Source organism: Epilithonimonas sp., from assembly GCF_056329745.1.
Genome location: NZ_JBWEYV010000001.1, coordinates 57,672 through 115,342 on the forward strand (window position 1 = coordinate 57,672; position 57,671 = coordinate 115,342).

Genomic DNA, 57,671 nt, shown 5'->3' on the forward strand with positions numbered 1-57,671 from the left:
AGTTGGCGAAAACGAAGAACAGAATGGAACAATTTCTGTAAGAAGAAGGGGCGAAGGCGATCTTGGCGCAATGCCAATAGATGATTTTGTTGCTTACTTTAAAAAAGCAGCCGACACCGGATTTGAATTTGGAGAATAGCATTTAGTTTTTTGCTAATAACATTTAGCCAAATTATGAATTCAATTAAATGCAATTAGGCGAATAGCCAATAGCAATAAGCAAAAATTAACTTTAAAATTTAATACAATAGCACAGAAATTTAACAACAGAGGAAGAGGCCCAATGCGCCGACCTGTTCAGGAAGATCTACATCAGATAAACGAAAAAATCCGCGCCAAGGAAGTACGCCTCGTTGGTGAAAACGTAGAGCCCGGCGTTTATCCATTATCAAAAGCTCTGGAAATTGCCCGCGATCAAGAATTGGATCTTGTGGTAATCTCTGACAAAGCGGAGCCTTATATTTCCCGTATCTTGGATTATAAAAAATTCTTGTACGAGCAGAAAAAGAAACAAAAAGAACTGAAGGCTAAACAAGTAAAAGTGGTTGTGAAGGAGATCCGTTTTGGACCTCAAACAGATGAGCACGATTATGATTTCAAAAAGAAGCATGCCGAGAAATTCTTGGAAGAAGGTTCTAAACTGAAGACTTATGTTTTCTTTAAAGGCCGTTCTATCATCTTCAAAGATCAGGGAGAAATCCTTCTATTGAAATTGGCTCAGGACTTGGAGCATGTTGGAAAAGTTGACCAACTTCCTAAGCTTGAAGGAAAGAGAATGATTATGATGATGAGCCCGAAAAAGCCCGCTAAGTAATCTATTGAACAACATCAGTATAAATAAAAGAGAGATCTCAAATGTTTGAGATCTCTCTTTTATTTACTCGGTTTGCTGAAAATTGAAACTTAAATCACCACCATTGTAGTTGAGTGAAACATTGGTTGGGAAGATCTGGTCACTAGTACCAAGCCATCGGTACTCCCAAAATTTGATATTACCCGCTGTAACAGGATATACTATATCGGAATTATCCGGTTTGCTCCTCTTATACCAATCGTTTGAATTCATGCTGATAACATACTTTTTGTCCTTTTCTAATATAAGTCCGGTTATTGGTTTGGTAATTACTGTATTGGCTGCAGAAACATTCACTACTTCTGATTTTAGCACAGTCTTTTTATTATAATCCCAAAATGTAACTTTTAGGTTGGCATTAACGTCGGGCAGTTGTAATACAATAGAGTTAATTTTCCCGTTAACTGTAGGAGAAAACACCAGACCGAATTCATAATTACCTGCATTAATAAAATTACTAGTTGTTGTAAATCCTGCATTGGTATGATAGAGCGACAATGGATTTTCTTCCGGATAAACAACAGGTTCGGTATTGTCATCATCTTTGCGACATTGTAATGTGATAGCAGCAATTGCTACTAATGATAAAATAAGATTTTTCATAAGTTTGATTTTTAAAGTTTGTCAAAAATCCAAATTTTTACCTATTGAATGACGATTAATAGACCAACGACCGAAATAATAGACCATCGACTGATAAAGTATCTAAGTGCATTACTATTTAATTTTCATAATCCCGATATTTTTAGTAATTTTGCAAACTATTATTCTGTAGAATAGTGCTGCAGGATATTTGAAATAAGAATATTGATAACAAACCATAAAACGCAGAACAATGCCAAAATTAAAAACGAAATCAGGTGCTAAAAAGCGTTTTGCTCTTACCGGAACAGGAAAGATCAAAAGAAAAAATGCTTTCAAAAGCCACATCTTGACAAAGAAAGAAACTAAGCAAAAGAGAAATCTTACGCAAACTTCTTATGTTGCAGAAGTGGACAAGAAAAGTGTTCTACGTCAATTAGCAATTAAGTAGTTTTTATAAATCCTTTTCGGTTTATAAGAATTAAACAATTCACAATTTTAACCCTGAGTTGGTGCTCCAAAGAATGCTGAAACATAGCATCGCACAATTCAAAAAAACAATTTAAATTATGCCAAGATCAGTAAACGCTGTAGCGTCTAGAGCGCGCAGAAAAAAAGTACTTAAGCAAGCTAAAGGTTTTTTCGGTAGAAGAAAAAATGTTTGGACTGTAGCTAAAAACGCGGTAGAAAAAGCAATGCAATATGCTTACCGTGGTAGAAAAGAGAAAAAGAGAAACTTCAGAAGCCTTTGGGTAACACGTATCAACGCTGGTGCCAGAGAACATGGAATGTCTTACTCTCAGTTTATGGGAGCTCTTAAGAAAAACAACATCGAGCTGAACAGAAAAGTTCTTGCAGACCTTGCAATGAACCATCCAGAAGCTTTCAAAGCTGTTGTAGATCAAGTAAAATAATTACAAATCTTTGTTATCAATATAAAATCCTGAGAATTTTTCTCAGGATTTTTTTTGTCGTAAACAAAAAAGACTGCCCAATAGGACAGCCTTTCATTAGTCTGTGTTAAAACAGATTATTTAGAACGATTCACCACTCTTCCATTAATAGGTTGTACTGGTCTGTTGTTACTTTTTGGTAAGTGTTTAGCCACATCTTCTATCTCACCTTCTGTCATTGTGATTGGATTTTTGAAAACAATCCAAGTTACCTGATCAGAACAAGGTGGCGTGGTTAAAGATCCTTCGTAAGTGTAATACGCTTTGTTAGCAGGATACATTTTTTCTGGGTCAAAAGCGATATCAGTGTCTTCTTTAGCATTTTTAGCTAATGATTTGAAAACTTTCAATTTCTCAAAATAAGAGTTTTCTTCACCTTCTTTCACCATTACACCCACTACGATAATTTTACCGGCAGCAGATTTGTGTACAAAGTGAAGTTCCAATGGATATCTTACACCATCAATGGTATGCTCTGATTCCTCGTGCGCATGGAACTGAATAAGCGTATATTTTGTACCTTCAAACTCCATATAACTACCTTCTTTGAAATCGAATTGCAAAGAGTGTCCATTATCAACAATATCTTTTACATCCCCTAAACTATAATTAAATTTAAGAGCAGGAAGTTTGCCATTAAGCTTTACTTTTGTGTTAACAATATTGATTGGAGATTGGCTTTTGCTTTGCCCACATTTTTCTGCACCTTGGATATAACCCCATTTTTCGGGAGCCGTGTCACCGGTATAACCCCAATCTGAATGTTGAGCTGATGTAAGACCTGCAGATAAAACGCCTAATCCTAAAATAAATTTTTTCATGATACTTTGATTTATATTTTTATTAATTAAATGATACTTGATATTGTGCCAACACAGCACCTTTAGTTGTAAGTTTGTTACCCTCCATGTTAAAAACAGGACGGTTTTGATAGGAAACGGTTAATTTGGAAGTATGACCCGCCAACAACCAGTTAACACCCATATCCCAGAAGTTCATAGCCTTGTTAAGACGATCATAGTCTGAGTGCTGAAGGGCGATGTAAGGCATTAGGGTTGTATTGCCAATCAAGTTATCCCTGAATTTATAACCCCCTTGAAAATAAAGTGTAGTACCTGTTCCGTACATTGGAAACGCAACACCTGCACCGTTCAGAATATCGGGATTATTACTTCCATTTGCAGGGTTCATAATACCGGCATCTCTGTAATAATTTTTACCATAGTCAAAATGTGTCCAGTTACCATACAAGCTTAATGCTTGGCCATTGCCACCAATTGGCGCGTCGTAAAAGACATCTGCTGCAATATGGAACATATTGCTCAACTCCACCTCTTTAGCTGTGTTAAGTCTTGCCATGGCATCTTTTTGATAGATAAGACCCGCTCCAATGTTGAAAACTGATTTTTTACCCAAATAGGTTCCTGTAAGATATGGATTTTGGTTAGACTCCTGATCTTTAAACTGATATTGGAAATATCCGTTATACTGCATTTTTGGAGGCAATGCAGAAAAATTAGCCGTTTCTGTGATGGTTGGGTTATATCCAGCCATTTTTTTGATAGACATAGGTTGAGCCATCGCAATCCTATAGTCTAATTTCCCCAACTTACCTTTGGCAAACACTGACAGTTTACGCAGAAACTGGTCGGTTACATCATTAGTAGCCTGCTGATAGATAGGAGCGTCTATACCAAGCTGAGATCCTACTGACGGCGATGCAAAACGTGAAAGTCCACTCCAACCAGATAATCCCATACCCATAGAAAGTTTGGTTTTATCTATGGCATACTCTCCGTAGGCATCATGCACGAAAAAGCCTTGCTTTCTGTCGGAGATGTTATTATAATTATTAAGGCCTATTTGTGTAAAAGCAAAAACACGGTCTGTCAGCTGCCCAAATACTTGGATGGATGTTCTACGGATGCCTATATCGGTACCGCTGTTTTTTTCGGTACCATCAATTGTTGTACCCGGATTATAATCTGCAGAGCGTATCCACGCCTGGGTAAGAAATGTGAATTTAACATAATTACTTCCATCCTCGTTCAAAGGTAATTTTCTGTCTTTAAAAAAATTGGAAGATTGCGCATGAGCCTGCTGAGTCAACAGCATAGCACCACAAACTGAAAGAACAGTTGTAAACTTTCTCATTGTTTTTTATTTATATAATTGAATAATAATGACGCGATCTTTTACAGAATAGAATATAATTCTGCAAAATTGGTCACAAAAAAGATTTTGAATAAGAAAAAAATCAGGCTATAAAATCATATTGCCAATCACAAAAAAGATCGTAAAGATGAACTTTTTCTGGCAATAGGTTTATGAAAGCACGATCAAATATCGGCGTAGGGGAAAAATCAATTGATTTTACCAGTTTCTGCGACATTTCAAAAAAAACAGGCAAAATGTCATCCTCAATACTTGATTCCTCTGCCAGAATAATCTGTGATACCATGGCATTTGAAGGAAGAGAAAGTGTATGGTCATTTCGGCTTCCATCTGTTATCTCGATATCCGAATCTACAATAGTGTTATTGTAATTGAAAAAATTAGAAGTGTAAAAGGAGGCAACCATTATCAATAGAAAAGACAACAGAAACAATTCTGTTTTTCTAAAAGATAATCTGTTTATAGCGCCCATTACTAATGCTTTATTTGAGGTTGCAAAGATACGGCGAGCAATAAAAAATACCTAAAAATAACGATTTTAAATTTTAATAATGAGAGCCCACTTTATTGATAAAACAAATGAAATATCGATGTTGGAGTGTGGTGCTATCAAGAATTATGATTATACAATCTCAGAACTCAGGCCTCTGTCCAGCAGAGCTTGATTCATGGGTTTGAGTTTTTCCAATGATCCTGACTTAACGGTGCATTTGCCTTTATAATGGACAAGAATGGTACATTGCTCCGCCTGTTCAAGCGTATGTTCACAAATCTCTATAAGACATTTTATCACAAAATCAAATGTATTGACCTCATCATTGTGAAGAACTAATTTATACAATTCATCCTCTTGTTCAAGTACCAGCACATCCTCCTCATACTGTCTTTTGGGCTGGTCGTAAGATTGGCTGTTAAAAATTTTCATTATTACAAATATTAACCCTCCGTGATCTCATCTGTAAGATCATCAGATATTGGTTTTTTATAAATCAACTCTACCAATTCCACTCCTTTGTTTTGCATCTTAAGAATCTTAAAATGATAGAATCCGAAATCAAACTCCTGGTTTTCTTCAGGAATATCCTGTAACTCATTCAATATAAAACCGGCAAGTGTATTATATTCTCCTTCTTCAGATTCAGGGATATTCTTGGGAAGACATTCGTTAATCTCCTCCAGTGGCTGCGTCGCCTGTACCCAGAAGGTATTGTCACCTACCTTATCTACAATCTTATCCTCTTCATCTTCCTCATCCTGAATCTCACCTACCAATTCTTCCAAAATATCCTCCAGCGTAATAATACCTTCAGTACCACCAAATTCGTCTATTACAATGGCCATATGTTGCTTCTTGAGCTGGAAAGATTTTAAAAGATCTGATATTTTTTTGCTACCAACCACAAAAAAAGCATCCCGCATCAAACCACGAAGATCATCTAGGCTAAGCTCTCCTTTGCGTTTGATATATTCCCTTATGATTTCCTTGGTATAAAAAATACCAATAACGTTATCGATAGACCCTTCATAGACAGGAATTCTAGAATATCCACTATCCATTATCTGTGCGATAATCTCTTCAATACTATCTTCTATATCTATACTAGATATATTTTGACGAGGAATCATAATCTGCTTGGCATTGTGATCTGTAAAATCAAATGCATTTTTGATGATCTCATAGTTTTCCTCTTCAATCTCACCACTGTCTGCAGATTGCTTCACCAATAGCTGCAATTCTTCGGTAGAATGTATGTCCTGATCTGTCGCCGGATTAATCTTAATCACTCTCAAAAAACCGCTGGAAAGAGAATTCATCAACCAAATAAAAGGCTGAAAAACTTTATAAAATAAATGCAGAGGATAAGCAATAAAAAGTGTTGTGGGTTCGGATTTCCTAATCGCTATAGATTTTGGAACCAGCTCACCAAATACAATATGCATGGTGGTTATCAGCATAAAACTACAAACCACGGATATGGTGGTAACAGTTGACGCTGCCAACTCGATATCTAAGGAATGAAAAAGCCCTTCTATCAAATGGTGCAGAGCGCTCTCGCCCACCCAACCAAGTGCCAAAGATGCCAATGTAATTCCCAACTGGGTTGCAGACAGGTAAGCATCAAGGTTTTTAATAATATTCTCGGCCTGTTTGGCCATTGTATTACCCTCAGCAGCTTTTAGCTGAATTTGGGAGTAACGTACTTTAACAATTGAAAATTCGGCGGCTACAAAAAAGCCATTCAGAAGAACTAGAAATAATGCAATAAGAAGTTTGACTAAACTATCGGGGTCCATTTAATATTGTTATACAATGTTTTGCAAAGATATATAAATTTTTTCACATCAATTATTAACAATATTTAACTGATATGTAGTAACTTGAATGTAGCCAAAATAATAAAAAGCACTGGAAAATACTCCAATGCTTTTTATAACTAACTACTAACTTTAACTTATAGGGTATCTTAACTGTTCTTAAGAGCTTCTGCTCCGGAAACAATTTCAAGAATTTCGTTGGTAATGGCGGCCTGTCTTGCTTTGTTGTAAAAGATGACAAGATCATTTTTAAGCGCCTGTGCATTATCTGTGGCTTTGTGCATAGCTGTCATTCTGGCACCATGCTCAGAAGCTACAGAATCCAAAATTGCTTTAAACACCTGCGTTTTGATCGATTTTGGAATCAATGCATCCAAAATCTCCTGTCTGCCTGGCTCAAAAATATAATCAACATTAATTTCTGTTGTTTTCTCCGGAACAGCTATTGGCAAAACCTGTTCGGTTACAACTTCCTGCGTTGCTGCATTGATAAATTTATTGTAAATCACAAAAACTTTATCAAACTTCCCTGCTTTGAAATCGGACATCACACGATCTGTAACATTTGCAACATGATCAAACGATAAGTTATCAAACAAAGCACTTTGGTTATCATAAAGAGAACGACCTCTTCTCACCGCATCAAAAGCTTTTTTACCAATAGTCAACACTTCTGCTGCCACATGATCAAAAGTTGAAAGCTGATGATTAAGCTCTTTGATAACAGAAGAGTTGAAAGCCCCTGCCAAACCTCTGTTGGAAGATACTGTGATAAACAAAACTCTCTTTACCTCCCGCTCGGCAGCATAGGGAGAGACATTATCTGAATCCGAAGCCGCATTCACATTTTCTATGATCTCCTGCAGTTTTTCGGAATAAGGTCTCAGCATTACGATTGCATCCTGTGCTTTTTTCAGTTTCGCTGCGGAAACCATTTTCATAGCACTTGTGATCTGCATCGTAGATGATATCGATGAAATCCTGCCTCGTATTTCTTTTAAGTTTGCCATATGATATTTAGTTGTTGGTTGTCGGTTGTTGGTTGTTAGTTTTAGAACATTCTGTCAACTATCAACCAATAACCATCAACTAATTTTTAATTATATTTAGAAGTAAGATCTGTTGCTACTTGTTTTAGCACGCCTGTAATCTCACCATCAATTTTGCCAGCTTTAAGAGCTGCCATCACCTCAGGATGTTTGTTTCTAAGGTATTCTACATATTCCACTTGGAATTCTTTTACTTTTCTAATTGGCACATTCTTCAACAGGTTTTCTGTACCTGCATAGATCATTGCCACCTGATTTTCTACAGGAAGCGGAGAGTTAACAGGTTGCTTAAGAAGTTCCACATTTCTCTCCCCTTTTGAGATGACCGCCAAAGTAGCAGCATCTAGGTCAGAACCGAACTTAGCAAAAGCTTCCAATTCTTTATATTGTGCCTGATCCAGTTTCAAAGTACCGGATACTTTTTTCATAGATTTGATCTGGGCATTACCACCAACTCTAGATACAGAGATCCCTACGTTGATCGCCGGACGAACCCCTGAGTTGAACAAGTCCGTTTCTAGGAAGATCTGACCATCTGTAATAGAAATTACGTTGGTCGGGATATAGGCTGATACGTCACCTGCCTGCGTTTCGATAATTGGAAGTGCTGTTAAAGATCCACCACCTTTTACAATTGGTTTGATAGACTCTGGCAAATCATTCATTTGCGCAGCAATGGTATCGTCAGCAATTACTTTTGCTGCTCTTTCCAACAATCTGGAGTGAAGGTAGAACACGTCACCAGGATAAGCCTCACGGCCCGGTGGTCTTCTAAGAAGAAGTGAAAGCTCACGGTAAGCCACAGCCTGCTTGGATAAATCATCATAAACGATTAACGCTGCACGACCACTATCACGGAAAAACTCCCCAATAGATGCACCAGCCATTGCAGAATAAACCTGCATAGGAACTGGATCCGAAGCGTTAGCTGCTACAACCACGGTGTAAGCTAGAGCCCCTTTATCTTCAAGCGTTTTAACAATCTGAGCAACAGTTGAAGCCTTTTGTCCAATGGCTACATATATACAATATACAGGGTTACCTGCATCATAAAATTCTTTTTGATTAATAATGGTATCAATGGCAACAGTTGTTTTACCAGTCTGTCTGTCTCCAATAATCAACTCTCTTTGTCCTCTTCCTACAGGGATCATCGAGTCAATCGCAACAATACCAGTCTGCAAAGGCTCGTTTACAGGTTGTCTAAAGATAACACCTGGAGCTTTTCTCTCCAATGGCATCTCATAAAGATCTCCTCCGATAGGCCCTTTCCCGTCGATTGGGTTACCCAAAGTATCTACTACTCTACCAAGCATCCCTTCCCCCACTTTGATAGAAGAAATCCGCTGTGTTCTTTTAACAGTGTCACCTTCTTTTACCAATTTGGATTCACCAAGAAGTGCCACCCCTACGTTGTCTTCTTCTAGGTTAAGTACAATTCCTTCTATCCCGGCTTCGAATCTTACCAATTCGCCGTATTCTACATTTTCTAAACCGTAAACACGGGCAATACCATCTCCAATTGTAAGAACAGTCCCAACCTCTTCTACGTTGGATTGTGTATCAAAATTTGCTAATTGCTGCTTCAGTATCGCTGATACTTCTGCCGGATTTATTTCTGCCATTATATGGTTCTTTTATTCTTAGTTAAGTTGAAATTCTTTTTTGATATTATTCAGTTTGGTTTTAACCGAAGCGTCTATCTGCTGATCGCCTACTCTTAGGATATATCCACCTAGGATCTCTGGTTTTACAACCGTTTTGAGATCATAATTGGCAACATTGACCATTTTGGAATCCGCAATAATCTGACGAACGGTATCCTGAGACAACGCCGTAGCGGTTACCAACGAAATGCGCTGTGTACCTCTGATATCTTCTACCTTATTGATAAACTCTTGAGCAATATTACTAAGCTGAGCCTCTCTGCCGTGTCTTATCACAAGTCTAATAATATTTTGCGATACCGGAGAAAAATTTTTAAAGATCTCCAAGGCAATAGCATCTTTTTTGCGGGCATCTATGAAAGGCGTATGCAGAAACTGGTTCAGGTCTTTGGACTCAGACACGATCTTTACGATGTCTTTCATCTCCCCGAATACAGTCTCTGTATTACCAGATTCCTGCGTAAAATCCAATAAACCCTGTGCGTATCTTTTAGCTACTTTAGATGTTAACATCCTGATTAGTTAAGGTTTGATTTGTTTAAAATATTTTCTACCAAAGCATTCTGAGCACCATCGTTGTTCAGTTTTTCTTTCAGGATACTTTCTGCAATGCTTACAGAAAGCGAACCGATTTGATTCTTGATATCTGCCATAGCAGCATTCTTTTCTGTTTGGATAGACTGTCTTGCCGCAGCAATCATTTTCTCTCCCTCAACTTTAGCACTATCTTTAGCTTCGTTAACGATTTTATCCTTCATCTCACGGGCTTCCTTCAGGATGCCATCTCTTTCTGCTCTAGCTTCACGAAGAATCCTTTCGTTATCTTCTTTTAGCTGTGCCATTTCCAGTTTAGCCAGTTTAGCCTGGTTCAACGCATCAATGATGGTGACTTCTCTCTGGTTAACCGCTTTAAGAATTGGTTTCCATGCAAAAGCTTTAAGAAGAACTACCAGCAGGATAAATACGACTGCAGTCCAGAAAATATTACCAATAGAAGGCGTTAATAAATCCATTATATGATATTAGTATTAAAATGTTATTGTTATAATCATAATTAAAAGTATTCTGCAAACCAACCGTTTACAGAATACTTTAAAAATCTCTTATCCGTTTCCTAGTAATGCTACTACGATACCGAAAAGACCAGCACCCTCGATAAGAGCGGCTGCGATAATCATTGCAGTTTGGATTTTTCCAGATTGTTCTGGTTGTCTTGCAATACCATCCATTGCAGAACCACCAATTTTTCCGATTCCTAATCCAACTCCTAGAACTGCTAAACCAGCTCCGATTGCTGCGATACTACCTGTCATAACTATATAATTTAAAAATGTTATTTTTATATTTAACTATTAATGATCGTGTGCGGTTTCTACTGCCGATCCTATAAACAATGCCGTTAACATGGTGAAGATATAAGCCTGCAATGCTGCTACCAAAACCTCCAGAACGTAGATGAACAAAGATAATCCCAATGATACCGGCGTAATAGCGTAAGTACCCATGATAAAGATCAATGAAATCAAACTCATGATGATAATGTGACCTGCCGTCATGTTGGCAAACAAACGGATCATCAATGCAAACGGCTTGGTGATAATTCCCAAAAGCTCTACAGGAACCAAAATAATATACACCAACACTTTACCAGCGAATGGCATATTTTTCCCCAACGGGTCAAACATGTGCATCCAATAAGTCTTCTTACCGCTGAAGTTAACAATCAGCAATGTGAAAACAGACAATACCAATGTGAACGCGATATTCCCCGTTGTATTGGCAGAACCTGGTAAAAGTCCCAAAATGTTAAGTATCCAAATAAACAAAAACAAAGTCACCAAATAAGGCACATATCTCTGATATTTTACAGATCCGATATTTTGCAAAGCAATCTCATCACGCACAAACACAATGATTGGCTCCATAAATTTGGCAATACCAGAAGGTACATTCGATTTCTTATAAGATGCCGCTGTCGCAAAACCAATAATTAACAAGATTACAGCCGCCAAAATCATCTGCGCCACCACTTTGGTAATAGACAGGTCAATTGGCATTTTGTTGGTTGCGTGGCCGTCATGCTCCGTAATGTCGCCAGCCGCATTGGTCTCATAAATCTTGTTATGGAATACTTTATAATATTTACCATCAACCGCTGCTACTTCGTCTTCGTTATGACCAAACTTTGCAGAGCTGAATACTTTAAGACCGTTATCAATTAGAATAATTGGCAGCGAAAAGCCCACAGATTCGTGACCTTCTCCCCACAAATGCCATGAGTGAGAATCCTGAACGTGATGCATGATAAAAGGAACAGGATTATACTTCTCTTCTTTCTCCTTCAATTCTTTACCTAAAGATTGCGCAAATACTTGCCCAAAGAGGAAAACGGTAAGGACAATGTACAGTTTTTTAAGACTCATAAGCCAAATAATTCTCAATTTTTTGCAAAAGTATAAAATTAATTCCAATCGTCCAGCATAACCCGGGATTAAATACATGATATTAATCTTGTTTTTTTATCAGTCTTATAACGAGCAACATATCAGCCAGCATATAGATCCAATACAATACAAAATAAACCACAATATGTGCAGAAAAATCCGTCCTGAAGCGGTAAAACAGATAGCCTATCGCAAAAAATTTGAAGACAATCAAACCTAAATAAACAAAGCCAAGACCGCTGTACCTAGTGAAGCCATAAAACCCCAAAATGATCAGCAAACCTATCAGGTTAATAGCAAACAAACCACCATGAAGCGTTGGATTGATACACCAGTTATTCCCAAAAAAATTAACAAATAGCCCTACAACAAGACCAATCAGTAAAAAAATAAGAAGGGAAGTGAGCGCCGTTTTTAATCGATTCATAAGAATGCAAAAGTAAAAAAATTAATGAGAGCCGACGCATCTAAAAAAATCCGGTCTAAGTAACGTTTTTAATCTTAAAGAAAATCATGTAAATAATATGTCGCAAATTCAATTTAAACTTTAAAACAAACTTGTTCCTGCATAATAGTGAGAAAAATCATGCCCTATCAACATGATGCCTATAATCCATTATAGCTGGGATGCATCCAATACAAAAAACTGCCTATTTGTTACATTTCTATCAAAAAAATTTCCCAGTCTGTAAAATAATATAAATTTGCAGAATTGTTTTTCAACATCGCATAATTATGTCGCAAGATAGCAGCGGTCATATAGACCTCAAAAAATTATCATGGATAGGTGTTTTGGTTTCTTTGGGAATTGTTTTCGGAGATATCGGAACCTCGCCACTTTATGTAATGAAAGCCATTATCAATGCCGGGAAGGCAGGTGGCGTCATTTCAGAAGAATATATAGAAGGTGCCCTCTCCTGCATTATATGGACGCTGACGCTGCAAACCACCGTTAAATACGTTATCATTGCGCTAAGGGCAGATAACAAAGGCGAAGGCGGAATCCTGTCTTTATATTCACTGGTGAAGCGCTTTAAGAAAAAATGGCTCTACCTGGTTGCCATCATTGGAGCTGCTGCACTGGTAGCCGACAGTATTATTACACCATCACTGACTGTGATGTCTGCTATAGAAGGTCTGGAACTTGTTACCCATAAGCCTCCTGTTGTGCCAATTACACTTACCATCCTTGTGGTGATTTTTGTCGTGCAGCAATTTGGTACCAGTTTTATTGGGAAATTTTTTGGTCCCGTTATGGTGCTTTGGTTTTTGGTTTTAGGCGGATTTGGTTTGGTTCATCTGGTTGAACAGCCAGCTGTTTTAAAAGCCTTTAACCCGATGTACGCCATCAAGCTGATTTACAATTCGCCGAGTGCCATTATCATTTTGGGAGCCGTTTTCCTATGTACCACAGGTGCCGAAGCTCTCTATTCTGACCTTGGGCACTGCGGCATCAAGAATATCAGGCTAAGTTGGGTGTTTGTAAAAGCAATGCTTATTCTCAATTACCTAGGACAAGGCGCATGGCTGTTGAGCAACTACCATGAAGTTTTTCGAGGGAAGAACCCATTCTTTGGCATCATGCCAGAATGGTTCATTATCCCGGGAGTTATACTGGCCACTGCCGCAGCTATTATTGCGAGCCAGGCCGTTATCACTGGCGCATTCACGATGTTTTCGGAAGCCATGTCGCTCAACTTTTGGCCTAACCAAGAGATCGAATACCCATCGGGGATCAAAGGGCAGATGTATATCCCAAAAATCAACTGGGGAATCCTCATGCTTTGCTTTATCGTTGTCATGTACTTCCGCGAATCAGGACGTATGGAAGCCGCTTATGGGCTATCTATTACCGTCACGATGCTGATGACCACAGTGTTGCTGGTATTTTGGTTTTTCAAAACAAGAACCAACAAAATTTGGATTGGCCTGTTTGCTCTTGTTTATCTTATTATAGAAGGAGGATTTTTTAGTGCCAACATCATTAAGTTTTTTGATGGCGGATGGATCTCCGTGCTTCTCGCTGGTTTTATTGGTGTTTGTATGTACGCCTGGTATAACGGGCGGATTATCAAAACCACTTTTATCAAGTTTGTCAAACTCCAAACCTATGTATCTACCATCAAGGATATGAAACTGGACGAGACCATCCCCAAATATGCCACCAACCTGGCATTCTTTAGCCGCGCCAAACGCGATGACGAGGTAGAGTCCAAGATTATCTACTCCATCATCAGGGCACAACCGAAAAGGGCCGATCATTATTTTATACTGAACATCGTTAATCAGGAAGACCCATACAGTTTCCGCTATCATATCGAGGAAGTATTGCCTGGAACGATTTACAAGATTAATTTCCTGCTGGGGTTCAAAAGGGATCGCCGCATCAACGATTATTTCCAACAAATCCTGAATGATATGATGGAAGACGGCACCATCCCTTCTCGCAGTTCGCACCCATCGCTGCGCGCGCATAATATACCGCCAGACCTGAAATTTGTGATTATCGATAATGTTTATATCAACGATATTCTACTAACGATCAGAGACAAAATTATCCTGAACATCTACAACTTTGTCAAAAAGCTGGGCAGCAATGATTTTACCGCCTATGGTGTTGAAAGCCACAACGTTGTGGTAGAATCTGCACCATTACTGGATCAAAAAATCAAAATCGAAAAAATACAGAAAGTGGAAAACCACCATTCTGACTAATCCAAAAAAATCGCTATTTTTGTACAATGGATACGAAACAAAAAGAGCTAAACATTACAACTATAAAAGATGTCCTAAGACAATACCTTCAGGATAAAGGCTTCCGCAACACGCCGGAACGCTATACCATCCTAGAGGAGATCTACAATATGGAGCATCACTTTAACGTGGATGATCTTTATCTGCTGATGATGCAGAAAAAATACCATGTCAGCAAGGCAACCATTTACAATACGATCGAGATTTTTTTGGATGCCGGACTTATCAGGAAACACCAGTTTGGCGAGAAAACGCTTAGCACCTCCTCTTATGAGAAATCCTACTTTGACAAGCAACACGACCACCTTGTTGTTTACAAAGCTGGATCTGATAAAGAAATTGAAGAAATCATCGAGTTCTGTGATCCCAGGATTCAGGGTATCAAGGATTCTATAGAGGAAGCATTTGGTGTCACTATCGATACACATTCGCTTTATTTCTACGGACACAAGAAGTCTGACCATTAATGAAGAAATCCCTTTTCGCTGTTTTTCTGCTACTGGCATTTGCCAAGCTACTTTCTCAAGTTGCACCGGCTCCGGCTTCGGGTGTGACTAAAGACCCTTTTTTTTCTAATGCATCTGCTAAAAAAGATCCTACCAAGAAGGTCAAACATATTCATTCCGACAAAGCAGGCGTTAGTCCTGATAAATATGAAGGCAATATGGTTTTCTCCGGAAATGTTCAGTTTGAACATCAGGGATCTGTACTCACTGCTGATGAAGTGGTTTTTTATCAGAAAGACAACTTCCTGAAGGCCATCGGCAATGTAGTGCTTACCACATCGGACGGCAGTAAAATCACTGCTGAAGAGATGGAATACGATGGCAATACGCAACGTGGTATCGCCCGCAAAAATGTTGTGCTGACAGACCCTAAGCAAACCATCAAAACAGAAACACTCTATTACGACAAAATCCCCAACACGGCCTATTTTAACACCGGAGGTACCATCTATACCAATGACGGTGCGGTGATGTATACCAAGGCTGCCACTTACTATCTTAATACCAAGCTGATTGATTTTGTTGGCCGTTCTAATATCGAGACTGACAAATACACCATTGTTAGCGATAATATCAAACAAAATCAGAATACCGGCGTATCAGATTTCTTTGGCCCTACAACTATCAGAAGTAAAGAAAACCCAAGAAACTATGTGTATACGGAGCTGGGCAGCTACAACTCCAAAACCAGCGAATCTTTCCTTAACAAAAACTCCAGAATTTACTACAACGACAAAATCCTGAGTGGCGATAAGCTCTACTACAACCGCAACACGGGATTTGGCAAGGGCAATGGCCATGTGAGGCTGGATGACCCGAAGGAAAACCGCTATATTATTGGTGGATATGGCGAGATCTACGAGAAAAGGGACTCTGCCATGGTTACAGACAAACCTTATGCGGTGAAGATTCTCAGCAAAGACTCGGTTTATATTGCCGCAGACCGCTTCCTAAGTTTTCAGAAACCCGATAGCGCCAATGTGCAAAAGAAAAAAAGCTTCCTAAGGGCATACAGAAAAGTAAGAATCTTCAAAACAAATATGCAGGCACGTGCCGACTCGCTAAGCTACAACGAGACCGATGGCGAGATGCACCTGATGCGAAAACCGATCCTGTGGATGGGCACCAAGCAGGTAACCGGTGATGAGATACGCGTCTACAGCAACCCGGAAAAGCAGGTGGCTGATTCTGTCCGTGTGTTGGGAAATGCCTTTGCCATCAACAAAGTAGATTCGCTAAATACAAAAGATGAGTTCCACCAGATCAAAAGTAAAAATATGGTGGTTTACCTGAAAGATGACAACGCCATAGATATGGCCAAGGCAATTGGCAATGCCCAGGCGATCACATACGCCGATGACGAAAACCAAAAAACCCATGAGATTACGCGGATTGGCGTGGCTCTGTCCACCTGTGGTGAGATTGTAGCCGAGTTTGTGGATAAAAAATTAGAGAATGTTTCCTGTAACATCGGTGCCAACCAAGACATTTACCCGATGAGCAAGATCTCGCGCGAGCAACGTTTTTTCAAGGATTTTAACTGGAATACCAAAGACAGACCTCGGAAGTGGGAAGACATCTTCTTGGACAGCCCGGACTATCCCGAAACCCAATATAAGTCTGACAACTCCCTGTTTGACCATGCCGAAAGCGAACGAAAAAAACAGGAAGAGAAAAACAAGCCTAAAACACCCACAAGAGTTAAGAAATAAGTTTTTGGCTCAACCTCGGGAGATTTTGCGTAATGGAATGAATTTTTGATTCAGAGTATTTAAAGAAGTGAAAAAAGCAATTTTTTTGTTTACTTGGCTGCTCTTAAAAATCAGGATATCTACGATTTTTTAGAGTATATCTAGCATTTATACTTTGATGAGGAATTCAGCGAAAAAATTGCTACTTAGTCAAATTTAATTTGCTCAAAGAAAAGGTCTTAAATTCTAAGAATAAATAAGATGTGAGTTTATAAAAAAACATCCTCTAATATAGAGGATGTTTGTAGACCCACAGGGATTTTAACCTACTAATTCATAAAACATCTTTAAGTATTTAATTTAAACGTTTTCAATTGTTTATGAATATATAATTTTTAATGATATTTAATAAAACTACTTGTATATCATTAAAAATGGCTGTAAATTTGGCTGTAATATTTTTTGAGATGATTAATATAAAGAGAAAAATAAATGTTGTTTTAGAAAAAAGAAAAAAAGACGGCATTATTGTTAATGATAATGTTCCAATTTTTTTCCGTGTAACATATAATTCGAACAGAATCAATTTGTTTACAGGATTTCGGATTGATAGAAATAATTGGAATGAAGACTTATCACAGGTAAAAAAAGGTTTATCCAATCTAAATGGCGAATCTTCAGAAGATATCAATACAAAACTCCGAAATCTGGAAAGCGATTTGCAATCATTCTTTATCAAATGTCAAGTAGAAGATAGAATTCCAGCTGTTGAAGAGTTAAAAATTAATTTCGGATTGATTAAAAATAAAGGCAATATAAAAGAGAAAAAAATATCTGAAATAATTGAAGATAAGGAAAATAATGCAGGAACATTTTTCGATACGTTTGATAAGTTCACTGATTTTTCTGGAAAAGTAAATAATTGGACTATTGACACTTATAAAAAATTTGAAGCACTAAAAAATCATTTGATTGCATTCAACCCAAATCTGACCTTTGATAATCTCAATTCCGAAGGTCTTCCCAAACTACTATCCTACTTTTCGAATACATTAAAGTTAAACAATGTCACAACAAAAAAATATTTGAAAAATCTAAAATGGTTTTTGAGATTCGCAGTGAAAAATAATTATTGTGATAATCAATATTTTCAACAGTTTGCGCCAAAAATAAAAACCGCAGACAAAGTTGTGGTTTTCTTGTCTGAAGATGAAATTCTTAAAATTAAAAATTTAGAAATTTCTCAAACTAAAAAATATCTCGAAAGAGTACGTGATGTTCTTCTCTTTACGTGTTTCACAGGATTAAGATATTCTGATGTTCAAAAACTAAAAAAGACAGACATCAAAAATGATAAACTTTATATTGTTACAAAGAAAACGTCTGATTCCATTACAATTGAGTTAAATGATGTATCCAAAGAAATATTAGAAAAATATTCAGAAAACGAAACAGAAATGGCGTTGCCTGTAATTTCAAATCAAAAAATCAATGAATATTTAAAAGAATTGGGACGTTTAGCTGAAATAGATGAACCGATAAATCACACTTATTTTATCGGAAATAGTAGAAAAGATGACACTAAACCGAAATGTGAATATTTTTCTTCGCACATTGGTAGACGAACATTTATTTGCCTCTGTATTTCAAGAGGAATTCCAATTCACGTGGTTATGAAATGGACTGGGCATTCCGATTATCAATCGTTGAAACCTTATATTGACGTGGTCGATTCTACAAGAGAAGTTCAAATGCAAAAACTTAATATTATATGAAAATTTCCGAACACCTCGATATTACATTAAAATTAGAAAAATCATTAAACAGTTTAGGAAAAGATAATTTATCAAAAAAATTAGTAGATGATTTATTTGATTATTCAAAATCATTAAATGAACTCGAATACAGTGAATTATATGAACATAAGAGACCTGCATTAATTTACAAAGAATACAAAAATGCTTTACTTAGAGTGAAATTTCATATTCAAAGTAAACGGAGCGCTTTAGAGTTTAATGAAATCAGTGCTTTAATAAAAAATGAATCGACCGCAGAAAGAATAGAATATGATATTCATTACAAAAAACTACGTGAAATTAGTTTGGAAGTAAGGGTTTCAAATTCTAAATTAGAGAGTTCCGGTTACAAATATGATAATGACTCAATTGAAATTAAGCAATTAAATGATGAATACGAAATAGTTAAGAAAAAATACAAAAATGAACAAAGCATTAGTTCCTCTTTGTATGAAAAATGGGAACGTAAAAAACGTGATTTATTTTATCTTTTGAAAATCAATCCTATGCAAATCATTAGTCAAATTGATGAGATTGAGAGCCAACTTTTAATACTTAATAATATTCAAAAATATTCCGAAAAATTATTGAAAGAAGAAAGATTGGTTTATTTTATTTATAAAATTTTTGTCGAATTAAAATTAGTCAAACATATTGGCTATGTTGATTTTTCCAACCAATTTTTAGGAAATGAAATAATGACTTTGGAAAAAGAGCAAAAAAAAGACAGAAATATCGCTTATGCAATTAATTGCATTGCAAATGAATTTGTTATACCCGAAATAGCAACGAAATGGAAAAAAGATATGGCAAATTATTTCGAGTTGAAAGATTTTGAAAAGAAAATTAATCCGTCCAAAGAGAATAAGAATGAAACAGACAAAGAAATTGATAACATTATTTTAGTTTCTAAATAAACTCTTTTAGTCTCATAAAATTGATTGAAATCAATAAATAATTCCAAAAACCACAATTTGATATTCATAGAATTTCACAGAATTCCAAAATAGTAAGAAATAATTCAACACATTGAAAATCAGCACAAATAATTGTGCTGATTTTTTATTTTGAATTTTTCTGAATTTTAAAAACTACCAATATTTGCATCATAAAAGTTTAAACAATGGATACACAAAATTTATTATCAAAGCCAATTTGGCAAATGACAGGCGAAGAATTTTTAGCCCTTACAAAAACAGGAAGCGAAGAAAAATCAGAAAAAGTTCAGTCAGAAGCAACAGTGAAAACAAATCCAAAACTGGTGTATGGAATTCGTGGAATTGCAAATCTTTTTGATTGTTCAATTGCAACTGCAAATCGAATTAAGAAAAGTGGTGTGATTGATGGTGCAATTTTTCAGAGAAATAGAACAATTGTAGTGAATGCGGACGAAGCTCTCAAATTATTTAATGATAGTGAGAAAAAATAAAATCCAACTTTTCACTTTGAGTTTCACTAAAATAAGTTTCATCCAAAATCTGAATAAATATAAAAAAAAATTCAGGTAATTATATCTAAGCTAAGTGGGAAAAATCCATAAACTCTATCAAACCGATTCAGGTTCAGTTACGGTATTTGATAAAGTCACCAACTATTTGAACCAAAAATATCAAGTTCGTTACAATGAAATTGCTTTGGAATTTGAAATACGAACCGAAAACGAAGATTGGGAAGAACTCAATATCAATTCATTGTTTATTGAGCTGATTCAATCAGGTATTAGTATTACTTTGAACAAGTTGGAAATTTTACTGAAAAGTCATTTGATTGGTAAATACAATCCTATTTACAATTACTTTGAAAATTTACCAAAATGGAACTGCGAAAATCATATTCAAAAATTAGCAAATTACATAACCACGACTGACAATCAATCGTTTCAAAAACATTTTGAAAAATGGTTGACAAGAGCTGTTTTGTGTTCACTTAAGAAAGGTTACATCAACAAACAATGCTTCGTTTTATTCAATACCAAGCAAAATAGTGGGAAAAGCAGCTTTTTGAGATTCCTGATTCCTAATCAACTAGAAAAATATTACACCGAAGATATAGGAATTGATAAGGACGGATTGATTTCGCTTTGTAAGTCTATGATAATTAATATTGATGAGCTTTCGGTGATGTCTAAAATTGATGTCAATACACTGAAATCTTTCATTTCAAAAAATACCATTAATGCCCGATTACCTTACGACAGAAAATCTTCATTAATGCACAGAACCGCATCGTTTTGTGGCTCCACCAACCGCTCAGATTTCTTGACAGATGAAACAGGAAGTGTCCGTTGGCAAATTTTTGAAGTTTTGGAAATCGATTTCAATTATTCTAAGGAAATCAACATTAATCAAGTTTGGGCTCAGGCTTATTTCAATGCTTTTGAAAGAAAAAACTACAATCCCGAACTTACTGCCGAAGATATTCAGGAAAATGAAAAACGTAATGAAAAATACAAGCAAGTCAGTTTAGAGCAGGAAATTATTCTCACCCATTTTGAAAAATCGGAAAACAAAATTGATTTTTTGACCGCCACAGATATTATGCTTTCAATGAACAATGCTTTGGGAGTTCGGTTAAACATTATAAAAATCGGAAAAGCATTAACGACTTTGAATTACGAACGCATTAAACATTCCAAAAGACAAGTCTATGGTTATTTGATAAAGCGAAAAATAGAAGAATCAAAAAACGACAATTAACAATCAACTTACCTAAGTTACCACCTTACCTGAATTAAAAAAAACAACTATCAATAAAGGTTTTTCAATGAGTTAATGTTAAAATTAGTACTTACCTAGATTACCAATTTATATACAAGGAAAGGTAGATAGGTAGAAAAAGGTAATGGCTAAAAATTAACCGAAAACAGTTCAAATAAAGACTTTGGTAGAAAGGTAAGGAGATTTTAAAAACATTTACAAAACTTAAAAAAAATGAACTGCAAACAATTAAATAGCATATCGTTGGAAGAAGTCCTCCTTTCTCTCGGACACCTTCCCACGAAACAAAATGAAAAAGAAGCTTGGTATCTCAATCCCTTTGCCAGCGAATCCCAAGCCTCTTTTAAATTGGATAAAAGACTCAACGCCTGGTATCTTCATTCAGAAGGGATCGGCGGGAACAATACCGACTTTATGAAGAAATATCTGAACGCTTCAGTAAGCGAAGTTTTGGTTTGGGCAGAAGATCAGAGTTTTTCTTCTTTTCAACAGCAAAACATCTCAGATCGGAAAGTAGAAAATCTTCCTAAAAGTTATGAGATCATCGAAATTAAAAACGTTCAGCATCCTGCACTTTTAGAATATTTGAATCACAGAAAAGTAGAAAGCCAAATTGATTTTTTAGATGAAATTCATTATCGAATAAATGACAAAAATTATTTCGGAATTGGATTTAAAAACGATTCCGGTGGTTACGAAATTCGCAATAAATATTCAAAAATCTGCTTAGGCAAAAAAGATATATCTACGGTAAAAAACAGCTCAAATTCAATTCGGGTTTTCGAGGGTTTTTTCGATTTTCTATCCTTTAAGAATATAGAGAATTTTTTAGAAAAAGAGCCTTCGGATTATCTGATTTTGAATTCAGTATCGATGATTTCCAATATTAAAACTACACTTGATAATTACGAAAACATCGAGCTTTATTTTGACAATGACGAAGCTGGAAACAGAGCGGTTGAAATGATTAAAAACGAAAATGAAATAGCAGAAGATTGTCGGATTTTGTATTCTAATTTCAAAGACTTGAATGATTGGTTGATCCACAAAAATCCATCAAATGAACAACAAGTTAGGTACAGGAGAAGGTGAGTAAAATAAGCATAGGTAAAATACGGTGGGTAGTTAGTGCAAAAAGTACCCAAAGTTTACAATAAGCGTTTCCGCTGATTGCAAAATTGGGATTTTTGATTTCTTCCTATCGTCAGAAATGTTTTTAAACACACTCAAAACAATACAATGGAAAAAGACTTTTTACAAGAATTTATAAACCAAGCCACAAAAGAAAACGAAGCCAAAATTGCTCAGGAAAAGAGAAAAAAACATTTCCAAGAATTGGGCAGAAAAGGTGGTTTGAAGACCAAAGAAAATAAAAAACTGGATAAAGTTATTTCGATACGAATGACCAATTCCGAATATGAAACCCTGATTCAAAAACAAGAAAAATATCCGTTAAAATTATCAACCTATATCCGAAATATTTTGTTGGAAAAAGAACTCAAGATTAATGAATTTCAAACCGATGAAGTCTTACTTCAATATGGAAATCACTTCAAAAAAATAACGAATCTTTTGCGAAATCGGGAATGGAATGTTTTTGAAAATAAGAAAGAAATTTTAATGAAAATCGAAAATCTAATCGGATTGATTCATCAATATTTATATTCAAAAACTCAGAAAAATGAATAATTCTGCAGCCACAAGAACCATTACAAAAATAGCTTTGGAATACAATGGAAATGACAAAGGAACAGCCGAATGATTTCGTCAAATTGTCTTTTAAGTTCAAATCCGGAAGGTCAGTATTTAGAAATGAAAACTGTAGCCGACCGAAATCCCAAAGTGAAGAAATGGGCATTGACAGGTTATATTTCTCAACCAGACGAAATTGGCAGAAAATTGAAGGATGAAGAATTTTTAGAAATCGCCACCAAAGCTTTAGAAAAAATCGGGGTGACAGAAAACAACCAATTTCGATTGGATATCCACAACAGTACGAAGCAAAAGCATATTCATTTTATCGTGAACAGGATTGATGTTTCGGGGAAATGTACCGTGAGATCACACGATATAGGAAGAAGATTCGGAGAAGCCGTTCGAGAAGTTTGTATAGAAAAAGGATTGTTGACTGATGTGGAAATAGGAATTCAGAAAAAAGCTGAGATGCTGAAAAGCCTAACAGAAACTTTAAAGACCACCGATAATTTTGATGAACTGATTTTAGAAATGAATAGAAAAGGTTTTGAAATTCAATTGTCTTCAAATGTAAAAGACGGGATTTCGGGAATGCGGATTGTGATGGAAAAAGACAAAAATCATCAAACAGAAAGAGTTTATAAAGCGGGTTACAAATTGTCTGAAATTTCAAATCAATTGAAAATCTCTGAAATAAAATCTTTGTTTGAAGTGAAAAAAGCGGTTAGGGATGCACAAAAACACACTGTCAACTTAGAGGGGTTTCGGAAAAATATTCGAGAAAAAGGATTTTCTGTAAAGATCCAATATAACGGAGAATTTAAAGCCAATCAAAAAAAAGAAATTCAAGATTTATGGATAAACCAAGTTGATAATAATCAACAGAAAAACGGATTCTTTTTCCGAAAAAAGATTAGTAAAAAACAAAAGTAAGCAAAATGGCGAAAATGGTTATTATACAGAGGTTTATAAAACAGCAGTACAAAGTTGGAAGTCGGTGTACGATAGGTTTTGGGCTTAAAAAGACAAGGTTAGGTTACTAAATCATTACCAGTTCAGCTTGGTAATGATTGTGATAAATGGCTATAATTCAATCTTTTGCATTCTTTTTCATAGTTCCTTGTAGCTCATTGATAGTTAATTTTAAACATTAAACAATTGAGTTATGGAGACAGTGAAAAGATCCACCTTCAAGTTATTGCTTTACCTGAAGAAAAATGAACCAAAAAAGAAAGGTAACGTACCAGTTATGGGACGGATTACCATCGACGGAACGCCTAAAACATTTGGAACCAAACTAGAAATTGATCCCAATATCGCCATTTTAAATCGTCTATTAGTTTCATTTGTTTATATTTTATATTATTGAGCAAAAGTACAACAAGCAAGTTACTTTTTGTAACTTTGTATCAAAAAGTAATAGTAACATTTGAGTAACTAGCTAACTTATTATGGAAACACCAATAGAACCAATAAAAGAATGTAGCCATACCATATTGGCAATTCACGATGTAATGGATTTACTTAATGGAAAGTGGAAAGTGTCTATTATCGCATGCCTTTGTTACGAAAAAATGCGTTATTCTGAATTGTTAAGAGAGGTAAAAGGAATTTCGGGTAGAATGTTAAGTAGAGATCTGAAGGAACTAGAAATGAATCAACTGATTACAAGAACGGTACTAAATACTCAACCTGTAACCATAGAATATGAAATAACTGAATATGGATCAACACTTAAAAAATTAACAACTACTATTGCTGAATGGGGTATAATTCATAGAAATAGAATAATAGGTAATAGGTAATAAATTAGGTGATTACCGTTAACATTACTGCGTAATGCCATTGGTAGTACAATTAAACATATCAGAGACAAGGAAAATGTTTAGGTAGTATAATTTAGTTCATTCGAAAGTATTTCAAGCTACTCTGTAATTTATATCTTCAGCTATAAAATTGTAATACTAATACGAATTGTTGTCATCACTAAATGTTGGCCTATTTTAATTATTGGTCGTGATTTTTGTTTTGTGCTTTCCTCCCCATTGAGCCAAAGCCGTAATAATATCTTTCAACGATTGACTGTAATCAGTAGGAAGATATTCTACTATTACAGGGGTTTGGTCCGCAAATACAGTTCTTCCCACCAAATGGTTTACCTCTAATTTCTTCAATTCACTTGATAGCATTTTTGCGGAAATACCTTTTACGGCTCGTTGTAATTCGTTGAACCTTGTATGACCGCCTAAAATTGCAATCATAACCCGTATGGTCCACCTACCGCCAAGAACGTATATAGCGTCTTCTGTTGCTGATAGACGATTTGTGCATTGTACTGGTGAATACTCTAATTTATTCTTCGCCATTATTCATTTTTTGGAATCTACTAACCAAAAGGTTACTACTTACATTTTAGTAACTACTGTAGTTTAGTTAGTAAATATACATAATTTTGTAGTATCAAATTTTTAAAAATGAAAAAATGAAAGCAACAAAAATCGCATACTACGTTACAACAGGAATCACTTCCGCAATGATGACATATATTGCATTTGAGACCCTCACCAAACCTGAAGTCAAAGTATCAATGGCACATTTAGGGTTTCCGGATTATTTTCGGATTGAATTGGGAATTACAAAACTTATCGGTGCAGTTTTACTTTGGCTGCCGGTTAGATTGTTAAAAGAGACTGCTTACATAGGTTTCGCAATTATGTTCGTATCGGCTTCCATAGCACATTATGCAGTAGGCGATCCTGCGGATAAGGTTATCGCCGGTATTGTTTTTCTTGCAATTTTAATTGCTTCGTACATAAGCCACGAAAAACTTCAAAACAAATAAAAATTATTGATTGATATAATTTTTGACACACATTTAAACAAATAGATATATGATATTAGTAACAGGAGCTACCGGTCAATTTGGTGCAAAAGCAGTTGAACATTTATTAAAAAAAGGAGTAAATCCTACAGAAATTTCAGTTTTAGTGAGAGATTCTGATAAAGCAATTAGTTTAAAAGAAAAAGGGGTACATATTAAACAAGGCAATTATACCGACTATGGTTCGATGGTAGAGGCTTTTCGAGGAGTAGATAAATTATTGCTGGTGTCTAGCAATGATAGGGAGGCTTTTGAAAACCGTACGTTACATCACATAAATGTAATAAAAGCAGCCAAGGAAGCAAACGTCAATCACATTATATATACTTCCTTTGTTAGAAAAGCAGGTTATGAAAAATCAGCTATAGCTGATTTCCAAAATTCTCACGTCGAGACTGAAAACTGTCTAAAAGAAAGTGGTATTGATTACACCATACTTCAAAATGGTATTTACGCTGAAATGATACTCGCTTTTGTCGGCGATAAAGTGGCCGAGACCAAAAACATTTTGTTTCCTGCAGGAGACGGGAAAGCAAGTTGGGTACTTCGCGAAGAGTTGGCCGAAGCTGCTGCACACGTTTTAACAACAGAGGATCATAGAAATAAAACCTATTCATTAACCAATACCGAATCCATTGGTTTTAATACCATAGCTCAAGATATTTCTGAAGTATTGGATAAAAAAGTCAAGTACACATCCCCAGATGTTAATGAGTTTAAAGCTATTATGGAAAAAGCTGGCGTACCCGAAATGTATATTGGTATGTCCACTATGTGGGGTACAGCTATATCGGAACAAACAATGGACAAAGAAGATGATACCTTGGCGAATTTCTTAAATAGAAAACCAACTTCTATACGTCAATTTATACAACAGGTTTATAGTTAATCGCTTACTTTCAATTCGAGAGTGTAATGATTTAGCCTAAATCTTAACAAATTAACGAACATAAGTAGCAAATAGAGAAATAGCTATTTATGAACCAAATAAATTCAAGAAATCACATTGCTCTATGAACGAAAAATATACAGTACCAGCAACTACAAGAATAGGACACGTACATCTAAAGGTAGCTGACCTTGATAAATCTCTGGGTTTTTATAAAGATTTATTAGGCTTTGAAATGACGTCAACTTATGGGAAACAGGCCGCTTTTTTATCGGCAGGTAGCTATCATCATCATATAGGTCTCAATACGTGGCATAGCGCTGGGTCGCCACCTGCGCCCGCGAATGGTGTTGTTTCTGTGGTCATTCCAAGAAAGGAATTAATGTATTGTTGGTACTTGATTGAAACGTTCTCTGTTTTGCTCAAATTATTACAGTTTTTCAGTAGAAATGGCATTTTAAATTTTTTAAAAACTCTTCATAATTATTACACCCCCAATAATTAGTAACATACCCATAACTCTGCCTATAGTGATCGGTATATGTTGTGCTCCCATAATATGAAAGTGCTCCATCAACATGGATATTAACAATTGTCCAGTAACTACTAATCCGAAAGTTAATCCAGGACCGATCTTAGGAAAGGCAAGCACAATAATCGTAACATAAAAAGCACCCAATAATCCACCCAACCATGCATATGTAGGAGCATCTTTTATACCTTTCCATGAGATGTCTTGAGAAGTTAAAAGGATGTAAATCACTAATGCCAGAAGACCGATGGCAAATGATATCATGGATGCATGTATAGGACTACCGCCAGTTTTAGCCAGTTTGTTATTCATGCCGGACTGTATGGGAAGAAATGTGCCAGCAATAAATGTCATTATAATCCAAATAAATTTTTCCATTTTGTTTAAGTAAAAAGTTTAAAGTTTGTTGTTGTCAAACCATTGTATATGTATTAATTAAGAAGGGATTTCTAACGCTATATTTTTATATGGCTAAGTTTCCATCGTCGATGACTCCAATGCCACATTTATGGGCTTGGGTAATGGGATTTTTAAAAATCTTGCCTACTCATCTACAAAATTTCACATCCTTCCGATCCTTTGGACTGCTCAACATATTAATTTAATCGAACCGCTTCTTCTATAGGAATCCTGCCTTCCAGAATTTCAAAAGTTTGATTTTGCATAACGTCGTTATCCAAAACTTCAACTAAGGTTTTAGCAACATCAGCTCTTGAAATGTTGCCGCTTTTGTCCAATTTGGAACCGAATTCGATTCTACCCTTACCAGCCTCATTTGGCAATGCTCCCCATAATCCAACCCACTTGCTCGCAAATGTTTATCTACCATTTGTTTTGCTTTCAATATTCTTCGAGATCACCACCCTGTGAAGGATCGTCCGTTCCCATCGTACCAAGCATCACGAATTTTGATATTCCAGCTTTCTTAGCCGCGTCAATCAATCGTATAGCGGCGTTTTGGTCAACCTCGATCACTTTTTTACCACCAGATCCGGCAGCAAAAATTACTTTGTCAATTTGAGTTAGTGCTTGGCTCAAGTCCTTCCAAATTGGCTAGTACAGTGGTAACTTGTTCACTTTCAAAATGCTCTTTTTGCTCTTGTTTCCGAACCATGGCAATCGGTTTATATGCATCCGATTTTTAAAGTATATCGATGATAATCCTTCCTGTGGTGCCATTAGCCCCGGCTAGCAATACATTTTTTTCTGACTATTCAATTCTTTCGATTTTAATAATTATTTTCTAGGTTTTCCTCTTTCATATTGTTTTGGCCAATTTGGTATGATATGCATTTGATCAGCTCCGAGTAGTGCGAAATATGGATTTCGTAACATCTCCCTACCGATAAAAATTAAATCGGCTTCATCTTTGTCCAAAATATCATCGGCCTGATAAACATCCGTAATTAAACCTACAGCACCTGTCGCGATGTTTACTTCCTTCCTGATCCTTTCGGCAAAAGGAACTTGATAGTTTTTTTCAACTTGAATATTTTGTTCTTTTACAACTCCTCCAGAGGAACAATCTATCAAATCGACTCCGTTTGTTTTTAACAATGTTGATACTTCCACAGAATCATCTATAGTGTGACCACCAGGTGCCCATTCTTCGGCAGAGATGCGTACAAAAAGAGGCATTTCCTGCGGTATTACAGAACGGATACCTTTAGTTACTTCAATCAATAGACGCATACGATTTTCAAATGAACCTCCATATTTATCCTCTCTTTTATTTGTTAGTGGCGACAAAAATTGGTTCAACAGATAGCCATGTGCTGCATGTATCTCAATAATTTCGAAGCCAGCGCTCACGGCTCTTTTTGCAGCATTTACGAATGACTGTATGATAGTTTGAATTTCTTCGATAGACAATTCTTTAGGTGTTACGTCATCCTCATAAAATGGCAATGGCGTCGGGGCAACAGTTTGCCAACCTCCAGCTATTCGGCTAATTTGTTTCCCTCCTTCCCAGGGAGTTAGGCAGCTAGCCTTTCTACCCGCATGAGACAACTGAATGCCTGAAGAAACACCTTGTGCTTTAATAAAAGTTGTGATTCGTTTTAAGGGTTCTATATGTTCATCTGACCAAATTCCCAGGTCTGATGGTGAGATCCTTCCCTCTGGTGAAACTGCCGCTGCTTCCGTAAAAACGAGGCCGGCACCTCCAACGGCATGCGAACCTAGATGTACAAGATGCCAGTCATTGGCCATGCCATTTTCTGCACTATATTGGCACATTGGCGATACTACAATTCTGTTTGACAATTCCAAACCTCTAAGGGTAAAGGACGAATATAATTTTGACATGTACTAGAGATGTTTTAATAGAAAATTGGCTTCAAAGTAAATTTCAACTTAAAAGCCAACTTTCCTATGCTATAGAAACCTATTTTTTAGATTCCAATTTGTTTAATAATAATTCAGCAACTTTTTGCGATGAGGCTGGGTTTTGTCCTGTAATGAGCAATCCATCTTCCAACGCATAGGCCTCAAAATCTTTTGATTTGCTATATATACCTCCTTTTTCCTTCAACATGTCTTCAACAAGAAAAGGGACAACATCGGTAAGACCAACCAGTTTTTCCTCTGAATTTGTAAATCCAGTTACTTTTTTTCCTTTTACAAGTGGTTCCCCCGAAATATTTTTTACATTTTTCAGGGCTGCAGGGGCATGGCATACAAAGGCAACAGGTTTACCGGCATTATAAAAATTCTCGATCAACCTTGCCGAAACTTCACTCTCTGCCAAATCCCATAACGGACCGTGACCACCTGGATAGAATACTGCGTCATATTCGTTTGCAGACACCTCGGAAAGTTTATGCGTTTTGCTCAGTTTTTCCTGTAATGCCTCATCATTTTTAAACCGTTTGGTGGATTCTGTCTGATTTTCCGGTTTATCACTGGTAGGATCTATAGGTGGCTGACCTCCATCAGGTGAGGCCAAAGTAACGCTGGCACCATTATCTACTAAATAATAATAAGGCGTTGCAAATTCTTCTATCCAAAATCCGGTTTTCTCACCAGTATTTCCCAATAATGCATGAGAGGTTAACACAATTAATATTTTCATTTTTATCATTTTTATCTACTTTTGAAGTTTTTATTAAAGATTTGTAAATTTCATACCATTAGCATTGTAGCGTTCTCCAGCTACTGTGTTGTAGGTATCATCCAAATACTGCATCTCCTCTTGGGTAAGTTCAACGTCAACAGCTTTCGCGTTTTCGATCAAGTATTTCTCATGCTTGGTGCCGGGAATAGGAATTATATTTTCTCCTTTGTGTAATAACCAAGCTAAAGACAATTGTGCAGGTGTTACGTTCTTCTTGTCAGCTAACTGCTCAATTCGGCTTAAAAGTGTTTTGTTGCTTTCAAAGAATTCTTTTTGGAAACGAGGCACTGTATGTCGGAAATCATTCTCGGATAATTCTGAAGTGTCCTTGATGGTTCCTGATAGAAAACCTCTACCCAACGGACTGTATGGTACTAATGAAATTCCCAACTCTTCTATAACGGACATTGTGGTTTGCTCAACATCACGTGACCAGATGGAATACTCGGTTTGTACCGCAGTAATAGGATGAACTTTATGGGCTCGTCTTAGCGTCTCACCCGATATTTCCGAAAGGCCGATATATCTAACTTTTCCTTCTTTTACCAATTCTGCCATTGCGCCAACTGTTTCCTCGATAGGCGTATTAGGATCCACACGATGCAGATAATACAAATCGATTGCCTCGCGGCCCAGTCGTTTTAAACTTGCTTCACACGCACTTTTCACATACTCGGGAGAACCATTAAGTTGCCTTACTTCTGGGTTGTTCTTGTCCCGTACAAAGCCAAACTTTGTCGCTAGCACCAGATCGTTCCAACGGTCGCTATAGGCTTTCCGAAGAAGTTCTTCGTTAGCACCTATGCCATAAACATCGGCTGTGTCGATAAAGTCGACCCCAATATCCAATGCTTTGTGCAAGGTTTTGATACTTTGTTTCTCATCCGTTGCCCCATAGAATTCCGACATCCCCATGGCTCCTAAGCCAATGGGAAATACTTTTAGGTCACTTTTTCCAATTGTTCTTGCTTTCATTTTTTCTAGGTTAAAATGTTAATAACTCATTTCTACTATTTTTTCCGCATCGGAAGGGGTGAGGGTTTTGTGTTCTCCAAGTCCGGCCCAGCCACGATCTGTAAAACGTTTTGAGACAATACTTCCCGTCTTTGCATAATCATCTGTGTATTCTGAAAGCTTCGTTTTGATTCCTAATGAGTGAAAAAATTCTTCAGTTTTTTCAATTCCTGCCTTGGCTTTTTCCTCCACCGTTCCATCTACAACATTCCAGATACGTTCTGCATATTGTGCGAGCTTTTCCTTTTTAGAGTCAAAGTTATAACGGTAGTGGCTTGGAGCCACAATAGCCAATGTTCTTGCATGATCGATGCCATACAGCGCCGTTAATTCGTGTCCCATCATGTGTACTGCCCAGTCGCTGGGAACTCCTTGTTGGATTAGTCCATTTAATGCCATCGTACAGCTCCACATAAAGTTTGATGCAGCGGAGTAATCTGACGGGTCTTTCAAAATGGTTGGTGCCACTTCAACCAAGGTTTGTAAAATACTTTCTGCAAAGCGATCCTGTAACAACGCACCCGTAGGATAGGTCATATATTGCTCAAGAACGTGTGTGTAGGCATCTGTGATCCCATTGGCCAACTGGCGTTGGGGAATAGATTTCACAACTTCTGGATCAAGAATTGAAAATAATGGAAAAAGACCTGGTCCGCCCATGGCCAATTTCTCTTTAGTTTCTTTTCTAGTGATAACCGCTCCAGAATTCATTTCAGAACCTGTTGCAGGCAAGGTTAAAACCGTTCCAAAGGGCATTCCCTCGGTAGTTGGTTTATTAGATGTTAATAAATCCCAAGGGCTATCGCCTTTGTAAAGGGCTGCTGCCGATAAAAATTTTGTACCATCGATAACGGATCCTCCACCAACGGCCAGTAAGAAATTAATGCCATCCTCTTTTATAACTTGTAGGGCTTGCATTAAGATACTATATTCTGGATTCGCCGGAATTCCACCAAATTCCACAACTTTATAAGCTGAAAGTGCTTTTTTCACCTGATCGTAGATTCCGTTTTTTTTGATGCTTCCGCCTCCGTATAGCAACAATATTTTTGCGTTTTCGGGAATCTCTTTTGATAGATTTTCTATTTGACCTTTGCCAAATAGTATTTTTGTTGGATTTTTAAATTGAAAATTTTTCATTTGACTTTTGTTTTAAATATTAATAATTAGTGTTGGTTATTTTTCACAGGCAACCAACCTGTTCTTGAAATAAGTGCACTCCATAGAGGCGTAGGTATCTTTAATAAATCTTGAGTATTTACATCCAGTTCCGTTCTAATTTGGTCCACTGCATTGTTCTTTACTTTGGTCAACCAATGCGGTTCCATTAAAAGTTCTCTGGCCATGGCTACCAATGGAATGTTGCCCGTGAGAACTCTTTCTACTTCTTCTGGCGTGTGAAGACTTCCCACACCAATAACAGGAAGGCTATGTCCCACTTTGGTTGCAATTAGTTGGGCCCGAGATGCCGTATCATTTTTATCCCGCATTGAACCTGCCCAAAAATCCATTACTGAAATGTGTAAATAGTCTAATTGTTTTAGGGAAAGTGCTTCCACCAAATGAAGTGTATCTTCCATTGTGATACCTGGGTTTTCCAATTCTTCGGGTGAAAGACGGTATCCAACAAGGAATGGACTCGATGAAAGTGCAGCCGATTCTATTACAGCATCAACTACAGCGAGGGGGAAAGTCATTCTCTTCATCAAATCTCCACCCCATTTGTCTGTTCTACGATTAGAATGAGGGGAGAAAAATTGCTGTAATAAATAAGTGTTTGCTCCATGTATTTCAACCCCATCGAAACCAGCTTCTATCGCTCTACGAGTAGCTTCTCCAAAAGCCACAATTGTTTCTTGTATTTCAGTTGCAGTCATTTCTCGTGGAACTTGAGCATCTTCTCTTTCGGCGGCAACGGCACTGGCACTTAGCGATTGTCCGTCAAGGAGTTCTTCGGGAGGCGACATCCTTCCTCCGTGATATAACTGAAGTACAGCTTTGTTGCCGTTTGTTTTTAACGCATCAGCTATTCTTTTCAAGCTTGGAATTAATTCATCAGAATCGGCACCTATCTGACCATGAAAACCTTTTCCATGTTTAATTACATAGGCGCAAGCGGTAATCAATAGCCCGGCTGATTGATTGCGTTCACGGTAGTATGCCACTTCGGCATCTGTAGTAGTTCCATCATTATTACCCGAAAAGGTGGTCATGGGAGCCAGTACGATTCTATTCGTTATATTAATCCCGGAAACGGGAAAAGTAAAAGGAGAAAGTATCTTATTATAATTTGACTTCATTTTTTAAATAATTATTGGTATTGCAATTATATCTTTACGATCATTTTTCCTTTGTTTTTACCTTCAAAAATGTCAATAAACGCTTGCGGAATGGCATCAAAACCTTCTACAATAGTTTCTGAATAAGTAAGTTTGTCGTCTTTTAACCATTTTGATAATTGTTGCATTCCTTCAGGAAACTTCTCTGCATAATTTCCAACAATAAAACCTTGCATAAGCGCACTTTTCCTAATCAAAAAATGTTCAACTCTCGGACCTGTTGGAGCAGAAGTGTCATTGTAGGCCGAAATGGCTCCACAAACAATAATTCTACCGAGCCTATTAATGTTGATATGTACACTATCGGATATATCGCCTCCCACATTATCGAAATAAACATCAACTCCGTTTGGACAAGCATCTGCAACTGCTTTGGTCATATCCTTAACAGTATTATAGTTGATAGCCTCATCAAACCCAAATTTTGATTTTAGCATTGCTGCTTTTTCATCTGTACCTGCTATGCCAACAACACGACAACCTAATATTTTTGCGATTTGACCAACAATACTACCAACGGCACCAGCTGCGCCCGATACTACCACGGTTTCTCCTTTTTGGGGTTTTCCTATTTCAATTAAGCCGAAGTAAGCCGTTAATCCGGTCATACCCAAACGCCCAGATAGGCAGATAACGAGGCTTTGTTCTCATCTACTTTTAACAGGTTCTCTCCTTTTGAAGTTTGATATTCTTTCCAGTCCAAAGAGCCAGACACAAAATCCCCTTTTTTAAAGGAATCGTTTTTAGACTCAATAACTTCTGCTATACATCCAGAGGAAATTGGTTCATTTAATTTGAAGGGTTGCACATACGACTTGGCATCGCTCATTCTTCCCCTTAAATAAGGATCCACAGAAACGAATTTTGTTTTCAAAAGAATTTCGCCATTGGTAATCTCAGGCTTGTCTTCATTTACAAATTTAAAATCCGATTCTTTTGGTTTTCCAATTGGACGACTGTTTAAATAAATTGCTTTGTTCATTTTCTTAGGTTTTATAATAAATTTAAATTGACTTCTATGTTGCCCCTTGTCGCATTGGAATAAGGACAAACTTGATGCGCGGTTTCAAGTAATTTTTGTGCGGTTTCACGTTCTATTTCAGGGATGCTTACGGCAAGATCAACGGCTAGCGAAAAACCACCTTCACTATTTTGACCGATACTGACAGACGCCGTTACTGAAGTATCTTTGAGTTTAATTTTCTGATTGGGGGCAACAAGGGTTAGTGCACTATCAAAGCAAGCTGCATAGCCTGCTGCAAAAAGTTGTTCTGGGTTGGTATAAGCACCACCTTTGCCTCCCATTTCTTTCGGGATCTCTATTTTAAAATCCAATACCCCATCATCTGATTTGGTACGTCCTTCACGACCGCCAGTTGCAGTTGCATTAGCTGTATATAATTTTTTCATCATTTTATATTTTTAATTTTTAAATCTTTATATTATTAACGAACGTTCATTCTTTATTTTGAACAAAAAAATATCACAATTTTATGGCATCCCAGGCAGCTCGAAAAGTTTCATCTAATACCTTTTTGTCCAAAGTGTACAGGTTTCTATCCTGCATCGCCATGAGAAAAGACAAAGGGTATATTGCATAAGCGTAGAGAACAAAGATTGAAAGAGGCTTTATAATGCCTTCCTCTTTTCCTTTTTCCCATAAATCAAGTAGGGGTTGCAAATGTTTTAATCCTTCTTTCCTGATTTCTTCGTCTATCATAGGCGTATTATCACATTGAGATAAAAATGAAGCTTCTTTTATTTGATTTAATTTATAGTCAGCAACATTGTACCATATTATTTCGAAACCTTTTTTAACAGGCATGTCTTCATGGTAGCCATTAAATGCAAATTTATTAAAAGAAGCCTTTACTTCAAGGTAAAGAGTGTTTATCAGATCCTGTTTATTTTCAAAATAAAGATAGATGGTGGCCGGTGCCACTCCCGCAAGTTTTGCGATTTTGGACATTGGAGCATCATGAAAGCCATGATCATTGACCAACGTTAAGGTAGCGTTCAGTAGGGCACTTTTTTTATCCGTTATTTTTTCCTTCTTAATCATGGTGATATTCATTGTGTGTGTTTACTGATAAAAGGCTATAGATTTTCCATGACAACGCAATTAAAACAAATTGGATTGGAAGTCTGATCAAGGCGGCATTATGACTACCAATCGCTGGCGTTTCGGAAAATACGTCCCAGATGTGGATTGGTAAAAATAAGATCATTAAAACCAGAACGCCCAAAGCTCCCCACTTAGCATATTTTTTATTTAATAACAATACAATACCCAGAACAATTTCAATGACGCCGGAGATAGATATTATAGCCACTGGATACGGCAAAAAGGATGGGACAAATGGGATGTAGAAATCCGGTTTTGCAAAATGCTGTACTCCTCCATAAATCATGAAGAGTGCCAGAATAATTTTTAATACGGTCCAAAATAACTGTTTCATTTTCTTCTTTTAATTAATTTCATAGTGCAAATATATAAAAAAAAGAATGAACGTTCATTTATTTATTTGTCTAATTAACTAAATTTTAAGATATTTACAAAAAAAAACCTGCACCAAATATTCCAATTAATTTTATAGTACATATTTAGTATAACTATTTAGGACTTTTATAGGGTTAAAATTATTATTACAAAATGGAGAACTACAAAAATTTACATGATACACTTTCTTTCTTTAATATTGATTGTAATAATTCGTATTATGTTTCTACTGGTAAATCCATTTTTGAGTTTCCAATTGAATCCTTCCGAATGGATTATTATACCTTTTGTATTTGTACTAAAGGTGAAATTGATTTAAAGATTAATGGTATTGAATGTAAAATAAATGTGGGTAGTATAATTTGTTCCGCACCGTCAACTATAGTACATTTTCTCAACGCAACAGATGACTTTCAGATGCAGTTGGTGTTTTTTGATAAATTTTTTTTGTTGGCAAACATTTCTGATCCATTTATCATTGAAAGAATGGGACTGTTTCAGAATGATTCATATTCTATTGTTAATACTTCTGAAAAAAATATAAAAAACTTACTAAATATTGTAGATAAATTAAAGAGCGAAGAAAAAAGCACCAGTGATTTTATGATTCCAAAAATCCGAACTTTAATTTTCCTTCTACTTATCGAAATTGCCGAAATATATCTTAAACTAACTCCCTGTAAATCGTCAGCAAAAAGTAGACATTATATATTAAAAAGTTAAGGAGTGTTTTCATAAAAAGAGTAATTTTAATTATGGCAACACCGAAAAAGAAACCGACCGAGAAATTCGTAAAAGATATTCGGCAGAACACCCGCAGAATATTCACTGCAGAGCAAAAGATTTTAATCGTGATGGAAGGTCTTCGAGCTGAGACTTCCGTAGCCGAACTTTGCAGGAACCATAATATTGCACAGTCGCAGTTTTATGCCTGGAACAAGGAGTTTATGGAAGCAGGAAAGAAGCGTCTCAATGGAGATATTGCTCGCGAGGCTACGAGTGATGAAGTATCAGATCTGAAGAAGGAAAACGCACGTTTGAAAGAGATCGTAGCTGATCTGGTCGTTCGCTATGATATTGTAAAAAAAAGTTTAGACAGGCTGGATTAATCGATAAATACAGGAAATATATGAGATTATCAGCAGCCGAGAAATACGAGATCATTCAAACGGTGACCAGGAGTGAAATCGGTGTGAAGCGAACCTTGGAAAGTTTTGGAATCGCCAGAAGTAGTTTTTACAAATGGTATAAAAGCTACCTCGAATACGGCTATGATGGCTTGGAAACTACGAAAAGAACAAACCATAGACAATGGAACAGCATTCCTGAAAGACAGAAAGATCTGGTGGTAGAGATCGCTTTGGAACACACCGAATTGTCTGCAAGGGAACTGGCCTACAAAATTACCGATGAGCAAGGTGTTTTTATTTCAGAATCCAGTGTTTACCGTATTTTAAAGCAAAGAGACTTAATCCCGGCACCGAATCATTTTCTTCTTTCGGCAGCAAATGAGTTCAAAGACAAAACTGAATTTGTGCATCAAATGTGGCAGACAGATTTTACCTATTTCAAGATCATTGGCTGGGGATGGTACTATCTGAGCACGATTTTGGACGACTATAGCCGCTACATCATTCACTGGGAGCTGTGCGACTCGATGAAGGCCGAAGATGTGAAACGAACGGTGGACACGGCCATTAAAAAAGCGAAATTAAAGACCAAAGCTAAACCGAAACTGCTCTCAGATAACGGTTCCTGCTACGTCTCCAGTGAACTGAAAATCTATCTTAGAGATAATGTAAAGATGAAGCAGGTTCACGGAAAACCAATGCATCCGCAGACCCAAGGTAAGATTGAACGTTATCACAGAACTATGAAAAACGTAGTGAAACTAAATCATTTTTATCATCCCGAAGAACTCATCCAGGCACTGGAAAAATTTGTAGAAAACTACAATAACAAGCGCTATCACGAGTCGATAAATAACCTCACTCCAGCAGATGTGTACTTCGGAAGATCAGAACAGATTTTGGAAAAAAGAAAGCAAACAAAAGCGGAATCCATCCGAAAAAGAAGACAAATATATAATCAACAAAAATTAGTAAGTTTATAAACCGAAAATCCTCCTTAAGGATTTAAACTAAAATGTCTAAGTTGGTTTGAAGACGTACATTTATGTATGATAACGAATTTTTTGAAGCCATTAGTATCGCAGAAGAAAGTATTTTCAGGATGATAGAAGTACGCTTAGACCAATTGAAAAAACAGATCAAAAAATCACCTCGTGACATTGTGACACCTAATGAAATACCTGATGTTTTGGCGGATCACAATGATAAAATTGTTGATAAAGCAGTCAAAACCATTATAAAGTTAGAGAATACAGAAGAGATTTACCTATTTCATAAATCTACATACGGTAATAGTAAGATTTATTATCTGCTCGTAATTGCTCATAATGTGAGTAACGAAAAACTGAAAGAGATACAGTATTATCTCAAAAATAAAGCTGGGAAACAATATGATTTTGTATTGATCAGTCACGACCGATATTGGATTCAGCAACACCTATACAAATGCCAAAATTTCTTTGCAAACATAATGCAGGGTAAAAACAGGATTTATGCTTCTAATCAATATCATCCTGAGCCACATCGGCAGTTTCCATATATTCTGGAACAAGACTTTGATTGTTATTACAAATCAGCAAAAGGCAATGGCTTACAGTTTTTAGCTATTGTTGGAAATGAAAGCGGAAACCATCAGGGAATACCTTTTCTTTTTGCTTTATTCTTCCTTTCGTTTTGCAGAACCTACATTTTTGTGAAGCTTTGCTATATGCCCAATTATTTGTCCTTTATATCATTGTGGCAACTATGCCTGTATGCCAATCCGGATATGATACGCTATCAACATTTATTTGATGGATTCCTGCAAAAACTTATCCCAACTTTGGAATACCATAAAATTCTACGCCATAAGTTTACCTGTCTTGACAAGGAAGTAATAGATCAAATGAAAGTTCTTGTGGAAAAGCTTATGAATGAACTTGACGTATTGGTCAAAGAAGAAGGATTAATTGATAAAACAGGAAAGGATGGAAGAATTGAATGAAAATCTAAGCGAGGCTTTCATTAGTTTTATAGAAAGCCATCCGCCAAAAAGTCTGAAAAGAAATCTATTATTGGCATTTATGAGATTTACTTTTTCCTTAGAAGGCGGAAGTCCTTTTCATCTGTATGATATATTATTTGATTTTAAAGAACTTTTTGAACTTTTAGACCTCATAGAAGAGGAAATTGAAAACATCAAGGACGATAAAAGTATAAATTTGTAGTATTGTTAGATAAACAATATATAATTACCTATATAAATATTTAGCACCTATATTAGCACCTAAAATTAAAAACCCAATAAACTATCTGTTTATAGGGTTTTTTGCAGAGAGGAAGGCAACAATCAAAGTTTGGTTACTTGAAAAGAAGATTACTATAATCTTGTAAAAAAAACAATTGAAATTGAAAAATTGGCCGTCCTAATTCGTAAATTTTGAAGAAATAAATGATTTTTTAAATAATTTTTAATTACATTACGTTGATAGCCTCCTTTGGGGCTTTTTTCATAAGTATTTACGGAAAGCCGTAGAAGTCTAAGTATCTAATATCTATATTTACTGATAGTTAAAAATAGCTAACATCTTATTTAAAATTTCGTTACCGAAAAATTGTTGATATAAAAAAAATATTAATTATTAATCACTATCAATTATCAAGTAATCTTGACCCTATTAAATTCCTTACAATATCTTAAAATATCAAAAAAATAAAAAAGCCAATTTTACATTATTTATGGATGTAAAATTGGCTGTAAATTAATTAAATCACTGATAATCAATTGATATTGTAGACCCACAGGGATTCGAACCCCGACTGGCGGTACCAAAAACCGAAGTGCTACCGTTACACCATAGGTCTGTCGTTTATTGTGCTGCAAATTTAGAGCTTTTTTTCAAACTTCCAAACTATTTTATAAAAAAAATGCATAATTTTAAAAAATAATTTTTCATACAACCCAATGTTAATCGACCTTTCCAAGGCTTTGCCCAATAGCTCTTCCGCATCTAACGATTTTGAAACCAAAGTTTTAGACTTCTTAAAAGATTGGCTCTCCGACTCAAAAACAGTTAAAATTCAGTCATCCGGATCTACCGGAAAACCCAAGATTTTTTCTGTAGAAAAATCTAAAATGCTGAATTCTGCCCAGATGACTTGCCAATTTTTAGGACTTAAAAGAGAACATTTAGCACTACTATGCCTCCCTATCGAATATATCTCTGGCAAAATGATGGTGGTAAGAGCTCTTTTAGCTCATATGAAACTCGAAATTGTACCGCCTTCTCTAAATCCATTGCAACATATAAATCACAAAATTGATTTTTGCGCAATGACGCCTATACAAGTAGAAAATTCCTTGGACAAAATTCATTTAATCAAAAATCTGATAATTGGCGGTGCTGCGGTTTCTGAAACCTTAAAACAAAAAATTTCTCAAGCTTTGGAATCCTCAGATTCTCAAACCAAAATATTCGAAACTTATGGCATGAGCGAAACACTTTCACATATTGCGCTGCGCCCCATTTATCCAGATAGCAATGATTGGTTTACCAAATTTAATGGTATCGAGATTTCTCTGGACGAGCGTGGCTGCCTAAAGATTTTTGCGCCAAAACTCACTGATGATATATTGCAAACCAATGATTTGGTCGAAATTAATGAATCCAATCATTTTCGTTTTTTAGGCAGGATCGATAATGTTATCAATTCGGGAGGCGCCAAGATTTTCCCGGAAGAATTAGAAACATTGATTAAAAAACATATACCGAATGAAGTGGTTTTCCTAGGATTGGACGATGAAAAACTTGGTCAAAAACTGATCCTTGTTGTTGAAGAGTCAGTAGAAAACCGTTGGGATAAATTACAATCGGTTATTAATGAATTAAACTTCCAAAAATCATTTCATAAACCAAAAGCTGTTATTTTTGTAAACCAAATCCCCAGAACTGAAAACGGAAAAGTCAACCGCAGTGCTTTGAAGGAACTCATCAATTCATAAAAAATGAAAAACTTTTCTTCAGAAATCACCTACAAAACCTCCCGCTCTTCCGGAGCCGGTGGACAAAACGTGAACAAAGTAGAAACGGCTGTTACTGCCATTTGGAATGTAGATGAAAGCCAGTTTTTTTCAGCTATTGAAAAAGCAAGGATTACAGATAAACTCAAAAACAGAATTAACAATGACGGTTTGCTACAAATGACATCATCTGAAAGCAGAACCCAGCTACAAAACAAAAAGATTGCTACAGAAAGAATGCTTGAGACTGTGAACCTAGCCTTATTTATCCATAAAAAACGAGTGGCAACTAAGCCTTCTAAGCGGCAAATTCAAAAAAGAATTGATAGCAAAAAGAAACTGTCCGAGAAAAAAGAAAACAGAAAATTTAGGCTTTAAAATATCAAATATCAATCGTTGACCTTTTTAGAATATACGATTGTAATGTTTTTTTTTCAGTTAATGTTAATTTATATGCTCAAAACTTGTATTTTTACCTCCCTGCATTTTAAAAATGGAAAAAGAAATAAAGATCAATTTTGAAGTCATACCGAGTTATCAAGAACTCAGCGACATAGAGAAAACACTTTTTGACAAAGCCAAATTTGTACGGGACAAGGCGTATGCGCCGTACTCTAACTTTTGGGTAGGATGTGCTGTTTTGTTAGAAAACGGAGAGATTGTAACAGGCAGTAATCAGGAAAATGCAGCCTATCCATCGGGATTATGCGCAGAGAGAACGACTATTTTCTGGACATCTGCGAATTACCCGGATGTAAAAATGAAAAAACTTTTTGTTATAGGTGCTCCCAAAGATGCAGTATCGTCTGTTGCCATTCCACCTTGCGGAGGTTGCCGGCAAGCCATTCTGGAATATGAAGCCAAGCAAAAAGACCAAATCGAAATCTATTTTGCATCGCTGGACGGCGAAATCCTAAAGGCCAAATCGATCCGCGACCTTCTGCCATTTTCTTTTGATGCCAGTTTTTTGTAAGGTTAATCAAATACTTAATGTCATTTTTTTGTGGAATTAAAAACAGAAAGCAAAAATGATAGGACACTTTTGCTTTCTAATTAGATATTTGATTTACACTTTTTAGTGATATTTAAAACTGTAATCGTTAACAATTATTATTGAGTTTCAAGGTTTAAAACGCCACCATTTTTGAACAAATCATGGTTGATAAACAAACGTTTTTGCTTTACTCCGTTAACCTCTATCATTTTTAGGTTTCGACCTTTGTTTTTATTTTGAATTTGAAGAACTTTACCGTTTTCATTTCTCCATTTTACTGTATCAAACAATGGTACCGTAACGATGTATTCGGGATCTGCAGGACTTAGAGGATATAGACCTAGGGCAGAAAACACATACCAAGAGGACATCTCACCGGCATCATCCATACCGGACATCGCCAATCCTTCAGGCCCAATCCCGTACATAGTGCTCATAATTTGATCTAAACGTTGTTGCGATTTTTCTGGTTTGCCAACGAAGTAATAACTGAATGGTGCTTCGTGATCAGGTTGATTGCCATGACAATATTGACCAATGAAACCCGAAATATTCCAAGCAATATAAGATTTATTCCAAGGTGTTGTAAACAGCGAATCCAACTTGTCTTCAAAAGGTGCTTTTCCGCCATAAAGTGAAACTAAATGATCCATATTGTGTGGAGCATAAAACGACACCTGCCAAGCGTTGGCCTCCCGATACATATATTCATAATAAGGATATTCTGGATTAAACGGGCTAATCCAAGTTCCGTTCGCAAGGCGCCCACGCATAAAATTGGTTGTTTTGTCGAAAACATTTTCAAAGTTCTTTGATCTCCTTTGGAGATCTACATAATGAAATTCATCATTCATTTCCTTTGCTAGCAAAGAAAGTGCATAGTCATCATAAGCATATTCAAGCGTTTTACTAACTCCTGCATGGCCCTTGCTTTCCACATTTGGATTTTTGATTTCAGGATCTGAGATAAATCCTTTTTCTATATATTCTTTGATGAATGGACGAGTTCCACCCTCTTTATAAGCATTGTTGATTAGCAGATTGTACGCCTTTTTAATATCGTAATTTTTAATTCCGCGCAGATAGGATCCGGCAATAAAGGAAGCAGCATGATCACCATGGAAAAAAGTAGGGATAAAACCTCTTAATTCTCCCATATTGATGATGGATGCAATTACATCATTGGTAACATCTGGAGAAACAATAGCAAGCAGCACTAGTTTATTACGAAAATCATCCCACAAAGATGGCAACGTATAATATCTGTAATTCTCTTTACGGATACTTCCTTTCTCATCTGTAAACTGACCATTGACATCACTCCTTAAAGCGGGCCACAAAAATGATCGGTAAAGACTACTATAAAACATCTCCTTCTCCTTATCCTTTCCACCAGTAACTTCTATTTTACTGAGAAGGTTTTCCCAAATTCTGTTTCCTTCATTATAAACTTGATCTAAATTTTTGCTTCCTACTTCGTTTGCTAGATTTTCTTTAGCATTTGCACTACTCACGAACGACAAGCCTATTTTTACAACTACCGGCTCGGTTTTGCCATTTTTAAGGCTTATCAATGCATATCCCCCATTTTTGGAAGGATCTTTTGATTGGATGTCGGTTATTTCATCACTTAACTCAGCGTAAAAAAATATTTTATCGCTACCAGTACGCTGAAAACCAGTTAATACCTTTTCACCTGATTTGACCAGTTCCCATTCATCAACGTGATGATTTGCTTTACCTAAATCAAATAATATCTTTCGATCTTTATTATTTTCAAAAGTGTATTCGTGTATCCCACACCGAAGGGTTGAGGAAAGTCTAACATTAACTTTATAATCCTTTAGATAAACTTGATAATAGGCAGGCTTCGCTATTTCCCTATCGTGTCCAAAAGTAGATTTATAAGGAAAAGTAGCCCCTTCTGGAACGGGAAGCAACGGCAAATGACACTGGTCCCAATGCCCTTTGTTGGTATGCGCAAAACCATATATATCCTTATTTTCATATTCATATCCTGCACCAGAGCCATATTTGGTAATTGGGCTTAGTTGAACCATTGCATTTGGCAACGATGAACCTGGAAACACGAGGCCTGCCCAAACACGCATGTTGGGTGGCGGTGTGTATCCAATAATCTTTTCATCCAGCAGCGGGGCGGTACCAATAAGCGGATTTACCCAATCTGTAAGTTGTTTTTTGTTTGAATTAGGGTGACTCGCCTGCTTTACTGATTGACAACTCACAAAGCTAATGGCAGCCAAACATCCTATAATATTGAAAGCTTTGTATAGCATACATTCACTTTTAGAGTTAAGAAAGAAGTTGTGGCCTATTTTTCAATGTTTCCCAAAGAAGTTCACCAAAGAGTGTATTGGTCCATGCAAACCATGACCGCGTAAAATCTTTTGGATTATCTTTATGGAAGGTCTCATGCATAAATCCTGTATCACCATGTGTTCTCTTGAGTGTCTGGATGCATGTTTTGATTTCGTTTGCATCGTTTGTGGTAAAAGCTCTCATAATAATTGCCATCGGCCATATCATATCCATTCCCACATGCGGACCGCCAATACCTTCCCCCGCTTTACCTTTGAAGAAAAATGGATTATCATCTGAAAGTACAAACCGACGTGTATTTTGGTAGATTGGATCATTGCGATCTATTGCATCAAGATAAGGCAGACCCAGCAAACTAGGCACATTAGCATCGTCCATCAAAAGATGACCTCCAAATCCATCTACTTCAAATGCATAGATTTCTCCGTATTTTTGATGTTTAACAACTGCATATTGCCGTAGTGCTTGTTGAACTTCTTTTGCAAGATCTTCCATCTCGGATGCTGTAGAAGCGTCCTGCTTAAGCATACGCAACATCTCCGCAGCTTGTTTTAAGCTGATGACAGCAAAGAAATTAGACGGAACCAAAAATGAAAATACTGACGCGTCATCACTAGGCCGGAATGCCGACGCTATGAGTCCAACTGGTTTTACTGGATACCCAAAACCTTTCAATGATCGAGTATCAGTTGCGTTGGGTGTACTTCTTTGGAATGAATATGGGCCGGGACCATTTTTACACTGCTGCTCCTTAAAAACCTTCAGTATTGTTTTCATTGCCTGTTGCCATTCTGAATCGAAAGGTTTTGTATCACCAGTGGTCTTCCAGTAATTATAAGCAAGTCGTATAGGATAGCACAGTGAATCGATTTCCCATTTACGCTCGTGCACTCCTGGTTTCATATCTGTATGGTCAGAAGTCCATTCTCCTTTCTTATTAGGATCATTATAAAATGCATTGGCATAAGGATCTTTTAAAACATAATGCGTTTGTCTATTGACAACACCTGCAATAAGATTTTTGAGCTTTTTATCCTGATTGGCAAAAGCAAGATAAGGCCATACTTGGGCAGAGCTGTCCCTCAGCCACATTGCATCAATATCGCCGGTAATGACGTAGGTATCTGGGCGACCATCCTTCTCCGAATAGGTTACCGTTGTATCCAACGTATTGGGAAAGCAGTTGTTAAAAAGCCACGCAAGCTCGCGGTCTTTAACTTTTCTATTAAATTCTGTTATCACTTTTTCTATCACCTCACTGGTAAAATGACGTTTTTCCTTTGGCACCCTTACCACAGGAAAATCGGAAAAAGGATTTGTTCTTGCTGCAAATACATTCATTGGATCCACCATCAGTAAGCCACCTGCAAGTGCTGTTCTTTGTAAAAATGCTCTTCTTTTCATAAGTCTTTTATTAGTATTTGTAATTGTTATTTTTCGTTGGATAAAGAATAAGGCAAATCTTCTTTCTGGATGCCACGTGAAGTATTTGGTACCGAATCCATTGTAATATTTAAGCTTGCGCCTTTCATCAGTTCGCTGTAGCTAAGCCAAGTTTTGGTATAAGGTTTTCCATTAAAATACATGCTTTTAATGTAGCGATTTTCGGCACTATTATTAGATGCGTTGATGATCACTTCTTTACCGTTTTCTAATTTTACAGTAATTTTTTTAAATAATGGAGCGCCCATTGCGAATTGGTCACTTGCGGGGGTAACAGGGTAAAATCCCATTGCAGAAAATACATACCATGCAGAAGTCTGCCCATTATCTTCATCACCACAATAGCCGTCTGGGGCAGAATGATAGAGTCTATCCATAGTCTCCCTTAGCCAATATTGAGCTTTCCAGGGTTGACCTCCGTGATTGTAGAGATAAATCATGTGCTGGATGGGCTGATTACCATGTGCATATTGTCCCATATTAACCACCTGCATTTCACGCATTTCGTGGATTACATTACCATGAAAATCTTTTCCGAATATTGGTGGCATCGTAAACACCGAATCTAATTTTTTAACAAAAATATCTTTACCTCCCATTAAATCAATCAGTCCCTGTGTGTCATGGAAAACGCTCCAGGTATAATGCCAGCTGTTTCCCTCTGTAAAACCTTCGAACCAGCGTAATGGATCAAAGGGTGTTTTGAAACTGCCATTCTTATTGCGTGGACGCATCAATTGATACTGTTTATCAAAAATATTTTTATAATTTAAACTTCTTTTTCGATACAATTCAATTTCCTGTTTTGGCTTTTTTAGAGCTTGTGCAAGTTTATAGATTGCAAAATCATCATAGGCGTACTCCAAAGTACGCGCAGCACTTTGATCGGTAATATCGTCCGCAACATATCCCAGACTATTGTATTCTTTTACACCGGCCCTTCCTACTGCTTTAATAGGGCCGGCATTCTTTGCTCCATGAATTAGTGCCTTATAAAGCGTTTCAATATCATAAGATTGTTCTTTGCCAATTTTAAGATAGGCTTCTGAAACAACCGAAGCAGAATTGTTCCCAACCATAATATCCCTTAAGCCAGGACTGGCCCATTCTGGCAGCCAACCACTTTCCTTATAAGCATTTATTAGTCCCTCCTGCATTTGAGCAGCAAGAGAAGGGTACATCAAATTAAGATACGGAAATAATGATCTGAATGTATCCCAAAAGCCAGTATCTGTAAACATATACCCTGGCAATACTTTTCCATTATAAGGACTATAATGAATTACATTTCCTTTGGCATCGAACTCAAAAAATTTGCGCGGAAAAAGCATACTGCGATACATGCAACTATAAAAAGTAGCAGTCTGGTCAAAAGAACCACCCTCTGCCTGGATGCGCGAAAGTTCTGTATTCCATATATTTCTGCCTTTTAGCTTTAAATTATCGAAATTGGTGTTGGCGGTTTCTTGCAAGTTTCTTTCTGCCTGCTCAAAACTAATAAAAGAAGAAGCGACTCTTGCCAAAACTTTTTCACCAGCTTCGGTTTTAAAACTGACCACCGCACCAGCATGATCAGATTTCATTTCTTTTGTGGTTCCTAAAACATCGCCATCGAAAGTATGAATATCAGTAAAAGGTTTATCAAAAACAATCACAAAATAGTTTTTAAAATTTTCTGGTACGCCCCCGCTATTTTTGGTAGTGTAACCGATAATTTTATTTTCATTGGGGAGAATCTTTACATAAGAACCCTTATCAAAAGCATCAATAATCACGTGTGCCTGATCGCTCTTGGGAAATGTAAACTGAAATAAAGCAGCTCTTTCGGTAGGCGTAATTTCTGTGGTGAGATTATAATCTGCCAAATAAACACTGTAATAGTAAGGAGTTACGGTTTCTGCTTTATGTGAAAACCAACTTTGACGATCGTCTTCTTTAAACTTAATATTTCCTGTGATAGGCATGATAGAAAACTGACCATAGTCATTCATCCAAGGCGAGGGCTGGTGCGTTTGTTTAAAACCCCTTATCTTGTTTGATTGATAGGTATACGCCCATCCATCACCCATTTTACCAGTTTGGGGCATCCAAAAATTCATTCCCCACGGCATAGCAATAGCGGGATATACATTCCCATTACTTACTTCATAATTGGAGTCAGTTCCCATGAGAGGATTTACCCAATCCACAGGTTGGCGGCTGCTGTTTACGTGAACCTGAGCATTATAGTTGAGAAAGCCCACAAGGCTCATTAATATTAAAAATCTCTTCATTGTAAGTTTTGCTACTTATCGATTATTTGCTTTGTGAATTATCATTGCGCAGATAAGACGTTGACAAAGCCTAATTAGTACTGAATTTATAAAAAACGGCCGCCGGTTACCCGGCAGACCGCTTCTTCTACCATATTTATTTTTTTAACTTTTTATCCATTTTCTTGTTAATGAATATATGTCTATAAGTTGTAAGGAATTAGGATAATTTTTTAAAAAAAACATTGGGTTCAAACTTTAAGAAAGCCTTAAATAGCATGTTTTTTCATAATAAGAATATCCTACTCCATAAGACTTTCTGCTTTCAATTTTGCAGCAGCTTCCATAAGCATTATGCCACTTAACTGAGTAGAAAAATCTGTTTTTCCATCTGGTTTTTTGCTCCAATTACTTCCACTTGTCATTGCCGGGCGAGAAATACCCAAACGATAAAATGTTCTGGCATTAAACTGTAAGAATTTGACAAATTCACTATGATCGGAACTATTAACATTTTTCTCTTCAATAAGCTCTGTAAAATAACGAACACCTATTCCTTTGAAAAGGCCACCGTCATTTTGCCCCTCATCCCGTAAAAGACCTTCTCTAATGAGTTTGGTACTAGTTGTAAAAGCCTTACCGGTTCTCACCGCATCCTGGAGATATCCTGTTTCCCCGGTCTCATGATACAGTCTTAATGCAGCTCCCATCCATGTACCCATATTATAGGTAAAAACCCAATCTTTGTTGGTAACAACCTCACCTTTGGCATTGATGGATATATTGTCCCAAACTTCTCCTGTAACAGGATCTAAGAGTTTAGCTTTTTGCCAATTATAAATTTTCTTTGCCCAAGCCAAATCTTCGGGTTTTTTGTCTAATTTGTAAAGTTCCATTGTCAGAATAACTGCCGGTGCATTGCTCACGGCATTTTTTGAATAAGGCGTATCCCTTTTCCAGGCAATTCCTCCGTCCAAAACATTATCCGTCCAATATTTTTGTATAATTCCCCAAAGATATCTCGCTGTATTTTTGTAATCTACATCATTGGTAACGGCGTATGATCTTAAACACGCATTGGCAAGCCAAAGCATATCATCATTAAACTCATTATTAAAATCGCCGCCATTTTTTATTTTAATCCCATCATGAAGGGCTTTCATCTTGGCAAAATAGCTTGTATCCTTGGTACGTAAATAACCATCAACAAGAACATCCAGCGCATGAGCATTCCACCAATAGTTCATAAAACTATTCCCCGCGTTATCCTGTACAAATGTATTGTTGCTACCTAGATAAGTATTATAGGTAGCTACTTGCATACTGTCTGCTGTTGCAGCGTAGGTATAATTAATCTCGTGAGTAGCACTGGTATTTGGATCCCGTAGTGGCATAGCCTCATCATCACAAGAGGTTAATGCTAGACAACCTATACCTGCCAGCATTGTGTATTTTAAATATTGTTTTATTTCCATATTGTTTAAATAAATAGGGATGTCCTATAAAATGAAATCCTACTCCTTACTACAGGACACCCCAGTTTTTTATTGATTAAAGAACAGTAAAACTATGCGTGTATGCAGTTGCGGTTGCGCTAAAATCAATAATAGCGTTTACACGGGCTTTATCAATTTCAGTTTTAAATTTGAAACAGTTGTTCCACTGATCACTTGAAACTGGCACAAGATACCAGAAGGAGGCAGCTGTATTATTATCAGGGCGCTGGTTGTCACCTTTGGAACTACCCCACCATTCTTCTGTTGAAGTTCCATCCTTGGCCACCACAGTCGCTTTAAATTTATATCGCTCATCCAGTCCCCAAGATTCTTTTTTGAATGCAATTGATTGATTGAGTGCGTTAAAAATTCCTTTGCCTGCATAATCGTATGAAAATAAAAACTTAGCATCTGGTGCAAACCAAAGTTCTATTTTTTTAATTTCATCTATACTGTAATTACCATTACTGAAGTCTACTCTGATTCGGTAAACTTTATTAGCACCAGCATAAGTTGTGGAACCATTAGCTTTTAACTTATCTCCATCAAGATAGTACATATCTGCACCAGCGGTTTTGCGGGAAGCAAATTGATAAGTACCTTCCTTCAATTGTGTATACGCTTCAAATACAGAATTGCTTATTTTTTTAAACGGTATTGCAGAGTTCAAGTCTGTTCCACCCTCCGAAGCAGATCCTGTAATGTACAATTCGTCTGGTGTTGGGAAGCCCCCAGGTCTTTTAACCTCTATAGTTCTTACCACGGAAGATTTTTGAACGTTAATTCCCTTGGAAGAAAATACAGTCCAACTCAATTTGCCTGTTGCTTCCGGCTGTATGCCTGCTAATTGTGCAATCTTGTTAAGATCTGCAAATGTGATGTTTAAAGTCGTTTTGTATCCATTGCCATCCGCTGGTAAAACCTTTATAGGTTTACTGAAATCGCCACCTTCTTTATCAAAAGCGACTTCATAAAGTACAACACCATTATCCTCTGCGTGAGCACCTTGCCATTCAAAAAGGGCACTGCTATTAGCTGATAAATTGTAAAAGGTCTTGTCTGATGGTGCATAGAGTTGTTCCACCGCAGATACATTGGTATTACTCATGGTATCGTCATCTTTGCAACTAAATGCAAAAACCAAAATAAGTAGCAATAAAAGTTTAGAATATATTGTTTTCATTTTTGAATTTTTTTGATTGTTTATTTTAATATCCTGGGTTCTGAGTTAAATTATTGTTGATAATACGTTCATCTCTTGGTATTGGCCATAAATAATGTCGTCCTGGATCAAATGTCCTGAAATTAACCCTTAGGTATCCATTATCCTCACTTGGGCTGCCAAACTTTGCACCATGTGCCCATCCATTCAATACTTTATCTGCAATTTTCCATCTTCTGATGTCAAAAATCCTAAGGCCTTCCATACCAAACTCGCTCCTTCGCTCATTGCGTATCACCTGTCGCATTTGATCTTGTGATAGCGAGTTAGGAAATGTTGTTGCGGCCGCATCTGTAAAACCAGCACGCTTCCTTAAGGCACCTATGGTACTATCCCATGTTGCGGACGAAAACTGTCCCAGTTCATTTTTGGCTTCCGCGTTCATAAGCAATACATCGGCGTATCTTATCAACATTAAATTAAGTCCACTTTGAAGACCAGACAAATGTTGCGGATCATAGTACTTTCTAGTATAATAACCAGTAACACTTTTAGAAGATCCTGGCGCATACTCATCAAGATTATTACTTGCTGGAGCTGTACCTGGCTTGATGTAAATTGTACGCGTGCTTCCGTCCTTTTCTTTCCACTGATAACCGTCATAGACTACAGTGGATGTAAGCCTTGGATCCCGATTGATGTACGGCTTGTTTTCATCATAACCACTTCCACTTTCTGTAATTTTTTTTCCGTTGGCCATCAGGTAGCTATCTACCAGTTCTTGAGTGGGTGCAAGAGCATTGAGTCTAGCACCTGCAGAAATAGGAGCCATATCAAAAAATTCTCCCCACATACGATCTACCGGAGTATATTGTATACTTAAAATATCCTCACTACTATTTTCATTCTCCGTCAAGAACAAGCCAGAATAAGAAGGAAGTAATGCATAATTACCCCTTTCACCTTTGATAAGCGCATTAGTAGCTTCTACAACTTCTGCCCAGCGGCCTTCGTACAGCAATACTCTTGCTTTTAAAGCTAATGCTGCACCAGATGTTATCTTTCCATTTTCTGCGGCAGAGTACTGTTGCTTTGTAGGTAAAATTTGCATAGCTTCATTAAGCTCTTTCAACACAAAATTGATGACCTCGGCATGCGGAGTGCGTTTGATGCTTGTTGCTTCTTCCAAAGATGGATCTTTATCCAGTAATGGAATATCACCAAACCATGTCGTCAACATAAAGTGCTGCCATGCTCGCAGAACACGTGTTTCGGCCTTCATTCGTGCGATCTGATTGGGATCTGCACCAGTAATTTTATCAATATTACCTAGAATCAGATTACAGGTTTTGATGCCCGCATACCTAGAATTCCATTCATCTTTAAACCTACCTAGAGAAGGATCAAAGATGCCAGCTGCAATGGATGCAGCCCCAGCGGTATCCCCTCTGCCGTTGTAAGCATTATCACTTAAGGCTTCATTATAAAAAAAATAATTGCTGCTCATCATTTGGCTATAGGCTGTGTTGAGTGCAGTCTGCGCCTTAGAAGTTGTTGTCCAATATGTTGTGTCTGTAAATTGGTTTTCAGGCACAAGATCCAGTCCTTCGCAACTGCTTAAGAAAAGAGCGCCTAGGAGGATAATAATTTTATATCGTTTTTTGTTTATCATAATTTTTCAAGTTAAAAAGTTACATCCAGACCAAAACCATAATATATAGGCGTAGGATACGCCCTTCCGCTATTACCTCCGCCAGAGGACATATTACTGTCGAATTCGCTGAGCTCGGGATCTACAAATTTTACTTTACTAAGGGTCAGCAAATTTTGCCCTGACACATAAATTCGTAGACTCTGAATCTTAAGATCTTCTAAAAGTGATTTGGGCAGACTGTATCCAATTTGAACATTTTTAAGCCTCGCATAAGCTCCATTATAAAGATACATATCACTACCCCTTCTGAAGTTATTGGTATTGCTCATAGTCCCGTTGTTGGCAAGTCTCGGATAATATGCATTAGGGTTTGCAGGTGTCCAGTAATCTAGCTGATGGGTATACATGGTCATACCATAATTGTAATGATAAGGTTCTACAAGCTCACCTCTTAACATCATTGTTCTTTTTCCAACACCTTGTACAAAAATGCTGAGGTCGAATCCTTTATACTCTATGTTGTAGGTTAATCCAAACGTATAACGAGGAAAAGGATTACCAAAAATCATCAAATCTTTGTCATCTATTACACCATCTTTATTAACATCCACGTAGCGATTATCCCCTGGCTGTACTGTAAGACCAACGGGTACTGCAGCTCCCTTGATTTCATCGTAATTACGGAAAATACCGTCTCTCATATATCCAACATAGGAGTTATAAGGTAAACCTTCCCTAAGCAATACCTGCAATTCATCTACGCCTTTTAAACGCTCCTGTCCTTGGAAGCTGAGGACTTTATTTTTGCTATCGGCAACATTCGCGGTAACACTTTGCCTAAACACCTCTCCATTATGCCGCCACGTTGCACTGATTTCCCAACCTTGATTGCCTACTTTTCCTGCATTAAAGTCTGGTAAAGAAGTACCGTAAACACCGGGAACTTGTGGTGCAACAAGGATATCCTTGGTAACTTTGTTAAAATAGTCCGCACTTATAGATAATGCACCTTTGAAGAAATCCGCATCTAAACCGACATTAAAAGTTCCGGCTCTTTCCCAGGTAATATCAGGATTCGCAAAATTATACCCAGTACCACTCACCGCTACATTGTTATAGGCGTAAGCATTTTGAAATGTGAAATAAGTAGTCTGATATTGATAATTTCCAACGTTTTGATTACCCAATATTCCATACGACGCTCTAAATTTTAGATTCCCAACTTTATCAGCATAGTTTTCCATAAAACTTTCTTTGGTAATACGGTATCCTAAACTGGCCGATGGGAAAAAGCCCCATCGTATTTCTTTACGGAATTTTGAAGAGCCATCGTATCTAAATGAGAATTCGGCAAAGTACTTGCTCTCGTAATCGTAAGAGAAGCGTCCAAATAAGGAATTAAGACTGTTCTTTGACGAACTTTGGTTAGAATTGTATGAATTTTCACTAATTTTAGTTTCACTGATTGGCGTTCCCAATTCGGGATCTGTATACATTCTATAGATACCTATACCTCGGTCACTGTGGTTTTCGTTACTGGCACCAGCCAAGGCAGTGATAGAGTGTTTACCATACATTTTGTTAAACTCCAACATAAACTGGGTATTAAGATCAAGGCTTTTCCTAGACTCATCATTGGTATTTCGGTCTGCACCGGCAACCCCAGCAGGGAAAAAATCAACCCGTTGCGTACGGCTAAACATATTGTTTACCCAAAGGTGACCTCCAAATACAGCTTTGGCTTTTAGCCATTTGGTAATATCAAATTCTGCATTAATACTTCCTAAGACATCATCATTATCATACCTTCTAAAACCTCCCTTTTCCAAAATCCCCAATGGGTTAAACTCCTGTAAAACATCATTGGTCAAATAATTACCATCTTTATCTTTTTGAGTGTAATAAAGAGGAACACGGAAAGCGTCTACCATCAGTGTACCGGTACTTCCTGCATGATCCCGAATCAGCTGCTTGGAGTAAGCTAAATTGGAAGTAAGTCTGAGTCTTCCAAAATTATTGGTCAAATTAATCCTGTAATTATACCGTTCCATACCTTTTGAAGGACCTACAAAATTACTCTCCTGATTGAGATATCCTGCGGATACCATATAGGTACTATTCGCCGTCCCACCACTGGCCGAAACATTGTAGTTGCCCTGCATTGCTGGCCGAACTATTTCTTTTGCAAACCATTCGGTATCACCATTCGCCTTAAACTGCCTTATCTGCTCTGCCGTGTAAGGCATGGGTGCACCAGAATTGAAAGCTGCTTCATTACGTAACATCGCATTTTCATAGCCATGTACAGGCTTCGTAAAAAAATGAGGTAAATTATAACCTAATAAGGAGTTAAATGTAACCGTCATTGGGTTGTTCTTCTTACCTTTTTTTGTAGTGATAAGAATAACACCATTACTGGATCGCGATCCATAAATAGCTGCACTACCAGCGTCCTTCAGCACAGAGACATTATCAATATCAGCTGGATTAATAGCATTGATATCACCACCTACTATCCCATCAATCACAATAAGTGGACTATTGTTACCTAAGGTACTTATACCCCGGATATTGATATTAAGTCCGGCACCGGGCTCATTATTACGCTGCTGGATCGTGAGGTTAGGTGACTTTCCTTGGAGAGCCTGAGTAACATTTACATTGGCACGACCTTTAAGGTCAGCACTACCGACTTGGTCGATAGCACCAATAACTTTGCTCCGCTTCTGCGTACCATACCCTACAACCACAACTTCCTCGATATTTGACACTTTCGCTGTGTCCTTTTTATTCTGCTGGGCTAACAAAGCCTGTCCAGAAAAAAAGATTACCGCTGTGGATAAAGCTTTTAATTTAATATTCATATTAACAGTTTTTAATCATATTACACACACCTTGCATCTTAAGAGATGATGCTGGTGCCATTTTACACACTATAGACATAGTAAAAAGTATTATTCAAACAACGTATTTTATTGACAATGAGCACAATTAGCACCTTTACCAGATTACAAAATAAATTCATGGGTAAAAAAGAATTACTGGATTGGGAAATTTTATAGGCAATGAAACTCCTAGAATAGAAAGCCTGGGAAATACAGACTTATCATATAAGTATTTTTTTTTCATAGAAGATTAATTTATTGTTAATTCGATTTTAACTGATTGTAACGGAGTAAATATACTAAATCGATTTAATAAACAATACTTGTGTGAAAAAAAATTTTTGAACCAATATTTTTACGGAAAAAATATTAAATGATTGAATAATTATTAAAAATTAAAAAAAATTATCAATAAAAATTGATTTATTGATAATTTGTAGAAAGACGAAAAGCTGGTTTTGGTTCACCAAAAATGAGAAAAAACTATATTAAAACGTTTTAGCTTAAGTAAAACCTTAAAGAAAACCAAAAATTAGTATCAGATACTATGGTTTGAAGAATTTCTAGCGATGAAGTCCGCTTTCAAAACAACCTTTCTGCTGCCTTCTTTAACATTTTTACGTTTGAGTAAAGAAATCATAAGACGCATAAGTTCTACACCAATATCCTCTAGAGGTTGTGCTACTGCTGTGATTGAAGGATTGTAAATCTTAAAAAACTCATTGTCATCAAATGCAACTACACCCACCTTACCAATGTAAGACGGATCTTTTGAGTTAAAAACCTCTAAGCCAGATTGTGTTAGGTAGTTGGTCGCAAAAAAAATGGCGTCGATCTGCGGATTTTTTGATACAAAATTATATATCATATTTTTACCCTGCTGTGTGCTAGCCATATCAAAAGGTAAAGAAAAAACAATTGGTGTGCAGTCAGCTTCCTCAATCGCCTCCTCATAACCTTGCAGACGCTCAAGCATTTGTGTTTGCTTCAAGTCTACCGTTACAAATGCAATATTTCGAAAACCATTTTTGATAAGGTGATTAGTAGCCGTATACGCTGCCTCTCTATTATCAATTACTACAATGTTACATGGTAAATTATCAAAATAACGGTCCACCAACACCACAGGAACATTATCTTCGATAAGCTCTTCAATCGTTTCACGAATCCCTGCCGATGGGACAATGATAAAACCATCCACCATGCGGAACCGGAAATAGTGTATGAGTTCCTCACATTTTTTATCATCATTTTCATGACTACAAAAAATCACTTTATATCCCTTTCGGTAAGCAATATCTTCTATAACACGGGCTAGGCGCGAAAAGAAACTATTACTAATATCCTCAACCATTAGCACTAAAGTGTTAGACTTACCGGTTCTTAAACTTTGCGCTATAGGATTTGGTTTATAATTAACCTCTTTTGCATAATCTAGAACTTTTTGTTCCAATTCATTACTAATATGTTTTTCACGAGCTTTTCCGTTTAAAACAAAAGACACCGTAGTTGTCGATATGTTTAGGTCAGAAGCTATCGTTTTAATCGAAATGGTTTTTTTTTTCATTATCTAATATTCAACAAAAGTAAGATTTCGGAAATCTCTATAAATCATGAGCGTTCTAAAAAATAATGGGTGTTAATTTTAGAGATTTTCTTCATTGTAACAAAAATCGCAATAAACTTTACAACAAAACTTGTTTATCTCCCAAAATCGTCCTGAACACGAATAATATCGTCTTCATCCGAGGGATTATTTTTATCCGTATGCTGCCATATTTCCGCAACAATGCCCCAATCCTCCAAACCGATTAATCTATGCCTCTCGCCCTGATCTAATTTGATTT

General features: G+C 36.8%; 60 protein-coding genes, 1 tRNA gene and 1 pseudogene (2 of these 62 cut by a window edge). 26 read left to right on the forward strand and 36 right to left on the reverse strand.

Features of this window, described 5'->3' with window-relative positions; translation table 11 throughout:
* Together thrS and infC are read left to right on the forward strand one after the other, a co-directional pair.
* Positions 1-139, forward strand: partial view of a threonine--tRNA ligase gene (thrS, locus tag AC00Y6_RS00250; protein ID WP_474488620.1) — the 3' end only. Its footprint begins 1,799 nt before the window's first position; the window shows 139 of its 1,938 coding nt (coding positions 1,800-1,938); its start codon lies beyond the left edge, outside the window; the stop codon is at positions 137-139.
* A 144-nt stretch (positions 140-283) separates the two neighbouring features.
* The gene (gene infC, locus AC00Y6_RS00255; protein ID WP_474488621.1) at positions 284-814 is read left to right on the forward strand and encodes a translation initiation factor IF-3; all 531 of its coding nucleotides are present in this window, start codon (positions 284-286) and stop codon (positions 812-814) included.
* A 63-nt stretch (positions 815-877) separates the two neighbouring features.
* On the opposite strand, the gene AC00Y6_RS00260 is transcribed toward infC, so the two are convergent.
* Positions 878-1,456, reverse strand: a complete 579-nt coding sequence (locus tag AC00Y6_RS00260; protein ID WP_474488622.1) for a hypothetical protein — start codon at positions 1,454-1,456, stop codon at positions 878-880.
* A gap of 232 nt (positions 1,457-1,688) precedes the next feature.
* On the opposite strand from AC00Y6_RS00260, the gene rpmI reads away from it, so the two are divergent.
* Together rpmI and rplT are read left to right on the forward strand one after the other, a co-directional pair.
* Positions 1,689-1,886 carry a 50S ribosomal protein L35 gene (gene rpmI / locus AC00Y6_RS00265; protein ID WP_312766570.1) on the forward strand — a complete coding sequence of 66 codons (198 nt, stop codon included), beginning with the start codon at positions 1,689-1,691 and terminating at the stop codon, positions 1,884-1,886.
* 118 nt (positions 1,887-2,004) lie between these two features.
* The gene (rplT, locus tag AC00Y6_RS00270) at positions 2,005-2,349 is read left to right on the forward strand and encodes a 50S ribosomal protein L20 (protein WP_283417151.1); all 345 of its coding nucleotides are present in this window, start codon (positions 2,005-2,007) and stop codon (positions 2,347-2,349) included.
* Positions 2,350-2,465: 116 nt separating this feature from the next.
* On the opposite strand, the gene AC00Y6_RS00275 is transcribed toward rplT, so the two are convergent.
* The 12 genes from AC00Y6_RS00275 to AC00Y6_RS00330 form a co-directional block, all read right to left on the reverse strand.
* Positions 2,466-3,209, reverse strand: coding sequence for a carbonic anhydrase (locus AC00Y6_RS00275; protein ID WP_474488623.1), 744 nt, complete (start codon positions 3,207-3,209; stop codon positions 2,466-2,468).
* 22 nt (positions 3,210-3,231) lie between these two features.
* Positions 3,232-4,542, reverse strand: a complete 1,311-nt coding sequence (locus tag AC00Y6_RS00280) for a hypothetical protein (RefSeq protein ID WP_474488624.1) — start codon at positions 4,540-4,542, stop codon at positions 3,232-3,234.
* A gap of 103 nt (positions 4,543-4,645) precedes the next feature.
* Positions 4,646-5,035, reverse strand: coding sequence for a hypothetical protein (locus AC00Y6_RS00285; protein WP_474488625.1), 390 nt, complete (start codon positions 5,033-5,035; stop codon positions 4,646-4,648).
* A 150-nt stretch (positions 5,036-5,185) separates the two neighbouring features.
* Positions 5,186-5,488 carry an ATP-dependent Clp protease adaptor ClpS gene (locus AC00Y6_RS00290; protein WP_474488626.1) on the reverse strand — a complete coding sequence of 101 codons (303 nt, stop codon included), beginning with the start codon at positions 5,486-5,488 and terminating at the stop codon, positions 5,186-5,188.
* Between the two features lie 11 nt (positions 5,489-5,499).
* Positions 5,500-6,858 carry a hemolysin family protein gene (locus AC00Y6_RS00295; protein WP_474488627.1) on the reverse strand — a complete coding sequence of 453 codons (1,359 nt, stop codon included), beginning with the start codon at positions 6,856-6,858 and terminating at the stop codon, positions 5,500-5,502.
* Between the two features lie 170 nt (positions 6,859-7,028).
* The gene (gene atpG, locus AC00Y6_RS00300; RefSeq protein ID WP_474488628.1) at positions 7,029-7,889 is read right to left on the reverse strand and encodes an ATP synthase F1 subunit gamma; all 861 of its coding nucleotides are present in this window, start codon (positions 7,887-7,889) and stop codon (positions 7,029-7,031) included.
* Positions 7,890-7,975: 86 nt separating this feature from the next.
* The gene (gene atpA / locus AC00Y6_RS00305; RefSeq protein ID WP_474488629.1) at positions 7,976-9,553 is read right to left on the reverse strand and encodes a F0F1 ATP synthase subunit alpha; all 1,578 of its coding nucleotides are present in this window, start codon (positions 9,551-9,553) and stop codon (positions 7,976-7,978) included.
* 18 nt (positions 9,554-9,571) lie between these two features.
* Positions 9,572-10,108: an ATP synthase F1 subunit delta gene (atpH, locus tag AC00Y6_RS00310; RefSeq protein WP_474488630.1), complete on the reverse strand. Its 537-nt coding sequence runs from the start codon at positions 10,106-10,108 to the stop codon at positions 9,572-9,574.
* A gap of 5 nt (positions 10,109-10,113) precedes the next feature.
* Positions 10,114-10,608: a F0F1 ATP synthase subunit B gene (locus AC00Y6_RS00315; RefSeq protein WP_474488631.1), complete on the reverse strand. Its 495-nt coding sequence runs from the start codon at positions 10,606-10,608 to the stop codon at positions 10,114-10,116.
* Between the two features lie 90 nt (positions 10,609-10,698).
* A complete protein-coding gene (atpE, locus tag AC00Y6_RS00320; protein ID WP_002664302.1) occupies positions 10,699-10,908 on the reverse strand; it encodes an ATP synthase F0 subunit C in 210 nt (69 codons plus the stop codon).
* A gap of 39 nt (positions 10,909-10,947) precedes the next feature.
* Positions 10,948-12,018: a F0F1 ATP synthase subunit A gene (gene atpB / locus AC00Y6_RS00325; RefSeq protein WP_474488632.1), complete on the reverse strand. Its 1,071-nt coding sequence runs from the start codon at positions 12,016-12,018 to the stop codon at positions 10,948-10,950.
* An 82-nt stretch (positions 12,019-12,100) separates the two neighbouring features.
* The gene (locus AC00Y6_RS00330; protein ID WP_474488633.1) at positions 12,101-12,466 is read right to left on the reverse strand and encodes a hypothetical protein; all 366 of its coding nucleotides are present in this window, start codon (positions 12,464-12,466) and stop codon (positions 12,101-12,103) included.
* Between the two features lie 308 nt (positions 12,467-12,774).
* Here AC00Y6_RS00330 and AC00Y6_RS00335 point away from each other — a divergent pair, with 308 nt between their 5' ends.
* From AC00Y6_RS00335 to AC00Y6_RS00390, 12 genes are all read left to right on the forward strand, one after another.
* Positions 12,775-14,754, forward strand: a complete 1,980-nt coding sequence (locus AC00Y6_RS00335; RefSeq protein ID WP_474488634.1) for a KUP/HAK/KT family potassium transporter — start codon at positions 12,775-12,777, stop codon at positions 14,752-14,754.
* Between the two features lie 26 nt (positions 14,755-14,780).
* Positions 14,781-15,260, forward strand: a complete 480-nt coding sequence (locus tag AC00Y6_RS00340) for a Fur family transcriptional regulator (protein WP_474488635.1) — start codon at positions 14,781-14,783, stop codon at positions 15,258-15,260.
* The gene (locus tag AC00Y6_RS00345; RefSeq protein WP_474488636.1) at positions 15,260-17,011 is read left to right on the forward strand and encodes an OstA-like protein; all 1,752 of its coding nucleotides are present in this window, start codon (positions 15,260-15,262) and stop codon (positions 17,009-17,011) included. Before AC00Y6_RS00340 ends, AC00Y6_RS00345 begins: the two co-directional genes overlap by 1 nt.
* Positions 17,012-17,424: 413 nt before the next feature.
* A complete protein-coding gene (locus tag AC00Y6_RS00350) occupies positions 17,425-18,765 on the forward strand; it encodes a site-specific integrase (protein WP_474488637.1) in 1,341 nt (446 codons plus the stop codon).
* The gene (locus AC00Y6_RS00355) at positions 18,762-19,703 is read left to right on the forward strand and encodes a hypothetical protein (RefSeq protein WP_474488638.1); all 942 of its coding nucleotides are present in this window, start codon (positions 18,762-18,764) and stop codon (positions 19,701-19,703) included. The genes AC00Y6_RS00350 and AC00Y6_RS00355 overlap by 4 nt, the downstream gene beginning before the upstream one ends.
* A gap of 206 nt (positions 19,704-19,909) precedes the next feature.
* Positions 19,910-20,215: a DUF3853 family protein gene (locus tag AC00Y6_RS00360; protein ID WP_474488639.1), complete on the forward strand. Its 306-nt coding sequence runs from the start codon at positions 19,910-19,912 to the stop codon at positions 20,213-20,215.
* A gap of 94 nt (positions 20,216-20,309) precedes the next feature.
* Positions 20,310-21,482: a VapE domain-containing protein gene (locus AC00Y6_RS00365; RefSeq protein ID WP_474488640.1), complete on the forward strand. Its 1,173-nt coding sequence runs from the start codon at positions 20,310-20,312 to the stop codon at positions 21,480-21,482.
* A gap of 234 nt (positions 21,483-21,716) precedes the next feature.
* Positions 21,717-22,595, forward strand: coding sequence for a toprim domain-containing protein (locus tag AC00Y6_RS00370; RefSeq protein WP_474488641.1), 879 nt, complete (start codon positions 21,717-21,719; stop codon positions 22,593-22,595).
* Between the two features lie 147 nt (positions 22,596-22,742).
* The gene (locus tag AC00Y6_RS00375; protein WP_474488642.1) at positions 22,743-23,192 is read left to right on the forward strand and encodes a plasmid mobilization protein; all 450 of its coding nucleotides are present in this window, start codon (positions 22,743-22,745) and stop codon (positions 23,190-23,192) included.
* A gap of 123 nt (positions 23,193-23,315) precedes the next feature.
* Complete coding sequence (locus tag AC00Y6_RS00380) at positions 23,316-24,131, forward strand: relaxase/mobilization nuclease domain-containing protein (RefSeq protein WP_474488643.1); 816 nt, start codon at positions 23,316-23,318, stop codon at positions 24,129-24,131.
* 232 nt (positions 24,132-24,363) lie between these two features.
* Positions 24,364-24,567 (forward strand): Arm DNA-binding domain-containing protein, encoded by a 204-nt coding sequence (locus AC00Y6_RS00385; protein ID WP_474488644.1) that lies wholly within the window; start codon positions 24,364-24,366, stop codon positions 24,565-24,567.
* An 82-nt stretch (positions 24,568-24,649) separates the two neighbouring features.
* The gene (locus AC00Y6_RS00390) at positions 24,650-25,003 is read left to right on the forward strand and encodes a winged helix-turn-helix transcriptional regulator (protein ID WP_474488645.1); all 354 of its coding nucleotides are present in this window, start codon (positions 24,650-24,652) and stop codon (positions 25,001-25,003) included.
* A gap of 198 nt (positions 25,004-25,201) precedes the next feature.
* On the opposite strand, the gene AC00Y6_RS00395 is transcribed toward AC00Y6_RS00390, so the two are convergent.
* Positions 25,202-25,564 (reverse strand): winged helix-turn-helix transcriptional regulator, encoded by a 363-nt coding sequence (locus AC00Y6_RS00395; protein ID WP_474488646.1) that lies wholly within the window; start codon positions 25,562-25,564, stop codon positions 25,202-25,204.
* A 116-nt stretch (positions 25,565-25,680) separates the two neighbouring features.
* On the opposite strand from AC00Y6_RS00395, the gene AC00Y6_RS00400 reads away from it, so the two are divergent.
* From AC00Y6_RS00400 to AC00Y6_RS00410, 3 genes are all read left to right on the forward strand, one after another.
* On the forward strand, positions 25,681-26,040 hold the full coding sequence (locus tag AC00Y6_RS00400) for a DoxX family protein (RefSeq protein WP_474488647.1): 360 nt from the start codon (positions 25,681-25,683) through the stop codon (positions 26,038-26,040).
* Between the two features lie 49 nt (positions 26,041-26,089).
* Positions 26,090-26,968, forward strand: coding sequence for an SDR family oxidoreductase (locus AC00Y6_RS00405; RefSeq protein WP_474488648.1), 879 nt, complete (start codon positions 26,090-26,092; stop codon positions 26,966-26,968).
* Between the two features lie 124 nt (positions 26,969-27,092).
* A complete protein-coding gene (locus tag AC00Y6_RS00410; protein ID WP_474488649.1) occupies positions 27,093-27,473 on the forward strand; it encodes a VOC family protein in 381 nt (126 codons plus the stop codon).
* On the opposite strand, the gene AC00Y6_RS00415 is transcribed toward AC00Y6_RS00410, so the two are convergent.
* The 12 genes and pseudogenes from AC00Y6_RS00415 to AC00Y6_RS00470 all read right to left on the reverse strand — a co-directional run bounded on the left by AC00Y6_RS00415 (position 27,435) and on the right by AC00Y6_RS00470 (position 36,427).
* Positions 27,435-27,878 (reverse strand): DMT family transporter, encoded by a 444-nt coding sequence (locus AC00Y6_RS00415; RefSeq protein ID WP_474488650.1) that lies wholly within the window; start codon positions 27,876-27,878, stop codon positions 27,435-27,437. The two genes, AC00Y6_RS00410 and AC00Y6_RS00415, sit on opposite strands and share 39 nt — an antisense overlap.
* A gap of 218 nt (positions 27,879-28,096) precedes the next feature.
* Positions 28,097-28,237, reverse strand: coding sequence for a hypothetical protein (locus AC00Y6_RS00420; protein ID WP_474488651.1), 141 nt, complete (start codon positions 28,235-28,237; stop codon positions 28,097-28,099).
* Between the two features lie 103 nt (positions 28,238-28,340).
* A complete protein-coding gene (locus AC00Y6_RS00425) occupies positions 28,341-28,538 on the reverse strand; it encodes an NAD(P)H-binding protein (protein ID WP_474488652.1) in 198 nt (65 codons plus the stop codon).
* Positions 28,539-28,736: 198 nt separating this feature from the next.
* Positions 28,737-29,807, reverse strand: a complete 1,071-nt coding sequence (locus tag AC00Y6_RS00430; RefSeq protein ID WP_474488653.1) for an NADH:flavin oxidoreductase/NADH oxidase — start codon at positions 29,805-29,807, stop codon at positions 28,737-28,739.
* Positions 29,808-29,886: 79 nt separating this feature from the next.
* Complete coding sequence (locus tag AC00Y6_RS00435; RefSeq protein WP_474488654.1) at positions 29,887-30,573, reverse strand: type 1 glutamine amidotransferase domain-containing protein; 687 nt, start codon at positions 30,571-30,573, stop codon at positions 29,887-29,889.
* 33 nt (positions 30,574-30,606) lie between these two features.
* Positions 30,607-31,590 carry an aldo/keto reductase gene (locus tag AC00Y6_RS00440; RefSeq protein ID WP_474488655.1) on the reverse strand — a complete coding sequence of 328 codons (984 nt, stop codon included), beginning with the start codon at positions 31,588-31,590 and terminating at the stop codon, positions 30,607-30,609.
* 18 nt (positions 31,591-31,608) lie between these two features.
* On the reverse strand, positions 31,609-32,769 hold the full coding sequence (locus tag AC00Y6_RS00445) for an iron-containing alcohol dehydrogenase (protein WP_474488656.1): 1,161 nt from the start codon (positions 32,767-32,769) through the stop codon (positions 31,609-31,611).
* A 26-nt stretch (positions 32,770-32,795) separates the two neighbouring features.
* Positions 32,796-33,929 carry an NADH-dependent flavin oxidoreductase gene (locus AC00Y6_RS00450; protein WP_474488657.1) on the reverse strand — a complete coding sequence of 378 codons (1,134 nt, stop codon included), beginning with the start codon at positions 33,927-33,929 and terminating at the stop codon, positions 32,796-32,798.
* Between the two features lie 26 nt (positions 33,930-33,955).
* Positions 33,956-34,950, reverse strand: a pseudogene (locus AC00Y6_RS00455) (NADP-dependent oxidoreductase).
* An 11-nt stretch (positions 34,951-34,961) separates the two neighbouring features.
* Positions 34,962-35,378 (reverse strand): organic hydroperoxide resistance protein, encoded by a 417-nt coding sequence (locus AC00Y6_RS00460; RefSeq protein ID WP_474488918.1) that lies wholly within the window; start codon positions 35,376-35,378, stop codon positions 34,962-34,964.
* 73 nt (positions 35,379-35,451) lie between these two features.
* Positions 35,452-36,030, reverse strand: a complete 579-nt coding sequence (locus tag AC00Y6_RS00465) for a TetR/AcrR family transcriptional regulator (RefSeq protein ID WP_296950368.1) — start codon at positions 36,028-36,030, stop codon at positions 35,452-35,454.
* On the reverse strand, positions 36,023-36,427 hold the full coding sequence (locus AC00Y6_RS00470) for a DoxX family protein (protein WP_474488658.1): 405 nt from the start codon (positions 36,425-36,427) through the stop codon (positions 36,023-36,025). The genes AC00Y6_RS00465 and AC00Y6_RS00470 overlap by 8 nt, the downstream gene beginning before the upstream one ends.
* Before the next feature lie 194 nt (positions 36,428-36,621).
* Here AC00Y6_RS00470 and AC00Y6_RS00475 point away from each other — a divergent pair, with 194 nt between their 5' ends.
* The 4 genes from AC00Y6_RS00475 to AC00Y6_RS00490 all read left to right on the forward strand — a co-directional run bounded on the left by AC00Y6_RS00475 (position 36,622) and on the right by AC00Y6_RS00490 (position 39,805).
* Positions 36,622-37,191 (forward strand): hypothetical protein, encoded by a 570-nt coding sequence (locus AC00Y6_RS00475; protein WP_474488659.1) that lies wholly within the window; start codon positions 36,622-36,624, stop codon positions 37,189-37,191.
* A 32-nt stretch (positions 37,192-37,223) separates the two neighbouring features.
* Positions 37,224-38,581, forward strand: a protein-coding gene (locus tag AC00Y6_RS00480; protein WP_394353351.1) for an IS3 family transposase whose coding sequence is annotated in 2 segments (ribosomal slippage) — positions 37,224-37,559 and positions 37,562-38,581 — 1,356 coding nt in all. Because the reading frame shifts where the segments join, the coding sequence is not laid out codon by codon here.
* Positions 38,582-38,643: 62 nt separating this feature from the next.
* Positions 38,644-39,582, forward strand: a complete 939-nt coding sequence (locus AC00Y6_RS00485; protein ID WP_474488660.1) for a hypothetical protein — start codon at positions 38,644-38,646, stop codon at positions 39,580-39,582.
* Positions 39,566-39,805: a hypothetical protein gene (locus tag AC00Y6_RS00490; RefSeq protein WP_474488661.1), complete on the forward strand. Its 240-nt coding sequence runs from the start codon at positions 39,566-39,568 to the stop codon at positions 39,803-39,805. Before AC00Y6_RS00485 ends, AC00Y6_RS00490 begins: the two co-directional genes overlap by 17 nt.
* Before the next feature lie 566 nt (positions 39,806-40,371).
* Here AC00Y6_RS00490 and AC00Y6_RS00495 read toward each other — a convergent pair.
* Positions 40,372-40,442 (reverse strand) — tRNA-Gln (locus tag AC00Y6_RS00495).
* A 100-nt stretch (positions 40,443-40,542) separates the two neighbouring features.
* On the opposite strand from AC00Y6_RS00495, the gene AC00Y6_RS00500 reads away from it, so the two are divergent.
* The 3 genes from AC00Y6_RS00500 to AC00Y6_RS00510 all read left to right on the forward strand — a co-directional run bounded on the left by AC00Y6_RS00500 (position 40,543) and on the right by AC00Y6_RS00510 (position 42,571).
* Positions 40,543-41,580 (forward strand): AMP-binding protein, encoded by a 1,038-nt coding sequence (locus tag AC00Y6_RS00500; protein ID WP_474488662.1) that lies wholly within the window; start codon positions 40,543-40,545, stop codon positions 41,578-41,580.
* Between the two features lie 3 nt (positions 41,581-41,583).
* Positions 41,584-41,976 (forward strand): alternative ribosome rescue aminoacyl-tRNA hydrolase ArfB, encoded by a 393-nt coding sequence (gene arfB / locus AC00Y6_RS00505; protein WP_474488663.1) that lies wholly within the window; start codon positions 41,584-41,586, stop codon positions 41,974-41,976.
* 115 nt (positions 41,977-42,091) lie between these two features.
* Positions 42,092-42,571, forward strand: coding sequence for a cytidine deaminase (locus AC00Y6_RS00510; protein ID WP_474488664.1), 480 nt, complete (start codon positions 42,092-42,094; stop codon positions 42,569-42,571).
* A 137-nt stretch (positions 42,572-42,708) separates the two neighbouring features.
* Here the strand turns inward: AC00Y6_RS00510 and AC00Y6_RS00515 are convergent, their stop codons facing one another.
* From AC00Y6_RS00515 to AC00Y6_RS00555, 9 genes are all read right to left on the reverse strand, one after another.
* A complete protein-coding gene (locus tag AC00Y6_RS00515; protein ID WP_474488665.1) occupies positions 42,709-44,889 on the reverse strand; it encodes a GH92 family glycosyl hydrolase in 2,181 nt (726 codons plus the stop codon).
* Between the two features lie 16 nt (positions 44,890-44,905).
* Complete coding sequence (locus tag AC00Y6_RS00520) at positions 44,906-46,336, reverse strand: glycoside hydrolase family 125 protein (RefSeq protein WP_474488666.1); 1,431 nt, start codon at positions 46,334-46,336, stop codon at positions 44,906-44,908.
* A gap of 26 nt (positions 46,337-46,362) precedes the next feature.
* Positions 46,363-48,648 carry a GH92 family glycosyl hydrolase gene (locus tag AC00Y6_RS00525; protein ID WP_474488667.1) on the reverse strand — a complete coding sequence of 762 codons (2,286 nt, stop codon included), beginning with the start codon at positions 48,646-48,648 and terminating at the stop codon, positions 46,363-46,365.
* A gap of 281 nt (positions 48,649-48,929) precedes the next feature.
* The gene (locus AC00Y6_RS00530) at positions 48,930-50,102 is read right to left on the reverse strand and encodes a glycoside hydrolase family 76 protein (protein ID WP_474488668.1); all 1,173 of its coding nucleotides are present in this window, start codon (positions 50,100-50,102) and stop codon (positions 48,930-48,932) included.
* Between the two features lie 76 nt (positions 50,103-50,178).
* The gene (locus tag AC00Y6_RS00535) at positions 50,179-51,306 is read right to left on the reverse strand and encodes a SusE domain-containing protein (protein ID WP_474488669.1); all 1,128 of its coding nucleotides are present in this window, start codon (positions 51,304-51,306) and stop codon (positions 50,179-50,181) included.
* A gap of 25 nt (positions 51,307-51,331) precedes the next feature.
* Positions 51,332-52,957 (reverse strand): RagB/SusD family nutrient uptake outer membrane protein, encoded by a 1,626-nt coding sequence (locus tag AC00Y6_RS00540; RefSeq protein ID WP_474488670.1) that lies wholly within the window; start codon positions 52,955-52,957, stop codon positions 51,332-51,334.
* Between the two features lie 11 nt (positions 52,958-52,968).
* Positions 52,969-55,803: a SusC/RagA family TonB-linked outer membrane protein gene (locus AC00Y6_RS00545; RefSeq protein WP_474488671.1), complete on the reverse strand. Its 2,835-nt coding sequence runs from the start codon at positions 55,801-55,803 to the stop codon at positions 52,969-52,971.
* A gap of 559 nt (positions 55,804-56,362) precedes the next feature.
* Positions 56,363-57,391: a LacI family DNA-binding transcriptional regulator gene (locus AC00Y6_RS00550; protein WP_474488672.1), complete on the reverse strand. Its 1,029-nt coding sequence runs from the start codon at positions 57,389-57,391 to the stop codon at positions 56,363-56,365.
* 134 nt (positions 57,392-57,525) lie between these two features.
* Positions 57,526-57,671 carry the 3' portion of a cupin domain-containing protein gene (locus tag AC00Y6_RS00555; protein WP_474488673.1) on the reverse strand. It continues 346 nt past the right edge of the window, so 146 of the gene's 492 nt are visible here — the last part of the coding sequence; its start codon lies beyond the right edge, outside the window — the gene reads right to left on this strand; the stop codon is at positions 57,526-57,528.

Excerpts from the sequence above, each read along its gene's own strand:
- AC00Y6_RS00380 (WP_474488643.1), top strand. The coding sequence starts at position 23,316 with ATGAAAACTGTAGCCGACCGAAATCCCAAAGTGAAGAAATGGGCATTG.
- AC00Y6_RS00515 (WP_474488665.1), bottom strand. The coding sequence starts at position 44,889 with ATGCTATACAAAGCTTTCAATATTATAGGATGTTTGGCTGCCATTAGC.
- AC00Y6_RS00285 (WP_474488625.1), bottom strand. The coding sequence starts at position 5,035 with ATGGGCGCTATAAACAGATTATCTTTTAGAAAAACAGAATTGTTTCTG.
- AC00Y6_RS00510 (WP_474488664.1), top strand. The coding sequence starts at position 42,092 with ATGGAAAAAGAAATAAAGATCAATTTTGAAGTCATACCGAGTTATCAA.
- AC00Y6_RS00535 (WP_474488669.1), bottom strand. The coding sequence starts at position 51,306 with ATGAAAACAATATATTCTAAACTTTTATTGCTACTTATTTTGGTTTTT.
- AC00Y6_RS00540 (WP_474488670.1), bottom strand. The coding sequence starts at position 52,957 with ATGATAAACAAAAAACGATATAAAATTATTATCCTCCTAGGCGCTCTT.
- AC00Y6_RS00410 (WP_474488649.1), top strand. The coding sequence starts at position 27,093 with ATGAACGAAAAATATACAGTACCAGCAACTACAAGAATAGGACACGTA.
- atpE (WP_002664302.1), bottom strand. The coding sequence starts at position 10,908 with ATGACAGGTAGTATCGCAGCAATCGGAGCTGGTTTAGCAGTTCTAGGA.
- AC00Y6_RS00295 (WP_474488627.1), bottom strand. The coding sequence starts at position 6,858 with ATGGACCCCGATAGTTTAGTCAAACTTCTTATTGCATTATTTCTAGTT.
- AC00Y6_RS00545 (WP_474488671.1), bottom strand. The coding sequence starts at position 55,803 with ATGAATATTAAATTAAAAGCTTTATCCACAGCGGTAATCTTTTTTTCT.
- AC00Y6_RS00465 (WP_296950368.1), bottom strand. The coding sequence starts at position 36,030 with ATGATTAAGAAGGAAAAAATAACGGATAAAAAAAGTGCCCTACTGAAC.
- atpH (WP_474488630.1), bottom strand. The coding sequence starts at position 10,108 with ATGTTAACATCTAAAGTAGCTAAAAGATACGCACAGGGTTTATTGGAT.
- AC00Y6_RS00360 (WP_474488639.1), top strand. The coding sequence starts at position 19,910 with ATGGATACACAAAATTTATTATCAAAGCCAATTTGGCAAATGACAGGC.
- AC00Y6_RS00475 (WP_474488659.1), top strand. The coding sequence starts at position 36,622 with ATGGAGAACTACAAAAATTTACATGATACACTTTCTTTCTTTAATATT.
- infC (WP_474488621.1), top strand. The coding sequence starts at position 284 with ATGCGCCGACCTGTTCAGGAAGATCTACATCAGATAAACGAAAAAATC.
- AC00Y6_RS00370 (WP_474488641.1), top strand. The coding sequence starts at position 21,717 with ATGAACTGCAAACAATTAAATAGCATATCGTTGGAAGAAGTCCTCCTT.
- AC00Y6_RS00395 (WP_474488646.1), bottom strand. The coding sequence starts at position 25,564 with ATGGCGAAGAATAAATTAGAGTATTCACCAGTACAATGCACAAATCGT.
- arfB (WP_474488663.1), top strand. The coding sequence starts at position 41,584 with ATGAAAAACTTTTCTTCAGAAATCACCTACAAAACCTCCCGCTCTTCC.
- AC00Y6_RS00385 (WP_474488644.1), top strand. The coding sequence starts at position 24,364 with ATGGAGACAGTGAAAAGATCCACCTTCAAGTTATTGCTTTACCTGAAG.
- rplT (WP_283417151.1), top strand. The coding sequence starts at position 2,005 with ATGCCAAGATCAGTAAACGCTGTAGCGTCTAGAGCGCGCAGAAAAAAA.
- atpA (WP_474488629.1), bottom strand. The coding sequence starts at position 9,553 with ATGGCAGAAATAAATCCGGCAGAAGTATCAGCGATACTGAAGCAGCAA.
- AC00Y6_RS00280 (WP_474488624.1), bottom strand. The coding sequence starts at position 4,542 with ATGAGAAAGTTTACAACTGTTCTTTCAGTTTGTGGTGCTATGCTGTTG.
- AC00Y6_RS00340 (WP_474488635.1), top strand. The coding sequence starts at position 14,781 with ATGGATACGAAACAAAAAGAGCTAAACATTACAACTATAAAAGATGTC.
- AC00Y6_RS00330 (WP_474488633.1), bottom strand. The coding sequence starts at position 12,466 with ATGAATCGATTAAAAACGGCGCTCACTTCCCTTCTTATTTTTTTACTG.
- AC00Y6_RS00450 (WP_474488657.1), bottom strand. The coding sequence starts at position 33,929 with ATGAAGTCAAATTATAATAAGATACTTTCTCCTTTTACTTTTCCCGTT.
- AC00Y6_RS00290 (WP_474488626.1), bottom strand. The coding sequence starts at position 5,488 with ATGAAAATTTTTAACAGCCAATCTTACGACCAGCCCAAAAGACAGTAT.
- AC00Y6_RS00415 (WP_474488650.1), bottom strand. The coding sequence starts at position 27,878 with ATGGAAAAATTTATTTGGATTATAATGACATTTATTGCTGGCACATTT.
- atpB (WP_474488632.1), bottom strand. The coding sequence starts at position 12,018 with ATGAGTCTTAAAAAACTGTACATTGTCCTTACCGTTTTCCTCTTTGGG.
- AC00Y6_RS00435 (WP_474488654.1), bottom strand. The coding sequence starts at position 30,573 with ATGAAAATATTAATTGTGTTAACCTCTCATGCATTATTGGGAAATACT.
- AC00Y6_RS00470 (WP_474488658.1), bottom strand. The coding sequence starts at position 36,427 with ATGAAACAGTTATTTTGGACCGTATTAAAAATTATTCTGGCACTCTTC.
- AC00Y6_RS00400 (WP_474488647.1), top strand. The coding sequence starts at position 25,681 with ATGAAAGCAACAAAAATCGCATACTACGTTACAACAGGAATCACTTCC.
- AC00Y6_RS00375 (WP_474488642.1), top strand. The coding sequence starts at position 22,743 with ATGGAAAAAGACTTTTTACAAGAATTTATAAACCAAGCCACAAAAGAA.
- AC00Y6_RS00335 (WP_474488634.1), top strand. The coding sequence starts at position 12,775 with ATGTCGCAAGATAGCAGCGGTCATATAGACCTCAAAAAATTATCATGG.
- AC00Y6_RS00350 (WP_474488637.1), top strand. The coding sequence starts at position 17,425 with ATGGCTGTAAATTTGGCTGTAATATTTTTTGAGATGATTAATATAAAG.
- rpmI (WP_312766570.1), top strand. The coding sequence starts at position 1,689 with ATGCCAAAATTAAAAACGAAATCAGGTGCTAAAAAGCGTTTTGCTCTT.
- AC00Y6_RS00520 (WP_474488666.1), bottom strand. The coding sequence starts at position 46,336 with ATGAAAAGAAGAGCATTTTTACAAAGAACAGCACTTGCAGGTGGCTTA.
- AC00Y6_RS00315 (WP_474488631.1), bottom strand. The coding sequence starts at position 10,608 with ATGGATTTATTAACGCCTTCTATTGGTAATATTTTCTGGACTGCAGTC.
- AC00Y6_RS00260 (WP_474488622.1), bottom strand. The coding sequence starts at position 1,456 with ATGAAAAATCTTATTTTATCATTAGTAGCAATTGCTGCTATCACATTA.
- AC00Y6_RS00430 (WP_474488653.1), bottom strand. The coding sequence starts at position 29,807 with ATGTCAAAATTATATTCGTCCTTTACCCTTAGAGGTTTGGAATTGTCA.
- AC00Y6_RS00445 (WP_474488656.1), bottom strand. The coding sequence starts at position 32,769 with ATGAAAAATTTTCAATTTAAAAATCCAACAAAAATACTATTTGGCAAA.
- AC00Y6_RS00530 (WP_474488668.1), bottom strand. The coding sequence starts at position 50,102 with ATGGAAATAAAACAATATTTAAAATACACAATGCTGGCAGGTATAGGT.
- AC00Y6_RS00490 (WP_474488661.1), top strand. The coding sequence starts at position 39,566 with ATGGAAGAATTGAATGAAAATCTAAGCGAGGCTTTCATTAGTTTTATA.
- AC00Y6_RS00460 (WP_474488918.1), bottom strand. The coding sequence starts at position 35,378 with ATGAAAAAATTATATACAGCTAATGCAACTGCAACTGGCGGTCGTGAA.
- AC00Y6_RS00275 (WP_474488623.1), bottom strand. The coding sequence starts at position 3,209 with ATGAAAAAATTTATTTTAGGATTAGGCGTTTTATCTGCAGGTCTTACA.
- AC00Y6_RS00500 (WP_474488662.1), top strand. The coding sequence starts at position 40,543 with ATGTTAATCGACCTTTCCAAGGCTTTGCCCAATAGCTCTTCCGCATCT.
- AC00Y6_RS00525 (WP_474488667.1), bottom strand. The coding sequence starts at position 48,648 with ATGAAGAGATTTTTAATATTAATGAGCCTTGTGGGCTTTCTCAACTAT.
- AC00Y6_RS00345 (WP_474488636.1), top strand. The coding sequence starts at position 15,260 with ATGAAGAAATCCCTTTTCGCTGTTTTTCTGCTACTGGCATTTGCCAAG.
- AC00Y6_RS00355 (WP_474488638.1), top strand. The coding sequence starts at position 18,762 with ATGAAAATTTCCGAACACCTCGATATTACATTAAAATTAGAAAAATCA.
- atpG (WP_474488628.1), bottom strand. The coding sequence starts at position 7,889 with ATGGCAAACTTAAAAGAAATACGAGGCAGGATTTCATCGATATCATCT.
- AC00Y6_RS00485 (WP_474488660.1), top strand. The coding sequence starts at position 38,644 with ATGTATGATAACGAATTTTTTGAAGCCATTAGTATCGCAGAAGAAAGT.
- AC00Y6_RS00440 (WP_474488655.1), bottom strand. The coding sequence starts at position 31,590 with ATGAAAGCAAGAACAATTGGAAAAAGTGACCTAAAAGTATTTCCCATT.
- AC00Y6_RS00550 (WP_474488672.1), bottom strand. The coding sequence starts at position 57,391 with ATGAAAAAAAAAACCATTTCGATTAAAACGATAGCTTCTGACCTAAAC.
- AC00Y6_RS00390 (WP_474488645.1), top strand. The coding sequence starts at position 24,650 with ATGGAAACACCAATAGAACCAATAAAAGAATGTAGCCATACCATATTG.
- AC00Y6_RS00405 (WP_474488648.1), top strand. The coding sequence starts at position 26,090 with ATGATATTAGTAACAGGAGCTACCGGTCAATTTGGTGCAAAAGCAGTT.